This window comes from Thioalkalivibrio sp. ALR17-21 (genome assembly GCF_000420185.1).
Classification (GTDB): domain Bacteria; phylum Pseudomonadota; class Gammaproteobacteria; order Ectothiorhodospirales; family Ectothiorhodospiraceae; genus Thioalkalivibrio; species Thioalkalivibrio halophilus.
Window position 1 is genome coordinate 1 of record NZ_ATUL01000005.1, and the last position, 56,625, is coordinate 56,625.

Below are 56,625 nucleotides of genomic sequence, written 5' to 3' on the forward strand. Positions count from 1 at the left end.
TCGCGGGGCGCGCAGCGCCGAGGTCCGGTCCGGAGGTTGCCGCGTCGCCTTCGGCTCCTCGCAACGACGGGGGCTGGACGGGTTCCGTCATCGCGAGGCGCGCAGCGCCGTGGCGATCTCCGCGGGTGCCCCCGGCGCTGGATTACAGAATGGCGAGGTTGCGTCTACAGGACGCTGCGGGTTGTGGTAGTTTCTGGCGTGGTTACCGGGGGGCACCGCCTCTCGAGACGAGGTTTCGACTGACGTGAAACGGGTCTTCCAACAACTGCTGTGCTGGATGCTGGTGGCGGCGATTGCCGGCCTGCCGGCGGTGGCTGCGGCAGTGGGCATGGAAGATGGTCACGTCGGTCATGCGGCGATGCACGGAACCCCGTCCGCCGATGATCCGCACGCTCGTCACGGGCAGGACCATGCCCATGGTGCCGACCGGCACTACCATCATGGGCATGGTCAGCACACCGGCCATGCCGATGAGTCGCATGACGATCACCATGCCCCCGCGACATCCGATGCTTCCCATGCCGGCGACCCGCTCGGGCACGCCGACTGCGTGGACGCCAGCTGTCTGGCCAGTTGCTCGGCCTGCGGTCACTGCCAGGGTATGCCGACTTCGTCCGGCACCGATGTCCCGGACCCGGTGAAGCAGGCCATGAGCCTGTATTCCTTCCAGAGCGGTCCGCCCGCGGCCGCGTTGTACCGCCCCCCGATCCTCTCCTGATCTGACTTACCGGCCCGAGTGCCGGAGCTGTCCGCACGTCCGGGTTCCACCCGGTGCTGGCGGATGGCAAGGCCGTGTCGCGCGTTCGCGCGGGATGCGGAATCGAAGTCCGATCAAGGAGATTTTCACGATGCGAGCAACCCGATTGCTGCTCCCCGTCGTGTCGGTGCTGTTCCTCGCCGGCTGCGCGGTCACCGCGCCCGAGCTGGATCGCTCCGATCTGGCGGAGGATGTCTCGGTGCAGGGGATCGACCTGCCCGAGTCGGAGATGCCCCGACCCTCCGGCGAGCTGACGCTCGAGGAGGCCATTCATCAGGCCCTGTGGCGCAACCCGCGCATGCAGCAGGCCTACGCCGAACTGGATCTGACGGCCGCCGACGTGGTCGAGGCCGCCCAGTTCTCCAATCCCACCCTGTCGCTGTCGGTGATGCGCCCCGAGGGCGGTGGCGGCAACGAGACCGGGGTCGGTCTGGCCTGGGGGATCTCCGGCCTGCTGATGCGCAGTGCGCGTCAGGACATCGCCGAGGCCCACTGGGAGTCCACCCGTCTGCAGCTGGCCGAGGGCATGGTGGCCCTGGCCTCGGACACCGAACGTGCCTGGTATGACGCGGTGGCCGCGCGTCAGCGGGCGCAGGTGCAGGCATTGGAGGCCCGTGCCGCGGATCTCGGTTCGCTGCTGGGCGAACGCTTTTATGACGCCGGCAACAAGACTGACCTGAAGCGGGCTCAGCTGAATATCCGGGCCGCCGAAGCTCGCCTGAAGCTCGAGGATGCACGGCAGCGCGAGCGCGAGACCCGTCTGCGTCTGGCGCACCTGATGGGGCTGCCCGGTCACGTCGATGACTGGGAGGTCCCCGGCAAGCTGCCACTGCCGCTGGCCGGCGTGGAGGATCGCGAGGCCCTGGTCGAGCAGGCCCTGGAGCAGCGTCTGGATCTGCGGGCCCTGGATCACGCCCTGGAGGGGCTCACCGAGGGCGTGGCCCTGGTGCGGCGCTATCGCTGGCTGGGCGACATCGAGCCCGGTATCGAGTTCGAGCGCGAGACCGATGGCACCCGCCTGTGGGGCGGAGGCATCTCCTTCACCCTGCCGATCTTCAATCAGAACCAGGCCGGCATCGCCCGTGCCGAGGCGCGGCTGGAGGACGGCGAGGCCCGGAAGGCCGAACTGGAGCAGGCCGTGACCGCTGACGTCCACCAGCATTTCGTGCGGCTGAATCACAACCGTGACAAGTTCAGCACCAAGCGCTACGAACTGGTTCCGGCTCGCGAGATCGAGGTGGAGCGCATGCAGGAACGCGTGAACTTCATGTTCGACGATGTCTTCGACCTGCTCGAGACCAAGCAGGAAGAGCTCGCCGACTGGCAGCGCGCGGTGGCCGCGCTGGGTGATTACTGGCGGGCCCGGGTGGATCTGACCTTTAGCGTGGCCGGCGAACTGCCGGGCGGGATGCCGGGTGACGAGGGGTACCTTGAGACCGACGGTCTCGAACATGATCCGTCCGCGATGGATCACGGCCACGGGGACCACGGAGATCACGGGGACCACGAGGATCACGAGGATCACGGGGACCACGGGGACCACGGGGACCACGGGGACCACGAGGATCACGACCATGGCGATCACGGTGACCACGGCGACAACGGTCACGGAGGGCATCACTGATGAAACGGCGTAATTTCCTGCTGGCCGCCGGCGCGGCAATGCTGCCGGCAACTACCCTGACCCGGGTGATGGCGGAAACGGGTCACGAGCACCACAACGAGGGCGACGCCACGCCCGGCGAACGCACCGACGAAGGCTACATGCCGGTGCATACGCCGAACGGCTGGACCCTGCCGTATGAAATGAACAACGGCGTGAAGGAGTTCCACTTGGTCGCCGAGGAGATCGAGCACGAGTTCGCGCCCGGTTCGGTGGCGAAGTGCTGGGGCTACAACGGCACCACGCCGGGGCCGACCATCGAGGCGGTGGAGGGCGACCGGGTGCGTATCTACGTGACCAACCGCCTGCCGGAATACACCTCGGTGCACTGGCACGGCATCCATCTGCCCTCGGGCATGGACGGGGTGAAGGGCGTGACCCAGCCGCCGATCCACCCGGGGGAGACCTTCGTCTACGAGTTCGAGCTGAACCAGCACGGCACGCACATGTACCACCCGCATGCCGACGAGATGGTGCAGATGGCGATGGGGATGATGGGGATGTTCATCATCCACCCGAAGGACGGCGAGATCGAGCCGGTGGACCGCGACTACGCGATCCTGCTGCACAACTGGGGCCTGCACCCGGGCACGCGCACGCCGGACCCGTCGATCATGGTCGATTTCGACCTGTGGTCGATGAACTCGAAGGTGTTCCCGGCCATCGACTCGCTGGTGGCGAAGACCGGCGAGCGCGTGCGCATCCGCATGGGCAACCTGTCGATGTGGAACCACCCGATGCATGTGCACGGGGTGTCGTTCGAGGTCACCGGTTCCGACGGCGGGCGCTGGCCGCGCGAGCAGTGGCGCAAGGAGACCACCGAGATCGTCGCGGTCGGCCAGACCCGCGATATCGAGTTTATCGCACCGCCGGGCGACTGGGCGTTCCACTGCCACATGACCCACCACACCATGAACCCGATGGGGCATGGCATCGCCAATCCCCTGGGGGTGGATCAGTCCGGCATAGAAGAAGAGATCCGCAGCATCCTGCCGGGCTACATGGCCATGGGCGAGCACGGCATGGCGGATCACCAGGACCACACCGACGGCGGCCACATGCCGGGCCCGGAAAACACTCTGGCGATGGGCATGGGCCACGGGCCGTTCGGCAACATCGGCATGGGCGGCATGTTCACCCTGATCAAGGTCCGCGACGACCTCGAACCCGGGGATTTCCGCGACCCGGGCTGGTACTGGCACCCGGACGGGGAGGTCGCTCACAGGGTGAGCAGCGATCCCGACTTCGGCAATCCCGTGCGCCGCGGCAAGCTTGCGGGCGAGAACGCGGACGAGCTGCCGACCCCGAGCCGCGATGGCCACGGCCCTCACGGTGGCCATGGAGGACATGACGGCCACGGCGGCCACGACCACTGAGTATATCCGTCGGCACGGGTGCCGGGGCCGCCAACGGGTGAACCCCGGTGGCCCGTGGCCGGTGGATTTCCATACCACACCACTGAACTGAAAACCAAGGATCAAAGAATGACGATTCGTATCCGCATGACACTGCGCGCAGCCCTGGCGGCCCTGCTGCTGGCTTTCGCCACTCCCCTGATGGCCCACGAGGGCGAGATGGGGCAGATCCCGGAGGATGGCTCCACGGTGCAGGACACCCCGGAAGAAATCGGGATTCACTTCGATGGCGCGATGCGCATCACCCAGTTCGACGTGACCGGCCCGCAGGGTCGGGTCTCCCTTGAGAACCAGCCGGGCAATGAGCCGACCGAGGAATACCGCGTGCGGCCGGCCGGCTCGATGGAGCCCGGCAGCTATGAAGTCCGCTGGCGCGGTCTGGCCCGTGACGGACACATGATGTCCGACACCTTCCGCTTTACCGTGGAAGACTGAGCGGTGGCCTGGCTGTCTGCACTGGCCGGTGTGGATGCCTGGACCGTCGCCCTGATGCTGGTGACGGCCGGATTCCATGCCGGCGCCCTCCTGGCGGCCGGGGCGGTGCTGTTTCGCCTGGCGTTTCCGGGTCTGCCTGATCCGGAGCGGCGGGCGGCCAGCCGCACGGGCGCGGTTGCGGCATGGGTGGCGATCGTGCTGGCCCTGGTCCAGTGGCCGCTGCAGGCGGGGTATCTCGGGGGCGGGAATGTGTCCGCCGCGTTCGATCCGGCGCTGCTGGGCATGGTGTTCGAAGGGGCGCAGGGAACCCGGCTGGTGCTGGCGGGGGCCGGCCTGCTGCTGGTGCAGGCGATCCTGCTGGATGCCCGGCGGCTTCCGGGGGTGGGGAACGGCCTGAGCCTGGGTGGCGTCCTGCTGGTGATGCTTGCCTTCGTGCAGGTCGGGCATACGGCCGGCGAACCGCGCGTGCTGCTTGGCGGCCTGCTGATCCTGCACCTGCTGGCGGCCGCGTTCTGGATCGGATCCCTGTGGCCGCTTTATCGCCTGGCGGGACAACCCGCCGCGGATCCGGCGGCCGCCCGCATCCTCGACCGTTTCGGGCGTATCGCATTGTTTGCGGTGGGCCTTCTGGTGCTTGCGGGCGCGGTCCTGGCGGTGCTGCTGGCGGGCGGCGTGACACCCCTGTTCACTACCGCCTGGGGACAGTTCCTGCTCGCCAAGGTGCTGCTGGTGGCGCTGCTCCTGCTGCTGGCCGCGCTGAACAAGTGGCGCCTGGTGCCGGCATTCTCGCGGGGTGACAGCACGGCATCCCGGCGCCTGCGGCGCAGCATCGCGGTTGAAGGCATGCTGGTCGCCGCCGTACTGGGAATGACCGCGATCCTCACGGGCATCACCTCGCCGAACGGCTGAGCACCCGTCCGCCGGAGGGGAGGCTTCCCGCGGTCCGGGGGATCCACAGGGCGGGAGGCGGCGCGGCCGCGCCGCATCGCGCAGAGGGCTGCGCTCCCACAAGGGGGGTATCCTGCACCTCGGGGCGGAGTCAGCGCAGGAGCATCAGCAGGCCGGCGAGGATCAGGACCCCGGCGAAGCCGCGGCGCAGCACCGCGACCGGGAGATGGTGTGCCAGCCAGACCCCGGCGCGCACGCTGATGGCGGTACCCGCGACCACCCCGGCGATGGCCGGCAGGTAGAGATACCCCAGGCTCCATTCCGGGCTGGCCGGGTCGCCGGTGGTCCATTGCGGCAGGGCAAACACCAGGGTCGCGCCGATGGAGATGGGCACCCCGAGGGCCGCGGCCGAACCGATGGCGCGGCGCAGTTCCAGTCCCTGGCTGACCAGGAAGGGCGTGGTCAGGGTGCCGCCACCGATCCCGATCAGCGCGGACACCGCGCCGATGATGCCGCCCCCGCCCAGCCACACGCCGCGGCGCGGGACCGGGGCGCGTGGAGGCTGGAGGTTGAGCAGCATCCAGATGCCGATCGCGATCTCGAAGGCGCCGAAGATCCGCCCGAGGTGGTCGCTGTCGAGCTGGGTGGCCAGGCCGGCACCCAGCAGGGCCCCGCCGATTATCCCCGGCAGCAGCCGGCGCACGGCCTCGCCGTCCACCCCGCCACGGCGGTGGTGGGCCCGCGCCGACAGCACCGCGGTGGGGATGATGGCGCCCAGTGACGATCCCACGGCCAGCTGCACCAGCCCCGTCTCGGGAAAGCCCAAAACGGTGAAGACCGCGACGAACACTGGCACCAGTACCAGTCCGCCACCGATCCCGAACATCCCGGCGGGGATGCCGGTGATCAGGCCGAGGAGAACGAACAGCACGGCCAGCCCGGCGGGCGTGGCCGCGAGTGGTTCGATCAGGGGCATGCCCGCGCGCCGTCAGCGGGCGTCACGACCCGGGTTCCTCGTCGCGGCGTCCGGAGGTGGCAACCACGATGCCCCGGACGACACCGGCGAGGAACATCACCACGCCGGGGATCCCGAACAGGGCGGCGCGTCGGGCATGTTCGAGGAAGCGCGCCTCGCGGAGGGTGAAGGCCCGCGCGTCTTCCATCCCTTCGGCGAGGATCGTGTACGTCCCCGGTTCCGGGAAGTGGAATTGTCCCAGGGAGACCCGTTCGGTCTGTCCGGAGGTGTACGTCAGGGTGGCCCGCGATGACTGCAGCCGGATGGCTTCGTCCCCGTCCGGCGTCCGGGCGACGACCCGGGTTCCGTCCGGAAGTTGCTCGGGGAACTCGCGGAAGGTCCCGTCGAGGTAGGTCCGGGTGTACAGCCACAGGCGATAGTCACCGGGGCGCGGGATCTCCACCTCGGTGCTGCCCGGACCCTCGAAGTCTTTGGCCAGGCCCTGAAAGGCCCCGCTCAGCGCGACCCAGGCCAGCGCCAGAAGGGCCAGCCCGGCCGCGCTCAGGGCGACAGGTCCGCGCATCGGTGCCGATCCGGTCGAGGGGGGGTCAGGCGTCCAGCGCCTTGAAGCACTTGCGCGCGGCCTCGATGGTGGCCTCGATGTCCGCGTCCGAGTGGGCGCTGGACATGAAGCCGGCCTCGAAGGCCGAGGGTGCGAGGTAGACCCCTTCTTCCAGCATGGCGTGGAAGAAGCGCCCGAAGGCCGCGGTGTCGCTGGCGGTGGTGCCGGCGAAATCGGTGACCTTCTCCTCGCTGAAGAACAGCCCGAACATGCCCGGGACCTGGTTGGTGGTCAGGGCCACGCCGGCCTCGCGTGCGGCCTCCTCGAAGCCCGCGACGACCTTGCGCGTGCGTTCCTCCAGGTCCTCGTGGAAGCCGGGACGGCTGAGGATGTCCAGGGTGCGGATGCCGGCGGTCATCGCGATCGGGTTCCCGGACAGGGTGCCGGCCTGGTAGATGGGCCCCAGCGGGGACAGCTGCTCCATGATCTCGCGGCGGCCGCCGAAGGCGCCCACCGGCATGCCGCCGCCGATGATCTTGCCGAGCGTGGTCAGGTCGGGTGTGACGCCCAGATAGCCCTGGGCGCAGTTCGCGGACACGCGGAAGCCGGTCATCACCTCGTCGAAGATGAGCACCGTGCCGTATTCGTCGCAGACTTCGCGCAGGGTCTCGAGGAAGCCGGACACCGGCGGGATGCAGTTCATGTTCCCGGCGATCGGCTCGACGATGATGCAGGCGACCTCTTCGCCCTTCTCGCGGAAGAAATCGCGCACGCCCTCGGGGTCGTTGTAGCTGAGCGTGCTGGTCAGCGCCGCCAGTTCGGCCGGCACGCCGGGCGAGCTGGGCTGGCCCAGGGTCAGCGCGCCGGAGCCGGCCTTCACCAGCAGGGAGTCGCCGTGGCCGTGGTAGTTGCCCTCGAACTTCACGATGCGGTCGCGGCCGGTGTAGCCGCGCGCCAGGCGGATCGCGCTCATGGTGGCCTCGGAGCCCGAGTTGGTCATGCGCACCATGTCCATGGACGGGACCAGCTCGCACATCTTCTCGGCCATCTCGCTTTCCAGCCGCGTCGGGCAGCCGAAGGACAGGCCGTTGTTGCAGGCCTCGCGCACCGCCTCGATCACCTCGGGGTGGGCGTGCCCGGCGACCATCGGACCCCAGGAGCCGATGTAGTCGATGTAGCGCTTGCCGTCGGCATCCCACATGTAGGCGCCGTTGGCGCGGTCCATGAAGATGGGGGTCCCGCCGACGCCCTTGAAGGCGCGCACGGGGGAGTTCACGCCGCCGGGGATCCGGTTTTTGGCGGCTTCAAAGAGGCGAAGCGTTTCCTGCATGGCGGTGTCCTGTCTGGAATGGGAGTTGGGACCTGGGGTCGGGGCCGCGGCCCCGACCGTGCAACCCCGCAACCTTAGCGAGGGGGCGGCGGCGGTGCAAAGAGGTGCTAGGTCGTGCGGAACAGTGCGGCGATGCGGTGGGCGGCGGCCTCGGGGTCGGGGACGGCGCTGATGCCCTGGATTGCCGCGACCATGTCGGCGCCGGCGGCCACCACCTGCGCGGCGTTGTCCGCGGTGATGCCGCCGATCGCGCAGATCGCCACGGCGAGTTCGCGTCGGGCCTGGCGGATCAGTTCCGGCGTGGCCCGCACCGCTTCCGGCTTGGTCGGTGACGGAAACATCGAGCCGAAGGCGACGTAATCGGCCCCGGCCGCCTGCGCCGCCCGCGCGCGGGCCAGCTCGTTGTAGCAGGACACGCCGATCACCGCTGCATCCCCCAGACGGGCGCGGGCCCCGGCCGGGTCGGGGTCGTCGCGCCCCAGGTGCACCCCGTCGGCGCCGATGCGCGCGGCCAGCTCCACGTCGTCGTTGACGATGAAATACGCCCCGTGGTTGTGGCAGAGCCGGGCGAGCGCCTGCGCCACGGTCTCCTGTGCTTCCCCTTCCAGGTGCTTGTCGCGCAGCTGTACGCAGCAGGCCCCGCCGGCCAGGGCGGCTGCGGCCATGCTCGTGTGGGTCTGCAGCGGATCCGCCCCCGGCGGCGGGGCCGGCGTCACGAAATACAGCCCGCGCAGAGGCGCGCGCTCGATGACGGGCTCGGTCACGGGTTCAGTCATGGCTGGCCGGGCACAGGCGGTTGGGCACGTGCTGGCCCTGCCCGGGGGCGTAGCCGGTCTGCACGGCGTGGTTCATGAAGTTCTGCGCCTCGATCACCGCCGGTTCCAGGTCGCGCCCGCGGGCGAGGAAGGCAGCGATGGCCGCGGCCAGGGTGCAGCCCGAACCGTGGAAACCGGCCGGGTGACGCGGCAGTTCGAACATCCGCTGGTGGCCGTCCTCGCGGAACAGCCGGTTGCGGATCGGCTCGTCCTCGCCGCCCTCGTGGCCACCGGTGATCAGCACGTTGCGCGCGCCGCGTTCGCGCAGGGCCGGACCCTGGCGCTCCGGGGTGTCGTGCCCGGCCAGGGCCCGCGCCTCCGGACCGTTGGGGGTGATCAGGGTGGCGCGCGGGAGCAGGGTTTCGCGGGTCGCGTCGATCACCGCCTCGGTCGCCAGTTCGCCCCCGCCCCCGGCGACCATCACCGGGTCGAGGACCGTCGGGATGTGCGGGTGTGCCCCCAGCAGCTCGGTTACGGTTTCCACGTTCTCCACCGAGCCGAGCATGCCGATCTTGATCGCGCCCACGTCCAGGTCCGCCAGCGTGGCCTCGATCTGCGCGCGCAGCCGGGCGGCCGGCAGCACGCTGGAGTCGATCACGTTGCGGGTGTCCTGCACGGTGATGGCGGTGACCGCCGTCGCCCCGTGCACCCCCAGCCGGGTGAAGGTCGTCAGGTCCGCCTGCAGACCGGCGCCGCCCCCGGGGTCGGAGCCGGCAATGGTCAGGGCGATGGGGGGATGGGTCATCTCGCGGTCTCCCGTGCTATGGTTCGCGCGCCCCGCGGGCCCGGGGCTGTCCATTCATTCGGGAGTGTACGCAGCATGAGCACGGAGTTCGACGTGAAAAAGGCGCAGCCGCTGCTGGCGGTGGCGCGCGGAGAGGCGGGGCTGACCGCCGAGACGGATGCCGCCCTGCAGGCGCTGGAGGCGGAGCTGAACGCGATCGCCGCCGAACTGCAGGTGGAACACGTCGGGCCCGGAGTGGGCATGGCGGACATGAACGCCGAAGGCGCCTACCGCATCGTGGTGCGCGAGCACGAGCACGACGTAACCCGTTGTGAATGGGGCGTGATGGTCTGCGACGCGGCCGACAACTGCGACTACCGGCCGATGTGGCCGATGTCCGGCACCGGGCGGCTGCGGCGCCGCCAGGTGGTCGAGGCCCTGCCCGAACTGGTGGCCGGCTGGCGTGCCGCGGTGAACGAGGCCGGCCAGGCCCTGACCCCGGGGGGGCAGCGCCTGGTCGCGCTGGACACCGTCTTCAATCCCAACTGAGGGGGAGCCCTCAGTCCAGCGCGATCGGTTCCGGTCCGGCCCGCAGGGTGAGGCGGCTCCAGTCCTGCGCCCGGGCATGGGCGTCCAGGGTCGGGTCCGGGTCCACGGCTACCGGCCGGCCCACCCGTTCCAGTAGCGGGATGTCATTGCGCGAATCGCTGTAAAAGGTCGCCCGCGCCATGACCGCGTCGGGATCGTCGTGGTGTTGCGCGAGGAAGGCGTGCAGCCGATCCACCTTGCCGTGCTGAAAGCAGGGCGTGCCGGCGACCTCCCCGGTAAATCCGCCGTCGCGTTCTTCGGCGATGGTCGCCAGCAGATGGGGCACGCCCAGGCGCTCGGCGATCGGGCCGGTCACGAACTGGTTGGTCGCGGTGATGATCACCAGCTCGTCGCCGGCCTCGCGGTGGCGCTGCAGCAGCGCGTGGGCGGCCGGTGCGATCATTGGCTCGATGACCTCCTGCATGAAGGCCTCGCGCCAGGCCTCCAGCCGCTCGCGGGGCTGCTCCGCGAGCGAGGCGAAGGCGAAGCGGCAGAACTCGAAGATGTCCAGCGTGCCGGCCAGGTACTGCTCGTAGAACCGATCGTTCCCCGCGGCAAAGGACTCGCGGTCCACCGCCCCGCGGGCGATCAGGGTCTCGTTCCAGGCGTGATCGCTGTCGCCGGCGAGCAGGGTATTGTCGAGATCGAACAGGGCCAGAGTCATGCGGCATCGTCGCGGGTATGCGTGAAGCCGCGCAGTCTACCCGATTCGGTGAAGTCCACGGTACGGGGGCTGCGGCGGAACGTTATTCGGATCTCAGCCAGTTTTCCACCTGCAGGTCCGGGACGCGTCGGAATTCGCGTTCGTTGCCGGTGACCAGGATGAGCTGCGCTGCCCGGGCGTGGGCTGCGATGGGCATGTCATTCGGACCGATGACGGCTCCGGTCCGCTCCAGGTGCCGGCGCAGATCGGCATATTCATGGTCCGCCGGCGGGTCGAACGCAGGATTTCGATTGCGGAAAGCACCGCTTCCACCTGGTGCTGGAGTCGCGACGACCCGGCCTTGCGAGCACCGAAACGAAGCTTGGCGGCCACGATGATGCTGGTGCAGACAGACTGTTCCCCCTCCCGGGCAATCCTTTGCATCACCGTGCCGTGTGGATCCCGCACGAGCGCCGAGAGCACGTTGGTGTCGAGCAGATAGCGTGCCATGACGGTGCTCTACAGGGACACGTTGTCCGCCGGAGGCAGGCCCTTGTCCACGTCCGGAAAAGGTTCGTCCAGCGGTTCGAGCTCCGCGAGAACGGCCAGCAGTCCCTTGCGTTTCAAGGGCGTGAGCACGAGCTGGTCACCTTCCTTTCGCAGGATCGCTTCATCCCCTTCCAGTTCCAGCCCCCGGGGGATGCGAAGCGCCTGGTTGCGCCCGTTGCGAAACAGCCGGACGCGACGTTCGGTTTCCATCGAGGATCCTCCGATAGCAGGCATATGCTTGAACATATGCCTCATTGGGGCGAGCTATCAACGGTTTGAACGTGCGCCGGTTCAGCGACGCAGGTCTTCCAGCAACGCCTCCAGCAGCTGTTCCTCGTGCAGGGCGCAGCCCCGGCGTTGCAGCGCGTCCTGCAGGGTGTCGTCCCAGCAGGCGGCCACGGGCCGGCCCGTCAGCGGGCGGTTGGAGACGGCGGCGTGGGACTCCAGGGTTGCCGTGTCCATCCGCCACGGCCGGGCGCCGAGGCGCTGGATGACCGCGTTGGCGATGGCGATGCCCGTCCAGTCGAAATCGGCGCGAAACAGCAGCTTCGCCCCGGCGTCGCGGAGCTGCTCCAGCAGCACCCAGACCGCGGCGCGGGGGCGCCCCCAGGTGGCGACAAGCGGCGCACAGTCGGTGCCCAGGCGTTCGGCGGCCTCGGAGACCACGGCGGGGTTCTCGCAGACGTGGACGATCCGGCCGTCGACATCCCACTGCGGCGGCTCGCGGAGCAACTGGCGAAGGGTCAGGTAGAGGGGCTCGGCCGCGGCGCTGTGGGCCTCCAGGGCACGGGCGGTGGCGGTGTCGCCGGTGGCCGGCAGGCGGTGGACCAGCACCGTGCTGGTGATGTCCCCACCGATCAGGATACCGGCGTGGGCCCACAGCGTCCGCTCGTCGGGGTCGTCGTCGCCGACACCGCCCCGCCAGTAGCGGTGCAGGGCGTGACGGACCAGGGCGGCCACCGGCTGCCCGGCGTCCAGCGCGTGGGCGTCACCGAGGCAACGGGCGGCCAGGGTGCTGCGACTGGCCCCGGGCCACGGGAGGGCCTCCAGCACCACCAGGCTGCGCTCCAGCAGATCGCGGCCGGATTCCGGATCGCCGCCGGCGAGGCGCTTGACCAGGCCGCGCCGGGCCACGGCCTCCAGCCACTCCGCCAGGCCCGCCGCCGCAGCGCGTGGGTGCACCGCCGCGACCACCTCCTCCCACTGCCGCCGCGCCTCCTCGCGCTCCTGCGCGGGGTCGCGGATCGGCCCGTCCAGAGACTCCAGGGCCTCGCGCAGACCCGGCGCCACCTCGGCCCGCTGCAGGATCCGCTCCAGCTCTGCCAGGGACAGCCGCAGACTGCTCCCGGCACGCGGCGGGCGACCGAGCAGACGCTCGACGGCCTCGCGTTCCACCGCGCTCGCCCGTGTCAGGGTCAGGGTGTCGCCACCGCCGCGCAGGAGACGCTCGCGCAGGCGTCGGCGGAGCCGCTCCAGCCCTGGGCCGCCCAGCAGGCGGCCCAGGCGGTCATGGTCGACACCGCGAACGGGGTCGCGGTCCGTCAACCCGCCGGCGCGTGGTTGCCGTCCCACAGCCGCTCGAAGTCGAAGTCGACGGCGCAGTCGGGAAGCTCGAAACGGTGGCGCTCGTCGCGGAAGTCGCCGACCTTGCGGTAGGCGCCGTCCACCAGACGGTAGACCTTGGCCTTGCGGGCGTCGGGGTAGACCAGGACGTAGTGGCTGACGCCCTCGTCGCAGTAGAGCCGGAACTTGGCCTCTTCGTCCCGCCGCGCGGTGTGCGGGGAGAGGATCTCGAAGATCCACTCCGGGGCACGGGTCAGCCGTTCGCCCTCCGGTGGCTGGCAGAGGACCAATACGTCGGGGCGGACCACGGTGTCGCGGGAGAACTCCACGTCGATCTCGAACAGCGCCTCGCAGCGCGGGCAGTCGTCCAGCGCCCCGGAAAGCTGGGTGAAGATCTTCCCGGCCAGCCGTTGGTGCGTGATCCCCGGCGACGGCACCATGGCCAGTGGCACGCCGTCGATCAGCTCCCAGTCGCCTTCCCAGAGGCGGTAGTCGTCCACCGTATAGTGCTCCCGGTAATGCGCTGCTTCCATGGCGTCCACCCTCTGTGCACGGCTGCCTTTCCCTGAATTGTAGGCCGTAAACCGTCCGCCACTGAAATCCGCGGCGCTCAGAACAGCGCCCCCTCTTCCGGTCCCTCCTCGGAATCGGGCGCCGGTGCGCGTTCGGGGCGCTCCAGCGGGGTGCCGGGCTCGGCCTCGCGGATGCGGCGGGCGCCGTCCCAGCGCCAGCGGGAGACGAACACCGCGTCCACATCGTCGCGCCGTACCAGCTGCGCGATGGCGAGCCCCGGCACCTCCGGGTAGCAGCCCCATTCGCGTTCGGAGGTCATCAGGGCGTCGAGGTCGAACTGCGCCAGCAGGCCCATGCTCTTGGCGCGGGCGTCGTCGTCCACGCCGGCGAAGACCTCGTCGAGCATGATCAGCCGCGGCGCCGCCGGATGGGCACTGCCGTAGTGGCTGGCGGCGGCGGCGAACAACGGCAGGGTGATGACCAGGGCCCGCTCACCCCCGGATGCGGGCCCGTAGGCCGGACGCCAGCGGCCGCTCTGCCAGCGCTCCACGGTGAAGCGGTGCCAGTAGCGGTAGTCGAGCCCCCGCTCCAGGATCTCCGGCAGCGACGCCCCTTCGTACTCCCGGCGCGCCTCCTGGATGCACAACTGGATGAAGTCCCCCACCGCCTGGCGATCCGACGGCGTCCAGGCGTCCATGCTCTGGCGCAGCAGTCGTTCACGGGTGGCCTCCAGACCCGCCGGGGTGTCCAGTCCGCCGGCGGTCTCTCCCTCGGCCAGCGGCTGCCAGGCGATGCGCAGACGCATGCCGGTGCTGGTGGGCCGTTCGGCGAGCTCTTCGTTCATCTGCCGCACCTGCCGCTCGGTGGCCGCCAGCCGGTGCTGGAGGTGACTGGCGACCTCGTCGATCAGGTAGTTCTCCACCAGTTCCCGTTCCCGGGCGGTGAGCAGCTCGCGACGGCGTTCCAGCTCCCGGTCGAGCTCCGCGGCCAGTTCGTCGGGCCCGTGGTGGCGGGACTGGAAGGTGACGCGCACCAGCAGCAGATCGTCCTGCTGTTCGATCTGCGCGTCGTGGCCGGGCTGTCGCCCCAGGGCGGTCTGCAGGGCGGTGAAGTGCTCGTGGAGCCCCTTCTGGTGGCGCTGCCAGGCGGCGTCGCCGGCGTCGACATCGGCCAGGGCCTGTTCGAGTCGCCGGGCACGCTGGACCGTTGGCTCCGGGGCCCACGAGGCGTCGTCGTCCACGGTGAGTTCGCCGTCGGTGGCCACCGGCATCAGGCCGGCCTCGGCGAACCGGCGCAGCCGCTGGACGGCGTGCTCGCGACGCTGGTCCAGCTCCTCGAGCCGCTGTTCGGTGTTGGCGATATCGCTCTCCAGCGCACCGACCCGCTTGCTGAGCTCCGTGCGCTCCTGCTGCAGGCGCTCGCGTCGCTCGGCCAGCTCCTGCAGGGTGGCCTCCACCTCGTGGAGCTGTCGTTCCAGCGCCGCCACCTCGGCACCGATGCTCTCGCGGAGGGTGTCACGGTGGGTCTCGGCGTCCCGCGCCTGGCGCTCGGCCTCATCGCGCTCCCGGGTCGCCACGCGCAGCGCCTCGTCGGCGCGCTGCGCCTCTTCCTCTGCCCGGCGCAGCCGTTCGGCCTCACGCCCGTGGACGCGCAGGGCGTCGCGCAGCCCGCGGCAGGCGTCAGCGTACTCCGACAGGGCCTGGCGCACGGCCTGGAGCTGGCCCTCGGTGGTGGGCAGGTGCAGTTCAGCGGCCCGTTCGTCGCGTTCCTGGCGCACCTGCTCCGCCTCCCGACGGCGAGCCTCGAGGGTCTGGCGGGCCTGTTCGGTTCGTTCGGTCTGGGCCTCCACGGCACGCAACGCCGCGGCCTCGGACGCGTGGGCGTCGCGCAGCGCGGTATCGGCGGGGCGGCGAGCCCACTCCTGGTCAAGCCGGTCGCTGCGTTCCGTGATCCCGGCCAGTGCTGCGTCGATCTCCTCCCGGGTGGCGCCCAGTTCGGTGAGTTCGGCGTCGATCTCCTCCAGGCGTGCCCGTCGAGCGGCCTCGCGAGCGGTGTGGCCAATGTAGCGCGCGCGCTCCTTGTCCCAGTCCCCCCGGGCGGGCCCGAGCTGCCAGCGCCCGTCGACGGCGACCCAGGCAGGCCCCGGCGCGGCGGCCTCTGCCGGCTCTCCCGCGCCGATGCGGGCCAGCAGCGCCGCCACCCGCTCGGGACTCACCGGCGGGTCGCCGTCGGGCCGCCGGACGTCCGGGGCCAGCCAGCGATCCACTGCCACGGCCGGCTCGGGGGCCTCGGTGGTCAGCAGGGTGTCCCGGACCCCGGCGTCCATGGCCGTGCCCTCCGGCAGGATCCAGGCGTCCAGCAGCCCGGCGGCCTCCAGTGCCGCCTCCAGCCCGGCCCGCTCCGCCTCGGGCACCTCGTCCCGGAAGTCGACGAGCTGCCAGAGCGGCGCCCCGGGGCGCTCCGCCCGCTGTTCGTCGGATCGGGTGTGCGGTGCCGGCGGGGCCAGCTCCTCGCCGGTGGTCAGGCGGGCCCGCTCGGTCTCCAGCGCCTCGATGGATCGGTCCACCTGCTGGCGCTGGTGTTCGCGCTCGCTGCGGGCGCCGGCCAGTTCGGCGGTCAGGGCCTGCCGGCGGGCCTCCAGGGTGTTCTCCGCCGGGTTGCGGTCATTCACCCGGGCCGCCCAGTCGGCCAGCTCCGCCAGCATCTGCTCGGCGTCGTCCGGACGCAGTTCGGTGAGCTCGGCGAGGTACGACCGCCACGCCCCCTGCAATGTCTCGCCGGCCTCCTCGGTGGCCTGGCGGGCGGCCTGGTGGGCCTGCTCGACGCGATCCTGCTCGTCGCTGTGGTGCTGCCAGTCCCCCTGGGCACGGGCCAGCCGGCGCTCCGCCTCCGCCACGGCGCGGTGGTGTTCCTCGAGCAGGGCCACGGCCTCCTGGCGTCGGCGGTGGATCTCCAGCAGCCGCTCGCGCACCCGTTCCGGGGGCTCCGCCGGGGCCTCCCCGCCCGGCGCGCCCTCGGCGGTGAGCCCGAGGCGCTGGATCTGCTCACGATGGGCAGAGATAACCCCGGCACCCTCGGCAAAGCCCTCCAGACGCGTCAGCATCTCCTCCAGCTCGGTGCGGGCCTGCTCGGCCAGCTCACGCTGCTCGTCGCGCCGCTGTTCAGTTTCCCGGAGCCGGCTCTCGCTCTCCCGGTGGCGTTCGGCCTGTTGATCGGCGTAGCGCCGCTGCTGCTCGGCGGCCTGCTCGGCGTTGTGCAAGGACTCCGCCGAGCGCATGGCGGGGCTGTCCCGCAGGGTGCGCAGGCGCTGCTCGGCCGCATCCACTTCGGTGCGCAGGGCGCGCTCGCGCTCGCCGGCTTCGACCTCGCGTTCCCGGGTCTGCTCCAGCTCCTCGCGGGCATGGCCCAGCTGCGCCCGGACGTCCTCGTAATCGCTGTGCGCGGTCCGGATCTTGGCGCCCCGACGGCGGGCGGCCACGGCGGCGTAGCGGCGGTAGTGCTGCAGAAACTCGAAGACGGCGTCCCGCGCCTGCTCCAGCGCTTTCGCCTCTTCGACCATGGCGTCGAGGCTGCGGTAGGCGTCGGCCACGTCGTTGATCACCCCCTGATCCAGGGGCGGCAGCGCCTCGGTGAGTGCCCGGGAGAGCCGGGACTCATCGGGTGTCTTGGACAGTTGCGGCTGACGGAGCTGCAGCAGCAGGTCGAGGAGGGCCTCGTAGCGCTCGGCCCCGAGCTGGAAGAACTGCTCGTCCACGGCCCGGCGGTAGGCCTGGGCCTGATCGTAGAGGGCGCCGGCATCGTCCAGTGCCTGGGCGAGCCGGTCACGCCCCAGGGTGCGGCCGTCCTCCACCAGGAAGAGCGACTCTCCGGGGCGTTGCGGCGTGATGAAGAACCAGGAGCGTACCCCGCGCTGCGCCACCGCCTTGAGGCCGCAGCCGATGGTCCGGTACTCCGGCCCCGCCTCGCCCATCCGGCCGAACTCGAGCCAGGTGTACCCCTGGCGCTCGCCGGCCTGGCCGAGCAGCAGGTTCCACTCCATGCGCTTGCTCGGATCGCCGTCGGGCTCCACGCGCGCCGGATTCATCTGGCCATCCAGCAGGAAGGGCAGCGTCAGGGCCATGACCTTGGACTTGCCGGTGCCGTTATTGCCACGCAGCAGCAGGCGACCGTCATGGAAACGGAACTCCTCGTGGTCGTAGTGGAACAGGTCGACCAGGCCCAGGCGCAGAGGCTGCCAGCGCTCCCCGGTGGGCTCCGGCAGGTCGCCGGCGGGTGCGATCGCGGGCGTCGCGCTCATGCGTCGGCCTCCCCGGGCACCAGTTCGGCCTGGGCGCCCTCCGGCGTACGCGGCTCGTCCACCGCGAAGCGCGCCAGGGCCGGCCTGGCCGATACCCGCCCCTGGTCGTCGATCCGGATCAGGCGCAGACCGCGCAGCTGCTCCACCGCCTGCCGGGCCAGGGGGCGCTCGGCACCGGGCTCCAGGGCGTTGCGCCGCCAGTAGCCACGATACGACGCGCGCCAGTCGGCGATACGCTCGGCCAGGTGTTCCAGGGTCACCGGGACCTCCCCCAGGCCGGCCAGATAGGCGGCGATCAGCAGGGTGGCGTGCCCCTCGGTACCCTCGCTGGGGATCTGCCGGTCGGTGAGCGACTGCTGCGGATCGACCATGGCGATCCCCTCGGCGCGGACCTCCGCCACCAGGCCGGTGGCCTCCTGGATCCGCCGGGTGATGGCGCCACGCTGGCCGGCCAGGTACTGGCGCGCCGCATCGTCGAGATCGTCCCAGTAGACCACCGGATCGTCCAGCAGCCGTGCCGTCAGATCCTGACGCAGGGCGCGGTTGCGCGCCTCGTGGTTGTCCGGGACGAAGGGCTCGACGATGGCGCGCAGGCGCGCCTCGAAGTCACCGGGGTCACCGTCGAGCACCACCAGGGACGGCCCCCGCAGGGTCACGAGCAGGGCGGCCAGGACGCGGCGATGGATGTCGTAGAGGACGTCGCCGTCCCGCCCCCGGCGGACGAAATCGTCCTCGTTGCCGGCCACCCGGGACAGCACCCCCAGCTCCAGCAGCAGCCGCACCGTCGCCACCAGGTCGCGGCGCTCGTCGCGACCTTCCAGGCCGAAGTCCAGCCCGGCCGTCTCCAGCGCCGGGTCGGCGGCCTCCTGGATCAGCGCCTCGCCCAGCCGCCCGAGGGTCACCTGGTTGTCTCCCCGCTCCAGGTTGGCCAGCGCCAGGCAGAGCAACGCATAGCGCCGCCGATGGAAGGGCGCGCGCTGGGCGCCGCTGCCGGTAGTGGCCGGCCGGGTGGGGTCGCCGAAATCCGCCGGGCGCTTGTGGAGCCGGGCAAACTCCGACTCCACCTGGAGCTGCCAGCCGGTGTTGGCGGCGAGCCAGTCGCGGAGCTCGGTCTGATGGCGGCGGACCAGCACGAAGGCCGGATGCCGGGCGTCCATCAGCGGATTCAGCAGCAGTGCCCGCAGGGCGCGCTGGCGCTCGTCGGCGCGGTTGCGCTCCAGAACATCGGTGAGTGTGGCGTCGTCGGCCATCAGGGCGCGGACTCCAGCTCGGTGATGCGGATGCGGTAGTCGGGGCCACTGAGGGTGCCGCCCGGCGTGTGCAGTACCGCGTGCGTCTCCGCGCCCAGGGGCTCCATCTCGATGCCCAGGGTGCCGTCGCCGCTGACTGCGGCAATGGGTTGGTCAGGGGCATCGGCGGCCGCCAGCGCATCTCCCAGGAGCTGCAGAAAGAGGCCGAAGGCATCGTGGTCCAGATGGCCCATCTCCGACAGACGCAGCATCTCTCCGGTGGCGAGCCTGGCGCGGGCCGCCCGTGCCTCGGCGGACTCGGCGGAGAGCTGGCGCGCCAGCCAGGCCTTCTCCTGGTCACGGCGGCGCATGCGGGGCGGGGCGCCCCGTTTCTGGTACTGCCCGGTAGCACGCAGACGGGCGCTGATGCGCAGCGGCGGCGCCTCGGACCACGACACGCTGGCCGCAACCCGGCGTTCCTGCCAGTGGGCCAGGGTATCGGCATCGACGCCCAGATGGCGGGCTGGCGTCAGCCCGAAGGCCGCCCGCCACAGGCGGTGGGCGTGATCGTCGTCGGGGCACTCCAGGAACCAGCGGGCCAGGGTGCGGAAATCGGCGGAGCGGTCGCTGCGGCCCAGTCGGCGCTCGTTGAGCCGCTGGATGGCCTCCAGCATCTGCGAGATGGAGCGCCGAGCCTGCGCCCGCAGCAGGCTGGCCTGGGCGCGGCGCTCGGGCTGGTCCAGGAACCACGCCTTCAGCCCTTCCCAGTGGCCTTCCCAGTGCGCCAGGGCACGATCGCGCTCGCTGCGCCGGGCGATCTCGGGGTCGCCACCGCCCGCCAGCTCCGGGGCAATGTCCTCACTGTCGCGCTCGGCGGCCAGGCGCAGCAGCGCCGCGATGGGCCGCTCGCCGCCGGCGTTGTCGTCGAGCCGGCGGATAGCGCCGGCGATCTCCGCCGAGGCGGTGACCAGGTCACCGATGAAGCGCTCGATGTAGTCGATGAGCCGCTCCTTGTAGGCGACCAGGCCCTGCTGATCGTCGCCGCGCAGCTCCAGCGTGCGCGACAGCCCGTTCATGAAGGCCCGGGCGTTCTCCGCCAGATCGCTGAAGACCGCAGTGAGATCGCGCAGCAACAGATGGGCCTCGTTGGCGTCGGGCACATCCTGGTCGGCCAGCTCCTCCAGCGAGCGCAGCCGCAGGCGCACATCGTCCAGGGCCACCGTCTGCAGCGCGCCGCGCCGGCCCAGTTCGCGGTCGAAGAGCCGCAGCGCGGCCTCGGCGGCCTCGCCGGCGCGGGTGAGCTGGTAGAGATAGCGGGCCCGGTAGAACTCCTCGACACTGGTCACCCGTGAGGTATCGGGATCGGCCTCCAGGTTGCCCCACTGGACCAGCTGGCCCAGGGCACTCTGGACCTCCTCCAGGGCGTCCAGTCCGGCGCGTTGCTGAACGTCCTCCGGGCGGAGATGGACGGTGAAGTGCTCCTTGGCCTCGACGAAGGCGGCCATGATCGCTCGGTAGAGCGGAGCCTTCTCGGCAACGAGGTAGTTGAAGGCGGAGTAGGCTCGTTCGGACATGGGTCGGGGCGCCTTGCTTCGCTTTCGGTGAATGTCCCCTAGGTTACCGCAACCCCGATGATGGTGTCGGGCGGGTCCGCCATCCGCACGAGGACACGCCCGGAGGTCTCGCGCGGCGGGAGCGGCAGTTGTCGCCACGGTGGCGCGCCGCTATCCTCGCCGCCATGAATCTGCACGAATTTCAGGCCAAGGCGGCGTTTCGCGACGCCGGGATCCCGGTGCCCGAGGGCCGGGTCGTCGATCATGCGGACGCCGCGCCGGAGGCCTGGCGCGAGCTGGGCGTCGAACGGGCGCTGGTGAAGGCGCAGGTGCACAGCGGCGGTCGCGGCAAGGCCGGCGGGGTGACCCTTGTCGACAGTGCCGAGGCCGCGCGGGATGCGACGGCCGGCATGCTCGGCACGCGTCTGGTGACCGCCCAGAATGCGCCCGAGGGGCAGCCGGTGGAGCGGGTGCTGCTGGAACCGGCGGCCGACATCGCACGCGAGTTCTACTTTGCCCTGCTGGTTGATCGCTCGCGGGAGTGCCTGACCTTCGTGGTCTCCGCCGAGGGCGGCATGGACATCGAGACCCTGGCCGCCGAGCGCCCGGAGGCGATCCTGACCCTGCCGGTGCACCCGGCGACCGGGATCATGCCGTTCCACGGCCGGCGCATCGCCGCGGCCCTGGGGGTGGAGGGCGCAGCAGCGAAGGCGGTGGCCCGGCTGGCGACCAACACGCATGCCCTGTTCACCCGCACGGATGCCCAGCTGCTGGAGATCAACCCGCTGGTGCAGACCGGGGACGGCGAGCTGCTGGCGCTGGATGCCAAGCTGAGCCTGGACGACTCTGCCGCCTACCGGCAGGCGGCGCTGGTCGAGCTGCGCGATCCGAACCAGCGCGACCCCTCCGAGGAACGCGCCCGCGAGCACGACCTCAACTACATCCCGCTGGACGGCTCCATCGGCTGCATGGTCAACGGCGCCGGCCTGGCGATGGCGACCATGGACCTGATCCAGCACCACGGCGGCGAGCCGGCCAACTTCCTCGACGTGGGCGGCGGAACCACCGTGGAACGGGTGACCGCCGCCTTCAAGCTGATCCTGTCCGATGACTCGGTGCAGGCGGTGCTGGTGAACATCTTCGGCGGCATCGTGCGCTGCGACCTGATCGCCGAGGGGATCATCGCCGCGATCCGCGAGGTGCAGGTGGACGTGCCGGTGGTGGTGCGTCTGGAGGGCACCAACGCCGAGCAGGGCCGTGAGGCCCTGGCGAATTCCGGCCTGGACGTGATCCCGGCCGCCGATCTGGACGCGGCCGCGCGCGCCGTGGTGGAGTCCGCCGCATGAGTATCCTCGTCGACCGCGACACCCGGGTGATCTGCCAGGGCTTCACCGGCAAGCAGGGCAGCTTCCACTCCGAGCAGGCCATCGCCTACGGCACCCGCCTGGTGGGCGGGGTGACCCCGGGCAAGGGCGGGCAGAGTCATCTCGATCGCCCGGTGTTCGACACCGTGGCCGATGCGGTGGCGGCTACCGGCGCCACGGTCAGCATGATCTACGTGCCGGCGCCGTTCGCCGCCGATGCCATCTGCGAGGCGGCCGATGCCGGGATCGAACTGGCGGTGTGCATCACCGAGGGCATCCCGGTGCAGGACATGGTGCGGGTCAAGCAGATGCTGGCCGACACCGGCACCCGCCTGATCGGCCCCAACTGCCCGGGGATCATCACCCCGGAGGCCTGCAAGGTGGGGATCATGCCCGGCTACATCCACAGCCGCGGACGCATCGGCATCATCTCGCGCTCGGGCACGCTGACCTACGAGGCCGTGCACCAGACCACCGCGCTGGGGCTGGGGCAGAGCACCTGCGTGGGCATCGGCGGCGATCCCATCCAGGGGCTGGATTTCGTCGACTGCCTGCGGATGTTCCGCGAGGACCCCGAGACCGACGGCGTACTGATGGTCGGCGAGATCGGTGGTGACGCCGAGGAACGCGCGGCGCGCTACATCCGTGAGGAATTCGACAAGCCGGTGGCCGCCTACATCGCCGGGGCCACGGCCCCGCCGGGGCGGCGCATGGGGCATGCCGGGGCGATCATCGCCGGCGGGCAGGGGACCGCCGCGCAGAAGATGGACGCCCTGCGCGGCGCCGGTGCCGTGGTGGCGGAGAGCCCGGCCGAGCTGGGTCAGGCCATGCAGCAGGCCCTGGGCACCGCTTCCGCACGCTGATCCGGCGCCCCCGTTGATGACCGCACAAGCGCCACGCATCGCCCTGGCCCAGTTCAACCCCGTGGTCGGGGCGCTGGAGACGAATGCCCGGCGCATGCGCGAATTCGTCGAGCAGGCACGCGCCGAAGGCGCCCACCTGGTGATGTTCCCCGAGCTGGCACTGACCGGCTATCCGCCCGAGGACCTGCTGCTGCGGCCCGCGTTCCTGGATGCGGTGGACGCGGCGCTGGAGCGCCTGGCGGAGGCCAGTATCGGCATTGACCTGCTGGTGGGCGCGCCACGGCGCGACGGAGAAGGGCTGGCCAACGCCGCAGTGTGGCTGCGCAACGGCGTGATCCACGCGACGTACGCCAAGCACATCCTGCCCAACTACTCGGTGTTCGACGAGGTGCGCTATTTCCACGCCGGCCACGAGCCCTGCGTGGTTCAGCTGGGCGACTGGCGCCTGGGTGTCACGGTCTGCGAGGACATCTGGCAGCCGGCCCCGGCGGCGCATGCCCGCATCGCCGGGGCCGACGTGCTGCTCAACCTCAATGCCTCGCCGTTCCATCGCGGCAAGCCGGCGGAGCGTTCCGCGGTGGTGGCCGCGCGGGTCGCCGAGACCGGGTGCCCGGTGCTCTACGTGAATCAGGTGGGCGGCCAGGACGAACTGGTGTTCGACGGCCGCAGTTTTCTGCATCCCGGCCCCGGGGGCACGCCGCAGGCCCTGCTGGATCCCTGGGAGGAGGGACTGGCGCTGGTCGAGCTGGAGGCCGGTGACGCCGGACGGCCCCGGCCCGTAGTCGTGGCCCCCGAGGCGGCCTCGCCGCTGCCGCCCGCGCCGGCGGCGGTATCCGAGGCCGACAGCTCCGCGCACGCCGCGGATGCGGAAGTCGCGGATCTCTACGCCGCGCTGGTCACCGGCATCCGCGACTACGTCGACAAGAACGGTTTTCCCGGTGTGATCCTGGGGCTGTCCGGCGGCATCGACTCCGGGCTGACCGCGGCCCTGGCCACCGATGCCCTGGGCCCGGAGCGGGTCACCGCGGTGATGATGCCCTACCGCTATACCGCGTCGATGTCGGTGGAGGATGCCCGCGCCCAGGCCGAACACCTGGGGCTGGATTACCACGAGGTGGCGATCGAGCCGATGGTCCAGGCGTTTCTCGGGGGGCTGGAAACCGCGCTGTCGTCGGTTCCGCCGACGCCCGGCGATGTCACCGAGGAAAACCTGCAGTCCCGCTCGCGCGGGGTAGTCCTGATGGGGCTTTCCAACCGCACCGGCCGCATGCTGCTGGCCACCGGCAACAAGAGCGAGCTGGCGGTCGGCTATGCCACGCTGTACGGCGACATGAACGGCGGCTTCGCTCCGCTGAAGGATGTCTCCAAGCAGTGGGTCTGGCGCCTGGCGCGCTGGCGCAATACCTGCGGCGAGGTGATCCCGCCACGGGTGATCGAGCGTCCGCCCAGCGCCGAGCTGGCGCCGGGGCAGGCCGATTCCGATTCCCTGCCGCCGTACCCGGTGCTGGATGCGATCCTGGAGGCCTTCGTGGAAGAGGAGGCCTCGGTGGCGGACATCGTGGCGCGCGGTTTCGAGCGCGAGACCGTGGAGCGGGTCGCGCGCATGGTGCTGCGGGCCGAGTACAAGCGCCGTCAGGGCGCCCCCGGGGTGCGGGTCAGTCCGCGCGCCTTCGGCCGCGATCGCCGCTATCCCATCACCTCCGGCTACCGCCCGGAATGAGGCCGGTGGTCTGGTACACTCAACCGCACACGATTCGCCCGCGGACGCGGGCGCAGACCGGGGGATTCGCATGAAGAAGATCGAGGCGATCATCAAGCCGTTCAAGCTGGAAGACGTCCGCGAGGCCCTGACCGAGATGGGCATCGCCGGGATGACCGCCACCGAGGTCCAGGGCTTCGGCCGGCAGAAGGGCCACACCGAGCTCTATCGCGGGGCCGAGTACGTGGTCGACTTCCTGCCCAAGGTGAAGCTGGAACTGGTGGTGGACGATGATCGGGTCGATGCCTGCATCGACGCCATCGTGAAGGCGTCGCGCACCGGGAAGATCGGGGACGGCAAGATCTTTGTCTCCGACATGGATCGCGTGGTGCGCATCCGCACCGGTGAGGAGGGCAGCGAGGCCCTCTGACGGGCCGTCTGTCGCGGAGCGCCGCCGTTCAGTTGAAGAACGGCAGGCGCTCGAAGGCGCGCCACAGGCCGCCACGTTCCACTTCCACCGACAGGTGCTCGCCGCCACGCACCGCCACCGCGGCCTCGGCATCGTTCAGTTCCAGCACGCTGAGGGTCGCGTCGGCGTGGTCATCCAGACCCAGCTCGCGATAGGAGTGGTACAGCACCGACAGCGCCTGCGGCATCACGTCGGCGTTGGGGTAGGTCGCCAGCACGTGGCGCGCGCGCTCGGCGGCAGCCACCCAGGCGGTACGCTCCATGTAGAATTCGGCAATGCGCAGCTCGTTCGCGGCCAGGGTGTTGATGATGAACACCATGCGTGGATGCGCATCGGCACTGTACGGGCTGTCCGGGAAGGTGCGGATCAGCCGGTCGAAGTCCTCGTAGGCGTCCATCAGCGGGCCTTGGTCCATCTCGGTGGGATCCATCGGGAACACGTTGCTGAGGAAGCCCTGGTCGCGGTTGAAGTTGATCAGGCCGCGCAGGTAGTAGGCGTAATCGAGGTTCGGATGACGCGGGTTGAGCTGCTCGAAGCGGTCCACCGCGGCGAGCGCGGGTTCCGGTTCGCCGGCCTTGTAATACGCGTAGGGGATCTCGATCTGCGCCTGCTGGGCAAAGCGTCCGAACGGATAGCGGGCCTCCAGCAGCTCGTAGTATTCCACGGCCTGGCTGTAGTTGCCGCTGTCCAGAGCGGATTTGGCCTCGCTGTAGAGCTGGCTGGCCGACCAGCCGGCCGTGGGATCGGCGCGCCAGCTTTCGCAGCCGGCCATGAGCAGGGCCACAATCAGGATGACGAACACGCGTGGCAGGGTGGAAGCTGGGAGCACGGAAACCTCGTTGCGAACCGTTGTGCGCGGATGAAATCCGGATTCTACACCATTGACGAACATTGACGCGGCCTGCCTCCGGAGGGTGAGGGCATGAGCGAACCACGCCGGGCAACCCTGCCCGAAGAAGAGGCCGGGCAGCGCCTGGATGCGGCCCTGGCGCGCGCGTTTCCCGAGTATTCGCGCAGCCAGCTGGTGCAGTGGCTGAAGGCCGGTGACCTGCGCGTGGACGGAGCGCAGCCGCGGCCGCGCACGCCGGTGCGCGGTGGCGAGGCGGTGGAACTGATTCCGCCGGAGACCCCGTCGCTGGAGGATGCCCCGGAAGCCATCGAGCTGGACATCCTGTACGAGGATGCCGACGTGCTGGTGATCGACAAGCCCGCGGGACTGGTGGTGCACCCGGCCGCCGGTCACCGTCAGGGAACCCTGGTCAACGCGCTGCTGCACCACGCGCCCGAGGTCGGCGTACTGCCGCGCGCCGGGGTCGTGCACCGGCTGGACAAGGACACCACCGGCCTGATGGTGGTCGCGCGCAACGCGCAGGCGCAGACCGCCCTGGTGCGTCAGCTGCAGGAACGCAGCGTGCACCGCGAATACCGTGCGCTGGTCCACGGCCGGGTGATCGCCGGCGGCACGGTGGACGCGCCCGTGGGCCGCCATCCGGTGGACCGCAAGCGCATGGCGGTGAACCCGTCGGGCAAGCCCGCGACCACGCATTATCGGGTTGCCGAGCGTTTCCGCGGCCATACCCTGCTGAACGCGCGCCTGGAGACCGGGCGTACCCACCAGATCCGCGTGCACATGGCGCATCTGCGTCACCCGCTGGTGGGGGACCCGGTGTACGGCGGCCGGCCACGACCGGTGCGCGGGATGGACGAGTCGGCGCGCGAGGCGGTGAACGGATTCCGGCGTCAGGCGCTGCACGCGGCGCGCCTGGAATTCCGTCATCCCGCCACGGGCGAGCCGCAGGCCTTCGAGGTGCCGCTGCCCGCGGATTTCGCCTCGCTGCTGGAGGTATTGCGCGCGGATGCCGCCCACGCGGAGGCGCAGGCATGAACGCCGCTGACGCGCTGCCGGACGAGGCCCTGATCACGCCCGACTGGCCCGCTGCCCCCGCAGTCGGGGCCCTGCAGACCACCCGCGCCGGCGGGATCAGCGAGGGCGTGTGGGCCAGTCTGAATCTCGCGCTGCATACCGGGGACGATCCACAGCGAGTGGCCGGGAACCGGCGCCGTCTGGCGCAGGCGGTGGCCGCGCGGGGCGTGCCCGACGCCGAGCTGCACTGGCCGGCGCAGGTGCATGGCACGCGGGTGGTGCGCGCGGAAGAACTGGCCGCCGCCGACGCGCCGGTGGAAGCCGATGCGGTGATGACCACCCGGCCGGACCGGGTCTGCGCGGTGCAGACGGCGGATTGTCTGCCGGTGCTGTTCGCCGGTACCGGCGGGGAGGCGGTGGCGGCGGCGCATGCCGGCTGGCGCGGGCTGGTGGACGGGGTCCTGGAGGCCACGCTGGCGGCGCTGCGCGAGGCCCGTCCGCAGGCGGCCTGGCACGCCTGGCTGGGGCCGGCGATTGGCCCCGACGCCTTCGAGGTGGGCACGGAGGTGCGCGATCGTTTTCTCGCGGTGCAGCCGCACATGGCCGGGGCCTTCCGCCCGGCCGCGCGGGACGGTCACTGGCTGGCGGATCTGGCGGCGCTGGCGCGCGACCGCCTGCAGCGCGCGGGCGTGGCCGTGCATGGCGGTGGCGAGTGCACCTTCAGCGACCCCGACCGGTTCTTCTCCTATCGCCGCGACGGCACGACCGGGCGTCAGGCCAGTCTGCTCTGGATCCGCCCGCAGGCCGGAGCCTAGGAACCGGTCGTGGGGTCCTTGGGTTCCCGGGCGGTTCCGTCTTTCGAGGCGGGGGTGCCCGCGGGCCGTGCGGCCGGATCAACCGGCGCGCGAGTGAGCGCCTTCACCGGGACGGCCGGCGGTTCGGCGAGCCGGCCGGCGGCCCGTTCGTCCAGGCGTGCCCGCGCCCAGGCCACGTGTTCGCGCACCAGTGGTGACGGGTGTTTGGCGCGCGCGGCCAGGGCCTCGCGCGCCGCGTCGGTGGCCGGACCGTTGCCGAGCCCCACGGCGAGGTTGCGCAGCCACTGTTCGTGGCCGATGCGGCGGATCGCCATGCCGGTGGTGCGTTCGAGGAAGGTCGCCTCGTCCCAGGTGAAAAGCTCGACCAGCGAGGCGCTGTCGAGGCCATGGCGGGCGATGAAGTCCGGTTCGGCCGCGACCTCGGCGAAGCGGTTCCAGGGGCACACCAGCTGGCAGTCGTCGCAGCCGTAGATGCGGTTGCCGATCAGCGGCCGCAGGTCTTCCGGGATCGAGCCCTTCAGCTCGATGGTGAGATAGGAGATGCAGCGCCGGGCGTCGAGGTCGTGCGGGCCGCGGAAGGCCTGCGTGGGGCACACGTCCAGGCAGGCGCGGCAGCTCCCGCAGTGGTCCTCGGCCGGGCCGGGATCGAGCGGCAGCGGCAGATCGGTGAACAGTTCGCCGAGGAAGAACCACGAGCCGGTACCGCGGGCCAGCAGGTTGGTGTGCTTGCCGATCCAGCCGAGCCCCGCCTGCTGGGCCAGGGCCTTCTCCAGCACCGGCGCGCTGTCGGTGAAGGCGCGGTAGCCGTGCGGTGCCTCGGCCTCGATCCGGCGGCCGAGTTCGGTCAGTCGCTTGCGCAGCAGCTTGTGGTAGTCGCGGCCCAGGGCGTAGCGCGAGACATAGGCGCCCTCGGGATCCGCCAGCTGGGCGGCCGGACGCCGGGTGCGTGGCGGGAAGTAATCCATGCGCACGCTGATGATGCGCTGCACCCCGGGAACCAGGGCGTCGGGGTCGTGGCGCAGCGGCGCGCGGTCGACCATCCATTGCATGTCGCCGTGGGAGCCGCGTTCCAGCCAGGCGTCCAGGTGCCGGCGATCGGCCTCGGGGACCCGCGCGGGGCCGATGCGCAGTTCCGCGAAGCCGAGTTCGCGCCCCCACTGGCGGATGCGGTCGGCGAGTTCGGCGCATTGGCGCGGGTCGGGATGGTCAGGCACGATCGACAGGCCAGCAAGGAGAGGAACGGACATGAATGATGCCCCCGCACACCCGTCCCCGGCCAGCCCCGTGCCCGGCGAGCGGCTGTTCGACACCACGCGCATGCGCGAGCTGGATGCCACCGCCATGGCCCTGCCCGGGATGGCGCCGGGCGAGTTGATGGACCGGGCCGGTGCGGCGCTGCTCGAGCATCTGCAGGAATGCTGGCCGGGGGTGTCCCGGGTCGGGGTGCTCTGCGGGCCCGGCAACAACGGCGGCGACGGTTTCGTGCTGGCCCGCCGCGCGCGGGCGGCCGGGCTGGAGGTGGTGCTGCATGCGGGGTCTTCGCGGGCGCGGGAGGAGTCGGACGGGAAGCGGGCCCGGCGTCTGTGGGAGGAGAGCGGGGGCGAAATCCACCCGCTGGAGACGTTCGATCCCGCCACTGCGGATGTGTGGGTGGACGCGCTGTTCGGTATCGGTCTGCAGCGTCCGCTGACCGATGTCTACGGCGAGGTGATCGAGCGGCTGAACCGTGCGGACCGGGCGGTGCTGGCGGCCGATGCGCCCTCGGGGGTCGATACCGACAATGGCGCGTTGCGCGGGCAGGCGGCGCGGGCGACACGCACCCTGACGTTCATTGCCGACAAGCCCGGACTGCATACCGGGGCTGCGGTGGACTGCGCGGGCACGGTCAGCGTGGCCACACTCGATCTCCCGCATTCGTTGGCGCAGAGCTTCGCACCGGCGGCGTGGCGCATTGGTCCCGGGCACTGGCGGGCGGGTCTGCCGCGGCGGCGGCCCGGGGCCCACAAGGGGGATGCGGGCCACGTGATGATCGTCGGCGGGGCTCCCGGGTTCGCCGGGGCGGGGCGGCTGGCGGCAACCGCGGCGCTGCGTGCCGGGGCCGGGCGCGTGACCCTGCTGACGCATCCCGAACACGCGGCCTTCGTGTGCAATGACCGCCCCGAGATCATGGTGCGCGGGGTGAGCGAAGGCCCGGAGCTGCTGCGCTGGCTGGAGCGGGCGGACGCGGTGGCCATCGGGCCCGGTCTGGATCAGGGGCCGTGGGGGCGTGAGCTGTGGCTGGCGGCGGCCGATTCCGGCCGCCCGGTGGTGGTGGACGCCGATGCCCTCAACCTGCTGGCGCAGACCCCGCGGCATAGCGACGACTGGGTCCTGACGCCGCATCCCGGCGAGGCCGGGCGTCTGCTGAACCTGGATGCCGCGGCGGTGGAGGCCGACCGACCGGGGCGTCTGCGGGAGCTGGTCGTGCGGTTTGGTGGAACCGTGCTCCTCAAGGGGGCGGGGACGCTGATCGCCGACACCGATGGCGGACCGTACGACTGTGTCACCGACGGCCATCCGGGGATGGCCACCCCCGGCTGTGGCGATGTGCTCACCGGCGTGATCGCGGCGTTGCGCGGACAGGGCCTGGACGCGCGGGGCGCCGCGCGTATCGGGGCGGGCTGGCATGCGGCGGCCGGGCGCGTCGCGGCGCGGCGCCTGGGGGGCACCGTCGGCATGCTGGCGGGGGATCTGATCGCGGCCCTGCCGGCCGCCGCGGGGGGCGACGATGGTTTCTGACCGGGCGGCCTTCGACGGAGCCCCGGTGGAACTGCTGGATGCGGCCGCCACCGAGGCGGCCGGTGCCGCGCTGGCGGCGATGCCGGGGCTGCGCACGGTCTATCTGGAGGGCGACCTGGGCGCCGGGAAGACGACCTGGGTGCGCGGTCTGCTGCGGGCCCTGGGGCATGCGGGGACGGTGCGCAGCCCGACCTATACCCTGGTCGAGCCGTACGAGCTGGATTCCCGGCGCGTACTGCATTTCGACCTCTACCGCCTGGGGGATCCGGAGGAGCTGGAGTACCTCGGCGTGCGCGAGGCGCACGGGCCCGGGGTGCTGTGGCTGGTCGAGTGGCCGGAGCGGGGTCGCGGCTGGCTGCCGGAGCCGGATCTGCGCATCCACCTCGAGGAGCATCCGGACGGGCCGGAGTACGGACGCCGGCTGTGGCTGGAAGGGCCGGCCGCCGAGGCCGGCCGCGCCGCGCTGGCGGCGGCGACGGGACAGGAATAGATCTGGGACTGGTGGGTCTCTCTGTATACTACATGTAGGGGGTGGTGGCTCCCGGGGGGCACGCAGGGAGCGGGGTCGCAGGTTGTGAGGGCACACGCAGAAACTTCGGTATCTTCCTAAAAATTCGCGACATTCCGGGTTGCTTTTTCAGAGGATCTGTCCACAATGAGAGTGGAGTCCCTGACCAGCCGGGGTGTGTGCGTGGGCCATCACCGTTCCGACATCGATCCGAATCGCCGCCAGATCCTGCGCGCCCTGGGTGCACTGGGTCTGGCGACGCTGCCCCTGCCGGCGGCGGCCGGGGCGCGCGTCGAGCGCCTGCGCATGTCCGTGGACGGAGAAACCACGCGTCTGGTCTTCGACATGGAGGGCGAGGCCGAGTACGAGGTGTTTCGCCTGCAGTCGCCGGAACGGCTGGTGGTGGATCTGACGAACGCCAGCACCGATGCCAGCCTGGAGGTCAATGATCACCCGCGTTCGGTGATCGACGGCGTGCGCCACGCGCCGCGCAACGGTTCCGATCTGCGCGTGGTCCTGGATCTGCGCGAGGCCGTGAGCCCGCGCAGCTTCCAGCTGATGCCGGCTCAGGGCGCCCCGCACCGGCTGGTGCTGGACCTGACGCGCAGCGGCTCGGCGGGCACGCGGGTGGAAGCGGGCGAGGAGCGCGAACCGCGTCGCGGTCGCTCGCAGGAGGATCTGCGTGACGTGATCGTGGCCATCGATGCCGGCCACGGCGGGCATGATCCCGGCGCCATCGGGCCCAACGGCACGCGCGAGAAGGACGTGGCGCTGGAAGTGTCGCAGCGGCTGGCGGACCTGGTCGAGGATGAATGGGGCATGGAGGCGGTGATGATCCGCACCGGCGACTATTTCCTGCCCCTGCGCGAGCGCGTCAAGCGCGCCCGGGAGGCGGAGGCCGACGTGTTCATGTCGATCCACGCGGATGCCTTCCCGGACCCCAGCGTGAACGGGTCCTCGGTGTACATGCTGTCGGAGGGCGGGGCATCCAGCGAGGCCGCGCGCTTCCTTGCCGAGCGCGAGAATCAGGCCGACATGCGCCTGGGCGGGGTGCCGATGAACGGCCGTGATGATTCCCTGAGCAACGTGCTGCTGGATCTGGCCCAGAGCGGCAGCCTCGAGGCCAGTTCCACCCTGGCCGAGCGGATGATCGACGAGCTGGACCGGGTGGGCAAGGTGCGTCGGCCGAAGGTCGAGCGGGCCAATTTCGCCGTGCTGCGTTCGCCGGATGTGCCGTCCATCCTGGTCGAGTCCGGCTTCATTTCCAATCCGCAGGACGAACGTCGCCTGCGCAGCTCCAGCTACCAGCAGTCGCTGGCCGAGGCCCTGCTGACCGGCCTGCGGGCGTACTTCTCCACCCATGCGCGTCCGGGTACGCTGATCGCGGATGGCGGGGGCATGGAGCAGCACATCATCCGCCCCGGCGAGACCCTGTCAGGGATCGCGGATCGATACAGCGTTTCCCTGTCCGAGCTGCGCGCGGTCAATGGCGTCAACGGCGACACCATCTATACCGGTCAGGTCCTGGAAGTCCCCTCCCGCGGCAGCTGATTTCCGGTCCGAATCCGGAATTCGGCGAGCACGCACGTGCACATTCGCCGGTGTTTCCTTACCCTGCGCTCCAGTGCTTTCCCGGGACGTGACGTGGGCATCCAGAAACTCTCCAATCAGCTGATCAGCCAGATCGCCGCCGGCGAGGTCATCGAGCGCCCGGCCTCGGTGGTCAAGGAGCTGGTCGAAAACGCGCTGGATGCCGGGGCCTCGCGCATCGAGGTGCGTCTGGAGCAGGGCGGGACTCGCCTGATCCGGGTGACCGACGACGGCTGTGGCATCGCGCGGGAAGAACTGCCGCTGGCGCTGTCGCGCCATGCCACCAGCAAGATCCGCAGCATGGATGACCTGGAGGCCCTGCACAGCCTGGGTTTCCGCGGCGAGGCGCTGCCGTCGGTGTCCTCGGTGGCGCGCCTGACCCTGACCTCGGCGGTGCCCGGCGAGCGCAACGCCTGGCAGCTTTCCGGGGACGGTTCCGATGTCTTTGGCGAGGTGATGCCGGCGTCGCATCCGCCGGGCACGACGGTCGAGGTGCGCGATCTGTTCTTCAACGTGCCGGCGCGGCGGCGCTTCGTGCGTACCGAGCGCACCGAATACGGCCATTGCGAATCCGTGCTGCGCACCCTGGCGGCGGCGCATCCCGAGGTAGCCTTCGTGCTGCGGCACAACGACCGGGTGACCCTGGATCTGCCGGGGGCGCCCGGCGATCCGGCTGCGCGTGTGCGGGCCCTGCTGGGCGAGGCGTTTCTGGCGGATGCGCTCCCGGTGGACGAGCAGCGTTCCGGGCTGGTGCTGTCCGGCTGGCTGGGCTCCCCGGCGCGTTCCCGGGCCCAGGCCGACCAGCAGTATTTCTTCGTCAACGGCCGTGCGATCCGCGACCGGGTCCTGACCGCGGCCGTGCGCAAGGCCTATCAGGATGTGCTCTACCACGGGCGCCATCCAATGTTCGTGCTCGAGCTGGAGCTGGATCCGGCGCAGGTGGACGTGAACGCGCATCCGACCAAGCAGGAGGTGCGCTTCCGCGAGTCGCGGATGGTCCACGATTTCATCTTCCACGCCCTGCACGCGGCGCTGGGGCGGGCGAAGGCCGGTCACGCCGGTGACGTGGCGGGGGGCGGGGCCGGGCCGGCCGTGCCCGACTCCGGTCCTGCCGCCGGCAAGGGTCCCGGGCCGCGGCCGGATGCCGGGCCGCGGCCGGGCCTGCTGGACGGTTCGCCCGGCGGTGCACCGGGCCGTGTCGGGGGCGGGTCCGGGGGGGCGGGTGGCGGACGCGCGGACCCCGGGCGCGGTGACGGCTTTGCCGCGGCCTGGGCTGCGTTCCGGCCGCCGGAATCGTCGTCCGCTGCCGGTGTCGGTGAACGTGCCGCGCCGGGTTATGCCGCCGAGGGCGCGGGGCGCACGGACAGCACGGAAAACGACGCTGAGATGCCCCCGCTGGGGTTCGCGATCGGGCAGGTCGCGGATACCTTCGTGCTCGCGGAGAACGCCCGCGGGCTGGTGCTGGTGGACATGCATGCCGCGCACGAGCGCATTACCTATGAGCGGCTCAAGCGCGAATGGGAGCGTGAACGCGTGACCGCCCAGCCGCTGCTGGTGCCGGAGGAGGTGGAGGTTACCCCGGCCGAGGCCGACCGCGCCGAGGAGCAGGCGGATACTCTGGCCGGGCTGGGCTTCGAAGTGGACCGCTGCGGGCCCGAACGTCTGCGGTTGCGTGCGGTGCCGGCGCTGCTGCGGGGCCGCGATGCACCGGCGCTCTTGCGCGACGTGCTGGGGGATCTGGCCGAAAGCGGCCACAGCCAGCGCACCGAGGCGGCGGCCAACGAGGTGCTGAGCACCATGGCCTGCCATGGGTCGGTGCGGTCGGGGCGCCGGCTGACCGTGCCCGAGATGAACCAGCTGCTGCGCGACATGGAGGCCACCGAGCGCAGCGGCCAGTGCAACCATGGCCGGCCGACCTGGGTGGAGCTGGATCACGCTGCCCTCGACGGGCTGTTCATGCGCGGGCGCTGATGGACGTCCCGCAACCGCCGGTGGTGCTGCTCGCCGGGCCCACTGCCACCGGCAAGACCGGGCTGGCGCTGGAACTCGCGCAGCGGCTGGACGCCGAGATCGTGACCGTGGATTCGGCGCAGGTGTACCGCGGCATGGATATCGGTACCGCCAAGCCGGATGCGGACGAGCGGGCGCGGGTGCCGCATCACCTGCTGGACATCCGGGATCCGGAGGAGACCTATAACGCGGCGGCCTTCGCCGCGGATGCCCGTGCCTGCATCCGGGCGATCCATGTGCGCGGGCGCGTGGCCCTGCTGGCGGGCGGGACCCTGCTGTACCTGCGGGCGCTGCTGGAGGGGATCGACCCCATGCCGCCGGTGCCGGAAGCGGTGCGCGCCGCGGTGCGCGCCCGGCTGGAGACGGAAGGCGCCCGGGCCCTGCATGAGGCCCTGGAGGCGGTGGACCCGGCGGCCGCCGGGCGCATCCATCCCAACGATCCGCAGCGCATCCTGCGGGCGCTGGAGGTATTCGAGGCCACGGGGCGGCCGTTGTCGAGCTTCCAGCAGGGGGGCGAGGCGCGGCTGCCGGCGGGGTGGTGCGCGCTGGCATTGTGGCCGGAAGATCGGGAACGTCTGCGCGCGCGGATTGCCGAACGCTTCGATGCCATGCTGGAGGCGGGGTTCGTGGAGGAGCTGCGGGCCCTGCGGGCGCGCCCCGGACTGACCGCGGATCACCCCTCGCAGCGGGCAGTGGGCTATCGCCAGGGTTGGGAGTGGCTGGACGGCGAGGTCGATTTCGCCACGTTCCGCAGCCGGGCGATCTCCGCGACGCGGCAGCTGGCCAAGCGCCAGCTGACCGGTCTGCGGCGCTTCCCGCTGCACGCGCGGTTGCCGGCGGAAACCGTCGATCCGGAGCAGGCCCTGGAGGCCCTGCGCGAGACAGCATTACGCTGACGATATGCTACTCTTTTTACAGGTTTCGGCCCGCAGCGCGGGCCCCGACGAATGCAACCAGGGAATGTACCGATGGCCAAAGGGCAAATGCTGCAGGAACCCTTTCTCAACGCGCTGCGCCGCGACCGGATTCCGGTGTCGATCTATCTCGTGAACGGCATCAAGCTGCAGGGGCAGATCGAGTCCTTCGATCAGTTCGTGGTCCTGCTGCGCTCGACGGTGTCGCAGATGGTCTACAAGCACGCGATCTCCACCATCGTGCCCGCGCGGCAGGTGCGCATGCCGCTGGATGAAGACAGCGCCGCGGCCAGCGGCGGAGAGGCCGCGGATGAATAAGGGCGTCGTACACCTCCGGGGTGGCCCGGGCCCGGATCGGGGGTGGTCGCGCGTTGTTTGAGCGTCCGCAGACCGGTGGCGACCGGGCGGTGCTGGTGGCCATGGCCATCGGCGGTGCGACCGATCTCGAGGTCCAGCTGCAGGAATTCGAGGAGCTGGTACGTTCGGCCGGGGCCGAGGTGGTGGCCGTGGAATCCGGTTCGCGCCATCGTCCCGACTCGCGTCTGTTCGTGGGGTCCGGCAAGGCGGACGCCATTCGCGATCAGGTGGCGGCGCACGGGGCCGACCTCGTCATCTTCAACCACGAGCTGTCGCCCAGCCAGGAGCGCAACCTGGAACAGCACCTGCAGTGCCGGGTGCTGGACCGCGCCGGGCTGATCCTCGATATTTTTGCCCAGCGCGCGCGTTCTCACGAGGGCAAGCTGCAGGTGGAGCTGGCGCAGCTGCGCCACATGTCCACCCGGCTGGTGCGCGGCTGGACCCACCTTGAGCGGCAGAAGGGCGGGATCGGCCTGCGCGGTCCCGGGGAGACCCAGCTGGAGACCGACCGCCGGCTGCTGGCGGCGCGCATCAAGCATATCGAGCGGCGACTGGAAAAGGTCGAACGCACGCGCGAGCAGGGGCGCCAGGCGCGCCTGCGCAACGAGGTGCCGACCGTCTCGCTGGTGGGCTACACCAATGCCGGCAAGTCGACCCTGTTCAACCGCCTCACCGATTCCGACGTTTACCAGGCCGACCAGCTGTTCGCGACCCTGGATCCGACCCTGCGCCGGCTGGATCTGGCGCCGCACCAGTCGGTGATCCTCGCGGACACCGTCGGGTTCGTGCGCGACCTGCCGCACGAACTGGTGGCCGCCTTCAAGGCGACCCTGACCGAGACCCGCGAGGCGGCGCTGCTGCTGCACGTGATCGACGCCGCCGATCCGGAGCGCGAGCGCCACATCGCCCAGGTGGAGGACGTGCTCGCGGAGATCGGCGCCGAGGACGTGCCCTGCTGGCGGATCTACAACAAGATCGACACCCTGCCGGAGCGCGACGATGAGGCGGCGGAGCGCTTTGCCGGTGGCGAGGGCGAGGAGGCCTTCTGGCTGTCGGCGCAAACCGGCGAAGGGGTGGAGCGGCTGTACCAGCGCCTGGCCGAGTCCTTCACCGAATCCATGCGCCGTGGCTGGGTCGAGGTGCCGCCGTCCGCCGGGCGGCTGCGCGGGCGGCTGTACGACGAGAACGCCGTGGAGGCCGAGCAGACCGGTGATGAGGGTGCGATCCGCCTGCGGGTGCAGCTGCCGGAGCGGCGCTTCCAGGACCTGTTCCGCGAGGCCGGGCTGGATCCGGAAACGGCCTTCGTGGGGCCGGGCGAGGAACCCGGGGACGCCGAGGACGTGCAAGCCGCCGGTGCGCGCGCCTCGGCACCGGGCTCCGGTGCCTGATCGCGCGCCCTGACGGGTTCCCGGGCAGCCACGCGGCACCGGGAGTCTCATTTACGTGTTCTATCAGATCCTCCTTCCGGGAACTTTTGCCCTAATAACTGACCAAATTAGTCAAGAAATGGGCAACGCCTGCAGTGGCTGCAGGGAAAGGAGGTAGAACGATGATCTTTGAACGTTTCGTGGATTCCGGACTGTCACAGCATTCCTTCGTGGTCGGCTGCCAGGGCAGCGGCGAGATCGCCGTGATCGACCCGCAGCGCGACGTGGATGTCTACCTGGACTATGCGCGGGACCATGGCTATCGCATCGCGTACGTGATGGATACCCACATCCACGCCGACTTTGCTTCGGGCGCCCGCGAGCTGGCGGACAAGACCGGGGCGCGGCTGATGCTCTCGGGCTACGACGCCGGCGAGCATTTCCGGGTGCAGTTCCCGCACGAGGATCTGCACGAAGGCGACCGCGTCGACATCGGCAACGTGCGCATCGAGGTCCGTCACACTCCCGGGCATACGCCGGAACATCTGATGTTCGTGGTGTTCGACGGGGCGCGGTCGCGTGATGAACCGATCGCACTGATCACCGGCGACTTCCTGTTCGTCGGCTCGCTGGGCCGTCCCGACCTGCTGGGCGAGGAGGCCAAGCGCGCGCTGGCGCGGCAGATGTTCGCCAGTGTGCGCGACAAGCTGGCCGACCTGCCCGACGGCGTGGAGGTCCACCCGGGTCACGGGGCCGGTTCCGCCTGTGGCGCGGGCATGGCCGGGCGTCCCGTCTCCACCCTTGGTTACGAGCGAGCGACCAACCCCTATCTGGACCCGTCGTTGAGCGAGGACGCCTTCGTGGAGAAGCTGCTGCACGGGCTGCCGGAGATCCCGGATTTCTATCCGCGCAACAAGGGCATCAACTCCGAGGGTCCGAAGGACGTCATCCCGCTGCCGGGCATGCAGGCCATCGAGCCCGACGAGGTGGCGCGGCGTGTGGAAGCCGGCGAGGTCACGGTGATCGACCTGCGCGATCCGCTGGCGTTCGGGGGCGGCCACGTGCCGGGGGCGCTGGGCATCGGCATCCGCGGCCCGTTCGCCAACTGGGCGGGCTGGGTCACGCCGGATGACCAGCCGGTGATCCTGGTCGACGGCAGCGGTGATCCCGCAGTGATCGAGCAGGCCGTGCGCAGCATGGTCCGCACCGGCCGCGACTACATCGACGGCTACGTGCGCGGCGGCATGGCCGCCTGGGCGGGCGCCGGTCTGCCGCTGGATACCCTGGCCCAGGTCGATGCCCGCGGAGCCGCGGACCGCGTGGCACGCGGCGAGGCCCGGCTGGTGGACGTGCGTACCCCGGCCGAATACGCTGCGGGGCACGTCGACGCGGCGGTCCATCGCCCGGTGGCGGAGACCCGCGAGGGTATCCCCGGGGTCGACCTGGAAGAGCCGGTGGCCGTGGTCTGCGGCAGCGGTTACCGTTCCACGGTCGCGGCTTCCATCCTGCAGCGCCTGGGCTATCGCCGCGTGATGAACGTGGTCGGCGGCATGGGCGCCTGGGAAGCGGCCGGCGTCAGACAAGCCTCTTCTTCCGGGCGGCGCGACGCGGCCTGATCCGACCGCCCCGGCGAATCGCGGACCCCGCGGGGTCCGCGATCGTCCGCGGCTCGACCTTCCCTCAACCCGACTCTCGCAGGGGTGCGCTTGCCCGCCCCGGGGTGCCCCCCTAGAATGTCTGCTCCCTGTGCCTGATCGGCACACCCCGAGCGATCGACGGAGTCCCTGATTCATGCCCTGGAACGAACCGGGAAACAACAACCGCGACCCCTGGAGCGGGGGTGGCGGTAACCGCGGCGGTGGCGGCGGTGGTGGGGGTGGCCAGCAGCCGCCCGATCTCGAGGAGATGCTGCGCAAACTGTCGCGGCAGCTCAGCGGCATCTTTGGTGGCGGCAACCAGGGCGGAAGCGGCCTGGGCGGCGGCGGCATGGGGCGCGGTTCCCAGGCCCTGATCAGCCTCGGCCTGATCATCGCCCTGGTGGTCTGGATTGCCTCCGGCTTTCATATCATCTCCGAAGGCGAGCGCGGCGTCGTGCTGCGCTTCGGTGCGTTCCAGGAGGTCAAGAGCCCGGGGCCGGGCTGGCACCTGCCGTATCCCATCGAGCGGATCGAGATCGAGAATGTCGACAACGTGCGGACCATCGAGAGCCGCGCGCTGATGCTCACCGGCGACGAGAACATCATCGATGTCGATATCGCGGTGCAGTACCGCATCCTCGATCTGGTCGATTTCCTGTTCAATGTCCGCAACCCGGATGCCACCGTGCATCAGGTCATGGAGTCGGCCATCCGTGAACGGGTCGGCAAGGGCAATCTCGAATTCATCCTCGGCGAGGGCCGCGGCGAGATCGCCCAGTCCACCCGCACGGTGATGCAGGAAAACCTCGATGCCTACGGCGCCGGGATCGTGGTCACCGCGGTCTCCATGCAGCAGGCGCAGCCGCCGGAAGCAGTGCAGGAGGCCTTTGCCGATGCCATCCGTGCACGCGAGGACGAGGTCCGCTTCCGCAACGAGGCCGAGGCTTATGCCAACGGCGTGATCCCGCGGGCGCGTGGTCAGGCGGCCCGCATCATCGAGGAAGCCGAGGGTTATCGCGATCAGGTGGTGGCCCGCGCCGAGGGTGATGCCTCGCGCTTCGACCAGCTGCTGACCGAATACCGGCAGGCCCCCGAAGTCACGCGTGACCGTCTCTACCTCGAGGCGGTGGAAGCCGTGCTCCAGGATTCGCGCAAGCTGATGCTGGACGTGGGCGCCAGCGGCAATCTGATGATGCTGCCGCTGGGCGAGATGTTCTCCGGCCAGCCGGGCACCCGCAATTCGGGTGGCGCGCCGACGCCGCGTCCACTTGACACTGACCGGCGTGCGATTGAGAGGGACACCGGGATGACCCGTGATACCGAGAGCCTGCGCTCGCGGGAGGTTCGCTGATGCTGCGTATTGCCGGAATTGCCGTGGTGGTCATCGGGATCGTCGTGGCCCTGTCGACCTACACCGTTGACGAGCGCGAGCGCGTGATCAAGTTCGCCCTGGGGGAACTGCGCGAGGTGGACCAGGAGCCGGGGCTGCATTTCAAGTTCCCGCTGATCCAGAACGTCGAGAAGTTCGATGCCCGGATCATGACCCTGAACATCCCGCCGGACCGGTTCCTGACCAGCGAGGCGAAGAACATCATCGTGGATTTCTACGCCAAGTGGCGGATCAACGATGTCGGTCAGTTCTACCGCGCCACCCGCGGTGACGAGCGACTGGCCGAGGAGCGCCTGTCGCAGATCCTGCGGGACGGCATGCGTAACGAATTCGCCCGCTACGAGCTGCAGGACGTGGTCGCCGGCGAGCGCCTGACCATCATGGGCGCGGTGCGCCAGGCCGCCCTGGAGACGGCGCTGGAGCTGGGGGTCGATCTGGTGGATGTGCGCATCCGTCGCATGGATCTGCCGGACGAGGTCTCCGAGTCGGTGTTCGACCGCATGCGGGCCGAGCGCGAGCGTGTGGCGCAGGACTTCCGTGCCCGGGGGCAGGAGGAGGCCGAGCGGATTCGTTCGCGTGCCGACCGCGATCGCACGGTGATCCTGGCGAACGCGTACCGTGACTCCGAGGTGATCCGCGGGGAGGGTGATGCCCGGGCTACCGAGATCCTGGGTACCTCCTTCGGCGAAGATGAAGAGTTCTTCCGCTTCTATCGCAGCCTGATCGCCTACCGCAACAGCCTGCAGGGCGAGAACAGCACGTTCGTGCTGGAACCGAACTCGGAGTTCTTCCAGTTCTTCAACGCTCCGGGCGGCGAGCGTCCGTCCCGGGCTCCGCAGCTGCCGCAGCCCGCCGAGTGATCGTGCGGCCGGCCCCGTTTCGGGGCCGGTGGGGGCAGGTTCTGCCAACCACAAGCCGGGCCCGCACCGCGGGCCCTTCTTCTGGCCAGCCCGCCTGCGGACGGGTCAGGCCGTGCAGGCAAGGATGACATGACGGAAATCAATCGCTGGCTGCTGCCGGACGGACTCGAAGAGGCGCTGCCGGATTCGGCACGGCGCCTGGAGGGCCTGCGGCGGCGTGTGCTCGACCATTTCGATGTCTGGGGCTACGATCATGTGATGCCGCCGCTGGCGGAATACCTGGAGTCGTTGCTGACCGGTGCCGGCCACGAGCTGGATCTGCAGACGTTCAAGCTGACCGATCAGCTGACTGGCCGGCTGATGGGAGTGCGAGCGGACCTGACGCCTCAGGTCGCCCGCATCGACGCGCACCGTCAGCATGTGGCGGGTGCCAACCGGCTGTGCTATGTCGGTACGACTTTGCGTGCCCGTGCCGATGAGTGGTCGGGGTCCCGCAGTCCGCTGCAGGCGGGCGCGGAGCTTTTCGGACACGACGGTCTGGATTCCGACGTCGAGGTCATCCGTCTGATGCTGGCTACGCTGGAGGTCTGCGGTGTGCGCCGGCCCAGCATGGATCTGGGGCACGTCGGGATCTTTCGCAGTCTTGCCCGGGCCGCGGGTCTGGAGCCGGAGCAGGAGCGCGCCTTCTTCGATCAGCTGCAGCGCAAGAGCATCCCCGAAATCGAACAGACCCTGGCGCAATGGCGTGCGGCGGGGCTCGACCCCGATCTGGCCGATGCCCTGCGTGCCCTGCCGGACCTGAATGGCGGGCCCGAAGTCCTGGGGAGCGCGCGCGCCGCGCTGGGCAGGGCACCCGCCGAGGTGCACGCGGCCCTGGACCACCTGGAGGCGATCGTGGGGGCCCTGCAGTCGCTGGGGACCGAGGTGGATCTGCACGTGGATGTCGCGGAGCTGCGCGGGTATGCCTATCACACCGGTCTGGTGTTTGCGGCGTTCATCCCGGGGTCGGGACAGGCGGTCGCCCGCGGCGGGCGCTATAACGAGATCGGCCGCGTGTTCGGGCGGGCGCGTTCGGCCACCGGGTTCAGTACCGACCTGCGCGAGCTGGCCCGGCACGGCGACGCCCGTGGCGATCCGGAGCGCCCACGCCAATGCGTGCTCGCCCCCGCCGGAACCGATCCGGAGCTGGAGGCGGCGGTGTGCGAGCTGCGCGGGCGCGGCGTGCGCGTGGTTCGCGAGCTGCGGGGCGAGACGCCGGTGACGGATGCGGACGCACGCCTGGAGTACCGCAATGAACAATGGACGGTGGTGGAACACTGATGGGACGTTTCGTAGTCGTACTGGGCAGTCAGTGGGGTGACGAAGGCAAGGGCAAGATCGTCGACCGACTGACCGAGGATGCCGCGGCGGTGGTGCGCTTCCAGGGCGGGCACAACGCCGGACACACGCTGGTGATCGATGGCGAGAAGACAGTGCTGCACCTGATCCCCTCGGGCATCCTGCGCGAAGGGGTGGAGTGCATGATCGGCAACGGCGTGGTGCTGTCGCCGGAGGCCCTGCTCAAGGAGATGGACGAGCTCGAGGCCCGCGGCGTGCCGGTGACCGATCGCCTGCGGCTGTCGGATTCCTGTCAGCTGATCCTGCCGTACCACGTGGCGCTGGATCACGCGCGCGAGAAAGCGCGCGGCAAGGCGGCCATCGGTACCACCGGGCGCGGCATCGGTCCGGCCTACGAGGACAAGGTCGCACGTCGCGGGCTGCGCCTGGACGACCTGTTCCATCGCGAGCGTCTGGCGGCCAAGCTTGGCGAGGTGATGGATTATCACAATTTTGCCCTGAAACATTACTTCGGGGCGGCGACGGTGGACCATCAGCAGGTGCTGGAGCAGTGCCTCGAGCATGCCGAGCGCCTCAAGCCGATGGTGACGGATGTCGCCGGTCGTCTGCACGAGCTGCGTGCCGCGGATCGTGACGTGATGTTCGAAGGGGCGCAGGGCACGCTGCTGGACATCGACCACGGGACCTATCCGTTCGTGACCTCCTCCAGCACGACCGCCGGCGGGGCGTCCACCGGCTCCGGGGTGGGGCCGCGCAATCTGGATTACGTGCTGGGGATCACCAAGGCATACACCACGCGGGTCGGGGCCGGCCCCTTTCCCACCGAGCTGTTCGACAATATGGGCGAACACCTCGCGCGCCGGGGCAACGAATTCGGTTCCACCACCGGGCGTGCACGCCGCTGCGGGTGGTTCGATGCGGTGGCACTGCGTCGCGCGGTCGCCGTGAACAGCATTAGTGGCCTGTGCATGACCAAACTGGACGTGCTGGACGGGCTGGAGACGGTGCAGATCTGCACCGGTTACGAGGTCGACGGCCGGCGAGTGGCGGTGCCACCGGCGGGTGCCGAGGCCTACGGGTCCTGTACGCCGGTCTACGAAGAGATGCCGGGCTGGCAGGAATCCACCGTCGGGGTGCGCGAGTACGCGAAGCTTCCCGCCAATGCGCGTGCGTATCTGGAGCGCCTGTCCGAGGTGGTGGGTGTGCCCGTCGATATGATCTCCACCGGTCCGGATCGCGACGAGACGCTGGTGATGCGGGATCCCTTCCGGGGCTGACGGGCATCCCTTCCGGTCCGGATGCGGGCCGGAAGGGGGCTCATGGATCCGTCGGCCGACGGACGACCGCGCGCGCGAAAATTCCCCGCAGGCCGTTGCCATGCGAGCGATTGCGGACGTGGGGGCTGCGGATTGCTTCGGGAAGGAAGCGGGAAGCGAATAAAGAATGGTGCCGAGGAGAGGACTTGAACCTCCACGGGGTTACCCCCACTAGCACCTGAAGCTAGCGCGTCTACCATTTCCGCCACCTCGGCACTTGAGGTCGGCCCTGTAAGGGGGCCTGCGCTTCAGGAACGCGTAAGGTAATCCGCGCTGGCGGATCTGTCAAACCCTGCGGCATCCGCAGGTGAAAGAAATGCGCCCGCGCCGCATCGGGGCCATAATGGGCACCGGGCCGGCTCCGGCCTGTCACTGCCGCAGGCACCTCGGGTGCGCGGCACAACACCAGAAGAAAGAGTTCACTGAATGCCAGGAAAACGCAGCAAGCCGCAGATCGACCCCAACCTCGAACGCGAGGCGCAGAAGTACGACAACCCCATCCCCAGCCGCGAGTACATCCTCGACCTGCTGCAGCTCGAGGGGAATCCGCTGTCCTTTGAGGAAATCGCCGGGCGTCTCGGTATCGAGGACGAGGAACGTCTGGAGGCCCTGCGCCGGCGGCTCAAGGCAATGGAGCGTGACGGCCAGGCTCTGTGCAACCGTCGGGGTGCCTACCTCCCGGTCAATCAGGAAGACCTGATCCGCGGGCGCGTGATCGGCCATCCCGACGGCTTTGGTTTCCTGGTGCCGGACGAGCAGGATGACGACCTGTTCCTGTCGCCGAAGCAGATGCGCGGGGTGTTCCACGGGGACCGCGCGGTGGCGCGCGTCATGGGCGTGGACCGGCGCGGGCGTCGTGAGGGCGGCATCGTCGAGGTGCTGGAGCGTAACACCACCCAGGTGGTCGGGCGTCTGCGCATCGAGGACGGCGTGGGCCTGCTGACCCCCGACAACAAGCGCATCACCCACGAGATCCTGGTACCGCCGGACGGTCTGGGCGAGGCGCAGGACGACCAGATCGTGGTCGTGCGCATCCGCGAGATGGCGTCGCGCAAGTCGCGTCTGCGCGGTGATGTGGTGGAGGTCCTGGGCGAGCACATGGCACCGGGGATGGAGATCGACATCGCGATCCGTGCCCAGGGGCTGCCGTTCGAATGGCCGGAGGAGGTCACCGAAGCGGCGGACAAGCTGGGCGATTCGGTGCCGGAAAAGGCGAAGAAGGGTCGGCTGGATCTGCGCGACAAGCCGTTCGTGACCATCGACGGCAGCGATGCGCGGGACTTTGACGATGCCCTGTATTGCGAGCCCGAAGGCAAGGGCTGGCGGCTGTGGGTCGCGATCGCCGATGTGTCGCACTACGTCGAGCCGGACTCGGCGCTGGACCGCGAGGCGGTCAATCGCGCGACCTCGGCGTATTTCCCCGAGCAGGTGATCCCGATGCTGCCCGAGGCGCTGTCCAACGGGCTGTGCTCGCTGAATCCGGACGTCGACCGCCTGAGCATGGTCTGCGAGATGGAGATCGGTGCCCGCGGGGCGCTGAAGAGCTACCGTTTCCACGAGGGCGTGATTCGCTCGCATGCCCGGCTGATCTATGACGATGTGGCCGCGATGCTGGCCGGGGATGAGCCGCTGCGCGAGAAATACGCGGCGGTGCTGCCGCATGTCGAGGAGCTGCACCGGGTGTTCAAGGCGCTGCACGCGGCGCGCAACCGCCGTGGTGCGATCGATTTCGATTCCACCGAGACGCAGATCGTGTTCGGCGAGGACCGCAAGATCGAACGCATCGTCCCGGTGGAGCGTACCGATGCCCATCGCCTGGTCGAGGAATGCATGATCATGGCGAACGTGGCCGCCGCGCGCTTCCTCAAGAAGCACAAGGTCCCGGCGCTTTACCGCAACCACGATCAGCCGCCCGCAGAGAAGGTCGAGGAGCTGCGCGAATTCCTCAATGGCGCAGGTCTGTCCCTGGGCGGGGGCGACGAGCCCAGCCCGCGGGACTATACGGAGGTGCTGAAAGCGGCGAAGCAGCGCACGGACCAGAAGTTGATCCAGACCGTGCTTTTGCGTTCGCTGTCGCAGGCGGTGTATTCGCCGGAGCTCGGCGGCCACTTTGGTCTGGCGCTGGATGACTACGCGCACTTCACCTCGCCGATCCGGCGTTATCCGGACCTGCTGGTCCATCGGGGCATCCGGCACGTACTGCGCAATGGCAGCAACAAGGGCTTCCCCTATACCCACCAGCGCATGGAGGGCCTCGGCGAGCACTGCTCGATGGCCGAGCGCCGTGCCGAGGACGCCACGCGCGATGTGGAGGCCTGGCTGAAGGCCGAGTACATGCAGGACAAGGTCGGGGACGTGTTTACCGGCATCGTCTCGGGCGTGACCGGCTTCGGCCTGTTCGTGGAGATTCAGGGGGTGTACATCGAAGGCCTGGTGCATGTCTCCAGCCTCGATAACGATTTCTACCACTTCGATCCCAAGCGCCATACCCTCACGGGCGAGCGCGCCGGTCGCGTGTTCCGCATCGGTGACGAGCTCCAGGTCCAGCTGGTGCGGGTGAGTCTGGATGACCGCAAGATCGACCTGGCGCTGGCCGGCGAGTCGAAGCCGGCGGAGAAGGCTGCACCCGCCGCGCGCCCGGCCGGTCGCAAGGGCCCGGGCGGAGGTCCCGGTGCCGGCGGGAAGAAGCGTGGCAGCGCCCGCGACAACGCCCGTCGCAAGCGTCGCGCCAGAGGAGGCGATGCGGAGGCGGGCGGGGGGCCGGATGCGGGCCCGGATGCGGGCCCGGCGTCCGACGATTCGGCACCCGCCGACAGCGAAGGCGAACACGCAGCCGCGGAATCGGCCCCTGAATCGGCCCCTGAATTGGCGCCGGAGCCCGCCGGTGACGACGCACCGAAGAAGAAGGGCCGGCGGCGCGGCCGTCGGCGCAGCAAGCCTTCCGCGGAGGAGGGTGACGCCGCCGCGCAGGGTGCCGGCGGGGGTGCCTCCGACGAGGACTCCGCAGATGCCCCGGAGCCGGGCAACGAGCGGCTTCCGGAGGCCGAGGCCGTTCCGGACAAGGATGGCAACACCATCCCTGACGAGGATGCCACCGGCCAGGGCGGCTCCGGAGACGGTGAAACCGGGGGCAAGCCGGGGCGGCGCCGGAGCCGTCGCCGTCGCCCGGCCTCCTCCTCCTGAGTGATGCACGGATGCCTGGCGTTTCCGGCGCCGTTCCGGGCGCCATGTCCGTACCACGACCGAAAATGCGGGGACGGGCGGGATGAGCCGTAGCGGCGGAAAGGGGCGCTCCCGGGGCGAGGCCTTCGGCGGGATCCATGCGGTGGCGTCGCTGCTCGAGCGTGCTCCGGAGCGGATCAAGAGCCTGCAGCTCGCGCGCGGCGAGGTGGATGCGTCCCTGCAGCGCATCCTGGAGCGCGCCGGTGCCCTGGGGGTGGCGGTGGAGCGGGTGGCCCGCGAGCGCCTGGACCAGCAGCACCCCGGATTTCAGCACCAGGGCGTGATCGTGCACTGTGCGCCGCGCCCGGTGGTGGACGAACGCGAGCTGCGCGAACGCGTGGAGGCGGGCCTGGATCTGGTGCTGGTGCTGGATGGCGTCACCGATCCGCACAACCTCGGCGCCTGCCTGCGCACGGCGGACGCCGCAGGCGCCGGGGCCCTGGTCGTCCCGCGCCACCACAGTGCTCCATTGACCCCGGCGGCGATCAAGGTCGCCTCCGGCGCGGCGGAGACCGTGCCGGTGGTGAGCGTGGGCAATCTCGCCCGCACCCTCGCCGCGCTGAAGGAAGCCGGCATGTGGGCCACAGGGCTGGACGGCGAGGCGCAGCAGGCGTTGTACGACGTCGATCTGCGCATGCCTGCCGCGATCGTCATGGGCGCCGAGGGCGAGGGGCTGCGGCGCCTGACCCGCGAGGCCTGTGATCATCTGGCGCACATTCCCATGGTCGGCACCGTGGAGAGCCTGAACGTTTCGGTCGCCACCGGCGTGTCCCTGTTCGAAGTCCGGCGCCAGCGCCGTGTTGTGACCGCGGGCAACATCGGTTAACGTATTGCGCCTTTCCGCCCGTCGTTAGGGCGGTTCCTTGCCTCACCGGCGCACCGGGAGGCTGTTACCCGCAAGGAGTTGGATATGCGTCACTATGAAGTCGTGTTTCTGGTCCATCCCGACCAGAGCGAGCAGGTCCCGGCGATGATCGAGCGCTACAAGGGTCTGGTGGAAGGCCACAGCGGCACGGTCCACCGTCTGGAGGACTGGGGCCGCCGGCAGCTCGCCTACCCCATCCAGAAGCTGGTCAAGGCCCACTACGTGCTGATGAACATCGAGGCCGACGAGGCCGCGATGGAAGAGCTCGACAGCGCCTTCCGCTTCAACGATGCGGTGCTGCGTCACCTGTCCATCCGCATGGATCGTGCGATCACCGAAGCGTCCCCGCTGGCCAAGGGCCGCGAGGAAGAAGAAGGCAAGGGCAGCCGCCGCCGCGAGGACGCCTCCGCGGACGAGTCGGCCGAAGCCCCCGCCGACGAGTGATCCCGAACCCCACCCCCGTTTACTGAAGGAGATCGGACATGGCCCGTTTCCCGCGTCGTCGCAAGTTCTGCCGGTTCACCGCCGAAGGTATCGAGTACATCGATTACAAGGACCTGAACCTGCTGAAGAATTACATCACCGAGACCGGCAAGATCGTGCCCAGCCGCGTCACCGGCACCAGCGCCAAGTACCAGCGTCAGCTGTCCACGGCGGTCAAGCGTGCGCGTTTTCTCGCGCTGCTTCCGTACAGCGATACGCATTGATCGGCGCCTGAACGCTGCCTGATCGCCGCCCGGGGGGCGGAGTGCAACGGTCATGCAGATCCTCGCCGAATTCGCGATGAAGAGCCGGGGCCGCGCCGTGGGTGCGGTCGCCGGCTTTGGTATTGCCGGGCTGTTCCTGCCGCCGGTGTCCATCGTCAGCAGTGCCCTGGTGGCCCTGGTCGGGCTGCGGCTGGGGCTGACTCAGGCCCTGATCGTCCTCGCGATCGCCTCCGGCCTGCTGGGCGCCGCCCTGTGGGGTGCGAGCCCCGGAACACCGGGACCGGCGGTGCTGCTGGCCGGTGTCATCCAGTGGTTGCCGGTGGCCCTGCTGGCGGAACTGTTGCGGCGCACGGTGTCCTGGCGCATCACCCTCAAGGCCGGGGCGCTGGTCGCCGGCGCCGGGGTGCTGCTGATGCACGCCCTGGTGCCGGATGCCGAGGCCTTCTGGGTGCGGGCCGGCATGGAGTTGCTGGCGCCGCTGGTGGAGTCCGGCGAGGCGGCGGCGCGCGAAGAGCTCGAGGCGGTGCTTGCCGACCTCGCGCCCTACCTGGCCGGGCTGCTGGCGGGCATCGTGCTGCTGAGCGTGACCCTGGCGATGCTGATCGCCCGCTACTGGCAGTCGGCGCTGTACAACCCGGGGGCCTTCGGCGCGGAATTCCGCGCCCTGCAGCTGGGGCCGGGCGTCAGCGCCGCAGCGGTCGTGCTGCTCGCGGTGGGGCAGCTGGTGCCGTCGCCGCTGGCGATGGAGCTGGCGTTCATCCTGGGGGTGCTCTTCTTCCTCCAGGGGATCGCCCTGATGCATGCGCTGACGCATGGCCAGGGCATGAGCGTGTTCTGGCTGGTGGGCATGTACGTTTTGATGGCCCTGGCGTTGCCGCAGATGTTCCTGCTGCTGGCCACCATCGGGGTCATCGACGCGTGGGCGGATATCCGCCGGCGCATGGGGATCGGTCGCGAGCGCGATGCCGGCGACGATCCCCCGGAATCCTGAGCGTGTGACGCGCGCGGTTCGGCCGGCGCGGCACACGGTGTAGAATACGGCCCGACCTCGGGTCGCTGGTTCAATCGTTGACGGGAAGACCAAGATGGAAGTCATTCTGCTGGAAAAGATCGACAACCTGGGCGGGCTGGGCGATCGCGTCCGCGTGCGCCCCGGTTTTGCGCGCAACTACCTCCTGCCGCAGGGCAAGGCGGCCTTCGCCACCGCGGAGAACATCGCCGAATTCGAGGCGCGCCGTGCCGAGCTGGAAAAGGCCGCGGCCGAGGCCGTGGCGGCCGCCGAAGCCCGTCGCGAAAAGCTCGACGGCATGGATCTGGAGATCCGGGCCAAGGTCGGTGCCGAAGGCAAGCTGTTCGGCTCGGTGAGCCCGGCCGACATCGCCGACGCGCTGACGGCGAAGGGTGTGGAAGTGGAGAAAAAGGAAGTGCGCATGCCCGAGGGGCCGCTGCGGGCGACCGGCGAGTTCGAGGTGGGCGTCCACCTGTACTCGGGTGTCGACGCGGAAATCCGCGTCATCGTCACCCCCGAGGAGTGAGGCTCCCGATGGCGGACGGGCGGACCGCCGGGCGGGCCGCTGCCGCCGCGGGCCCGCATGATGGCGGCGGGGACACGGCATGGCGATGACCGACATGCCGCGCGTCCCGCCGCATTCCCAGGAGGCGGAGCAGTCCGTCCTCGGCGGTCTGATGCTCGACAACGGAGCATGGGACCGGGTCGCCGACCGCATTACCGCGGACGACTTCTATCGGCATGACCACCGCGTGCTGTTCCGGGCGATCGGGCAGCTGGCGGAGCGCAATGCTCCGTTCGACGTGGTGACGGTTTCCGAACAGTTGGAACGCACCGCCGAGCTGGAAGCCGCCGGCGGCATGGCCTATCTCGGCCAGCTTGCCAGTGACACCCCTTCGGCCGCGAATATCGTGGCCTATGCGGACATCGTCCGCGAACGCTCCATACTGCGCTCTCTGATCACGGTCGGCACCGAGATCGCCGATTCGGCGTTCGTGCCCGAGGGCCGCGATTCCAAGCAGTTGCTGGACGAGGCGGAACAGAAGGTGTTCCGGATCGCCGAGCTGGGCGCGCGCGGGGCCCAGGGCTTTCGCGGCATGAAGCCGCTGCTGGCGTCCGCCGTCGAGCAGATCGAGTTCCTCTACGAGAGCACCAGCCCGATCACCGGCATCGCGACCGGTTATCAGGATCTGGACGAGCTCACCTCGGGGCTCAACCCTTCCGATCTGGTGATCGTTGCGGGACGCCCGTCGATGGGCAAGACCAGTTTCGCGATGAACATCGCCGAATACGTGGCGATGAAGAATCAGGAACCGGTGGCGATCTTCTCCATGGAGATGCCGGGCGAGCAGATCGCGATGCGCCTGTTGTCCTCCATGGGCCGGATCAACCAGCAGAAGCTGCGTTCCGGGCGCCTGGACGACGGCGACTGGCCGCGCCTCACCAGTGCGGTGCAGATGCTCTCCGGGGCGCCGTTGTTCGTCGACGACACCCCGGCTCTGACGCCCACCGAGCTGCGTGCCCGTGCGCGGCGCCTGATGCGCGAGCACCAGGGCCTCAAGCTGATCGTGGTCGACTACCTGCAGCTGATGCAGCACCCCGGCTCCGGCGAGAATCGCGCGCACGAGATCTCCGAGATCTCGCGCTCGCTGAAGGGTCTGGCCAAGGAGCTGGAGGTGCCGGTGATCGCCCTGTCCCAGCTCAACCGTTCGCTGGAGCAGCGCCCCAACAAGCGCCCGGTGATGTCCGACCTGCGCGAATCGGGAGCGATTGAACAGGACGCAGACATCATCGCGTTCGTTTATCGCGACGAGGTCTATAACGAGGAATCGCCGGACAAGGGGACCGCCGAGATCATCATCGGCAAGCAGCGTAACGGGCCGATCGGCACCGTGCGGCTGACCTTCCGCGGCCAGTTTACCCGTTTCGAGAACTACGCCCCGGACGTGTACGGCGAGGTGGGCCCGGAGGGCTAGTCACGACATGCAACGGGCGGCCAGCATCCAGCTCGATTCCGGAGCCCTGCGCCACAACCTGGAGGTGGCCCGCGGGCTCGCCCCGGAGGTCGCGATGTGGCCGGTGATCAAGGCCGAGGGCTATGGCCATGGTCTCGATTGGGCGGCGCAGTCACTGGGCGAAGTGGCCGACGGGCTGGCCGTGTCCGCGGTGGAGGAAGCCGAGGTCCTGCGGCGGAGCGGATTCGATGGCCCGCTGCTGGTGCTGCAGGGCGGGCGGGACTCCGCCGGGTTTCGCCGTTGTGCGGAGCTCGCGCTGCAGCCGGCGGTGCATGCTCCGGCGCAGCTGGAAGCGCTGGACGCCGCCAGCGTCGTCCTGCCCGAGGTCTGGATCAAGCTCAACACCGGGATGAATCGACTGGGATTTGCCCCGGCCGAAGCCGATGCCGTGGAACGTGCCCTGCGGGCGGCCGGCCACGGCGGGTGCGGCCTGCACTGGATGACCCACATGGCCTGTGCCGACGACCCGGCGGATGACCACAACGCGGCGCAACTGTCGGCCTTCGCCACGGCCGTGGCGGGACGCTCCGGCGCGCGCTCCCTGGCCAATTCGGCGTCGCTGTTCGCCGGCTGGGGGCGCGGGGTCGGCCACGGCGCGGACGAAGCCTTCCGCGCCCGTCCGGGCATCATGCTCTACGGCTGTCACCCGGCCTCGGTTCCGGCGGAGGCCCCGCCGGAGGGCCCGGATGCCGACCTGCGTCCGGTGATGACCGTGCAGGCCCCGATCATCGGGATCCAGCATCCGGTCCCCGGCGACGGGGTCGGCTACGGCGCCACCTGGGCCGCGCATGGCGGCGAGCGCATCGGCATCGTGGCCATGGGCTATGCGGACGGTTACCCGCGCCATGCCCCCACCGGCACGCCGGTGCGGGTACGCGGTCAGCTCTGCCCGCTGGTCGGGCGGGTCTCGATGGATATGCTCGCGGTCGACCTGTCCGACGTTCCCGAGGCCGGGGTGGGGGACCTCGCCACCCTGTGGGGCGAGGGGCTGCCGGTGGAACGTGTGGCGCGTGCCGCGGGCACCATCGGCTACGAGCTGCTCACCCGGGTGGCGGGGCGCCTGCGCCCGGCGTAGCGAGCGCTGCCGGGCATCCGTAAACTGGCCCGTTCACGCGAGCCAGGAAGCCCCGATGCACGAATTCGACCCCGCCGACTACGATCCCGCTACCGTCGCCATTCGCCACGGTTACCACCGGACCCCGGAACAGGAACACTCCGAGGCGATCTTCCCGACCTCCAGCTTCGTGTTCGACAGCGCGGCGGAGGCCGCCGCCCGGTTCTCGGGCGAGGTCCCCGGCAACATCTATTCGCGCTTCACCAACCCCACCGTGAGGACCTTCCAGGAACGCCTCGCGGCGCTGGAAGGCGGAGAGGCCTGTGTGGCCACCGCCTCCGGCATGTCCGCGATCCTCGCGACCATGATGGGGCTTTTGCAAGCCGGCGATCACGTGGTCTGCTCGCGTTCGGTGTTCGGCACCACCACGGTGCTGTTCAACAACTACCTCGCCCGCTTCGGCGTCGAGGTGACCTACGTCGAGCTCTCGAACCTCGAGGCCTGGGAGGCCGCGACCCAACCGAACACCCGGCTGTACTTCTGCGAGACGCCCTCCAACCCGCTGGGCGAGGTGGTGGACATCGCTGCGCTGGCGGAGATCGCGCATCGTCATGACGCGCTGCTGGCGGTGGACAACTGCTTCTGCACGCCCATTCTGCAGCGCCCGCTGGATCTGGGTGCCGACATTATCATCCACTCGGCGACCAAGTTCCTCGACGGCCAGGGCCGCTGTCTGGGCGGCGCGGTGGTGGGCGACGCCGAGCGTGTGGGCAAGGATGTCTACGGCTTCCTGCGCACGGCCGGTCCGACGCTGTCGCCATTCAACGCCTGGGTGTTCCTGAAGGGGCTGGAAACCCTGTCCCTGCGCATGCGTGCCCACAGCGATAATGCGCTGGCCCTGGCGCAGTGGCTGCAGGCCCATCCAAAGGTCACGGCGGTGCATTATCCGGGCCTTCCGGATCACCCGCAGCACGCGATCGCGAAGCAGCAGCAAAGCGGTTTCGGTGGCGTGCTGAGTTTCGAGGTCGCCGGAGGACGTGAGGCCGCCTGGTCGGTGATCGACGCCACCCGGTTCCTGTCGATCACCGCCAACCTGGGCGACGCCAAGACTACGATCACCCACCCGGCGACTACCACCCACGGCCGCGTGGACCCGGACAAGCGCGAGGCCCAGGGCATCACCGAAGCCATGGTGCGCGTGGCCGTCGGGCTGGAGGCGGTCGCCGACATCCAGCGTGATCTGGCCCGCGGCCTCGACGCGCTCTGAACCGCTGGCCTGACGGGTCCCGCGGGCATGTCGAGCGACTCGGACAACCGGTGCGTCAAGTCTGCGCGCCGCCGGCCGCGCTGGCGCATTCTGCTGACGGTCGTCATCGGGTTCCACCTGCTGGGGTTCCTTTCGTCGCTGGATGCGCTGATGTCCACCCGGACGCCGCAAGGGGCGGTTGCCTGGATCGTCTCGCTCAACACCGTGCCCTATGTGGCGGTGCCGGCCTACTGGGTATTCGGCGCCAGCGAGTTTCGCGGCTATGTGGTCGCGCGGCGCGACGAGGACTCGAGTCTCGCCCGCGCGCTGCAGCCGAAGACCGAGGAGCTGTGGTCACACCAGTACGTCGCGCAGGAACCGAGCAAGCACCTGGACGGCGTACAGCAGCTGGCCCGCTGGCCGTTTCTCCACGGTAACGAGGTCGAGCTGCTGGTGGACGGCGAGGCGACCTTCGACAGCATCTTCCGGGGGATCGAGCAGGCCGAGCGCTACCTGCTGGTGCAGTTCTATATCGTGCGTGACGACGATCTCGGGCGCGAACTCCAACGGCGGCTGGTGGAGCGTGCCGAGGCCGGTGTCGACGTCTATTTCCTGTATGACGAGATCGGGAGCTACCGCCTGCCCGGGAGCTACCTGGACACCCTGCGGGAGGCGGGCGTCCATGTGCAGCACTTTCACTCCACCCGCGGACGCGGCAATCGCTTCCAGCTGAACTTCCGCAATCATCGCAAGATTGTGGTCGCCGATGGCGAGCAGGCCTGGGTCGGCGGGCTGAACGTGGGCGACGAGTACCTGGGCCGCGATCCGGAAATCGGTGCCTGGCGCGACACCCACCTGCGGATTGCGGGGCCGTCCGCCCTCGCGTTGCAGTCGGTGTTCCTGGAGGACTGGCACTGGGCCACCGAGGCGGTCCCGGAGCTGGAATGGAAGCCGGCGACCATGGCGGAGGACGGGGTCCCGGTGCTGATCCTGCCCTCCGGTCCGGCCGACGAATTCGAGACCGCCAGTCTGATGATGCAGCAGGCGATCCATTCCGCCGAGCGGCGCATCTGGATCGCCAGCCCGTATTTTGTGCCCGACGAGGGCGTGCAGGGCATGCTCAAGCTGGCCGCACTCAGCGGCGTCGACGTGCGCGTGCTGATCCCCGAGGTCACCGACAACCCCCTGACCACGCATGCGGCCTATGCCTTCCTGGGACCACTGCTGGATGCAGGTGTGCGCGTCTACCGCTACCAGGAGGGCTTCCTGCACGGCAAGGCGTTCGTGGTGGACGACATGGGTGCGGCCGTGGGGACCGTGAACCTGGACAACCGCTCGTTCCGGCTCAATTTCGAGGTCACGGCACTGGTGCTGGATCCGGCCTTTGCCAGCGAGACCGCCCGCATGTTCGAGGCCGATTTTGCGCGTTCGCGCGAGATGACCCGGCAGGACGTGGACGACCTTCCGTTATGGCGCCGGGTGGCTGCGCGCGCCGCCTATCTGCTGGCGCCGGTGCTGTAGTTCGTGGGCGTCCTGCCCGCGCCGGTGCTATACTTTCATTTGTAATGCTTCTTTCAGGCCCGCCCGTGTTACGAGCCCTGCACTACTTGCTGACTCTGTTGATCGCCGCCGCGCTGTTCGCGACGCCGGTGGCCAGTGGAGAGATGTTGCACGGCGAACCTGGAGCGGCAATGGCCGCGCAAGCCCACTGTGCCGACCCGGGCGCCGTTTTACATGCGGATGCCTCTCTGATCCCGATCGAAGGCCCGACCTGCGAGGTGCCGTGCGCGGTCTGTGGCATCTGCGGGGTTTCGGCCCTGCCTTCCAGCGTTACTCTGTCGGTCACTGCCGATCTCTCCGGCCCCGTTCCGGGTGTCGTGGCCATGGCCCTCGATGCCCGCGCGGGTCCGGACCTGCGCCCCCCTCTCTGAGTCCTCCCCGGCCGGGCCCTGGCCCGGCATCGGTGATCGCTGATCGCTGCCGCGGTGCGCCGTTTCGCGCATCGTCGTTTGTTTCTACGCCCCGGGAGGGCTACACCTTGATGAATGACCAATACACGATGATGCATGACCAGGGTTTTGTCTGGACGACAGCCCTCGGCTTCGGCCACGGCTGGATCGGACCCCTGATTCTTGTGCTGCTGATCCTCGGGGTCGCGTTCTTGATCAAGTACCTGATCAGCAGCCGCTAAAGGAGGTTCGCGATGAAAACGGAAACGAAGCCGGGGGATGCCCGCGCGGCGGTGGTGATCGTCCCCGGTATGGGATCGGACCACTGCGGGGGCATCGTGCGCGCGGCGCTGGAAAAGACGCCGGGGGTGACCTCGGTGGAGACCAATATTGCCCGCCATAGGGTGACGGTGGGGTATGACCCCGACCAGGTCGACCCGCAGGGCCTGCGCGCCGCGGTGGAGGGCGCCGGCTACGACGTCGCGCAGGTCGAGGGCGAGGCCGGGGGTTCCGGTTCGGTGCGGCTGGTGGTGCCGGGCATGGGCTCGGATCACTGCGCCGGCATCGTGCGCGCGGCGATCGAGAAGCTCGACGGGATCGAATCCATACGCACCAACATCTCCGACCATCGGGTCACAGTGGAGGTGGCGGCGGACGGGCCCGATGGCGAGGTCCTGCGAGCGGCAGTGGAGGGGGCCGGCTATGACGTGGCGGCGGTGGAGACCGACGATGCCGCCAGCGAGGCGGACGACGCGGCGATCGACGCCGCCTACGTGAAGCAGGCCTGGAACCGTCTGTGGTTCGCGATGGTGCCGACCATCGCGATCATGGTCCTGATGATGCCGCACATGTTCTGGCAGCCGATCCCCGGCTATCTGCTGATCATTGCGTTGCTGGCCTTCCCGGTGGTGTTCCTCGCGGGAGGCGCGGCCACGCATCG

The 56,625-nt window shown here is 70.0% G+C and carries 52 protein-coding genes, 1 tRNA gene and 1 pseudogene (1 of these 54 only partly in view); 38 read left to right on the forward strand and 16 right to left on the reverse strand.

The window, feature by feature from the left end; all coding sequences use genetic code 11:
- The 6 genes from G020_RS15490 to G020_RS0103615 all read left to right on the forward strand — a co-directional run.
- A partial coding sequence (locus G020_RS15490) for a hypothetical protein (RefSeq protein ID WP_231363039.1) occupies positions 1-190 on the forward strand: 190 nt, incomplete at its 5' end.
- A gap of 87 nt (positions 191-277) precedes the next feature.
- Positions 278-718, forward strand: coding sequence for a hypothetical protein (locus tag G020_RS0103595; protein WP_024328682.1), 441 nt, complete (start codon positions 278-280; stop codon positions 716-718).
- Positions 719-863: 145 nt separating this feature from the next.
- Positions 864-2,381, forward strand: coding sequence for a TolC family protein (locus G020_RS0103600; RefSeq protein ID WP_024328683.1), 1,518 nt, complete (start codon positions 864-866; stop codon positions 2,379-2,381).
- Positions 2,381-3,796: a multicopper oxidase family protein gene (locus G020_RS0103605; RefSeq protein ID WP_024328684.1), complete on the forward strand. Its 1,416-nt coding sequence runs from the start codon at positions 2,381-2,383 to the stop codon at positions 3,794-3,796. Before G020_RS0103600 ends, G020_RS0103605 begins: the two co-directional genes overlap by 1 nt.
- Positions 3,797-3,904: 108 nt before the next feature.
- The gene (locus tag G020_RS0103610) at positions 3,905-4,270 is read left to right on the forward strand and encodes a copper resistance CopC family protein (protein ID WP_024328685.1); all 366 of its coding nucleotides are present in this window, start codon (positions 3,905-3,907) and stop codon (positions 4,268-4,270) included.
- 3 nt (positions 4,271-4,273) lie between these two features.
- Positions 4,274-5,179: a CopD family protein gene (locus G020_RS0103615; RefSeq protein ID WP_024328686.1), complete on the forward strand. Its 906-nt coding sequence runs from the start codon at positions 4,274-4,276 to the stop codon at positions 5,177-5,179.
- Between the two features lie 130 nt (positions 5,180-5,309).
- Here the strand turns inward: G020_RS0103615 and G020_RS0103620 are convergent, their stop codons facing one another.
- From G020_RS0103620 to thiD, 5 genes are all read right to left on the reverse strand, one after another.
- Complete coding sequence (locus G020_RS0103620; RefSeq protein WP_081647382.1) at positions 5,310-6,134, reverse strand: sulfite exporter TauE/SafE family protein; 825 nt, start codon at positions 6,132-6,134, stop codon at positions 5,310-5,312.
- Between the two features lie 22 nt (positions 6,135-6,156).
- A complete protein-coding gene (locus G020_RS0103625; RefSeq protein WP_024328688.1) occupies positions 6,157-6,696 on the reverse strand; it encodes a hypothetical protein in 540 nt (179 codons plus the stop codon).
- A 25-nt stretch (positions 6,697-6,721) separates the two neighbouring features.
- Positions 6,722-8,005, reverse strand: coding sequence for a glutamate-1-semialdehyde 2,1-aminomutase (gene hemL, locus G020_RS0103630; RefSeq protein ID WP_024328689.1), 1,284 nt, complete (start codon positions 8,003-8,005; stop codon positions 6,722-6,724).
- A 107-nt stretch (positions 8,006-8,112) separates the two neighbouring features.
- A complete protein-coding gene (gene thiE, locus G020_RS0103635; RefSeq protein ID WP_029681194.1) occupies positions 8,113-8,781 on the reverse strand; it encodes a thiamine phosphate synthase in 669 nt (222 codons plus the stop codon).
- Positions 8,774-9,565 carry a bifunctional hydroxymethylpyrimidine kinase/phosphomethylpyrimidine kinase gene (thiD, locus tag G020_RS0103640; RefSeq protein WP_024328691.1) on the reverse strand — a complete coding sequence of 264 codons (792 nt, stop codon included), beginning with the start codon at positions 9,563-9,565 and terminating at the stop codon, positions 8,774-8,776. The genes thiE and thiD overlap by 8 nt, the downstream gene beginning before the upstream one ends.
- Before the next feature lie 75 nt (positions 9,566-9,640).
- Between thiD and G020_RS0103645 the strand changes: the two genes are divergently transcribed.
- A complete protein-coding gene (locus G020_RS0103645) occupies positions 9,641-10,093 on the forward strand; it encodes a hypothetical protein (RefSeq protein ID WP_018946818.1) in 453 nt (150 codons plus the stop codon).
- Positions 10,094-10,103: 10 nt separating this feature from the next.
- Here G020_RS0103645 and G020_RS0103650 read toward each other — a convergent pair whose 3' ends face one another.
- The 8 genes and pseudogenes from G020_RS0103650 to G020_RS0103685 form a co-directional block, all read right to left on the reverse strand.
- Positions 10,104-10,796: an HAD family phosphatase gene (locus G020_RS0103650; protein ID WP_024328692.1), complete on the reverse strand. Its 693-nt coding sequence runs from the start codon at positions 10,794-10,796 to the stop codon at positions 10,104-10,106.
- An 82-nt stretch (positions 10,797-10,878) separates the two neighbouring features.
- Positions 10,879-11,285 (reverse strand): annotated as a pseudogene (locus G020_RS14620) (type II toxin-antitoxin system VapC family toxin).
- Positions 11,286-11,294: 9 nt separating this feature from the next.
- Positions 11,295-11,534 (reverse strand): antitoxin, encoded by a 240-nt coding sequence (locus G020_RS0103660; protein ID WP_024328693.1) that lies wholly within the window; start codon positions 11,532-11,534, stop codon positions 11,295-11,297.
- An 81-nt stretch (positions 11,535-11,615) separates the two neighbouring features.
- A complete protein-coding gene (locus G020_RS0103665) occupies positions 11,616-12,869 on the reverse strand; it encodes a TIGR02679 family protein (RefSeq protein WP_024328694.1) in 1,254 nt (417 codons plus the stop codon).
- Positions 12,866-13,420, reverse strand: a complete 555-nt coding sequence (locus G020_RS0103670; RefSeq protein WP_018946823.1) for a Uma2 family endonuclease — start codon at positions 13,418-13,420, stop codon at positions 12,866-12,868. Before G020_RS0103670 ends, G020_RS0103665 begins: the two co-directional genes overlap by 4 nt.
- A gap of 77 nt (positions 13,421-13,497) precedes the next feature.
- Positions 13,498-17,697 carry a TIGR02680 family protein gene (locus tag G020_RS0103675; RefSeq protein WP_024328695.1) on the reverse strand — a complete coding sequence of 1,400 codons (4,200 nt, stop codon included), beginning with the start codon at positions 17,695-17,697 and terminating at the stop codon, positions 13,498-13,500.
- Positions 17,694-18,947, reverse strand: coding sequence for a TIGR02678 family protein (locus G020_RS0103680; RefSeq protein WP_024328696.1), 1,254 nt, complete (start codon positions 18,945-18,947; stop codon positions 17,694-17,696). The genes G020_RS0103675 and G020_RS0103680 overlap by 4 nt, the downstream gene beginning before the upstream one ends.
- The gene (locus tag G020_RS0103685; RefSeq protein ID WP_024328697.1) at positions 18,947-20,500 is read right to left on the reverse strand and encodes a TIGR02677 family protein; all 1,554 of its coding nucleotides are present in this window, start codon (positions 20,498-20,500) and stop codon (positions 18,947-18,949) included. The genes G020_RS0103680 and G020_RS0103685 overlap by 1 nt, the downstream gene beginning before the upstream one ends.
- Positions 20,501-20,664: 164 nt before the next feature.
- Between G020_RS0103685 and sucC the strand changes: the two genes are divergently transcribed.
- The 4 genes from sucC (at position 20,665) to G020_RS0103705 (ending at position 24,835) form a co-directional block, all read left to right on the forward strand.
- Positions 20,665-21,825, forward strand: coding sequence for an ADP-forming succinate--CoA ligase subunit beta (sucC, locus tag G020_RS0103690; RefSeq protein WP_024328698.1), 1,161 nt, complete (start codon positions 20,665-20,667; stop codon positions 21,823-21,825).
- The gene (gene sucD / locus G020_RS0103695) at positions 21,822-22,706 is read left to right on the forward strand and encodes a succinate--CoA ligase subunit alpha (RefSeq protein ID WP_024328699.1); all 885 of its coding nucleotides are present in this window, start codon (positions 21,822-21,824) and stop codon (positions 22,704-22,706) included. Before sucC ends, sucD begins: the two co-directional genes overlap by 4 nt.
- Positions 22,707-22,722: 16 nt before the next feature.
- Positions 22,723-24,426 carry an NAD+ synthase gene (locus G020_RS0103700; protein ID WP_024328700.1) on the forward strand — a complete coding sequence of 568 codons (1,704 nt, stop codon included), beginning with the start codon at positions 22,723-22,725 and terminating at the stop codon, positions 24,424-24,426.
- A 70-nt stretch (positions 24,427-24,496) separates the two neighbouring features.
- The gene (locus tag G020_RS0103705; RefSeq protein WP_018870362.1) at positions 24,497-24,835 is read left to right on the forward strand and encodes a P-II family nitrogen regulator; all 339 of its coding nucleotides are present in this window, start codon (positions 24,497-24,499) and stop codon (positions 24,833-24,835) included.
- A gap of 28 nt (positions 24,836-24,863) precedes the next feature.
- Here the strand turns inward: G020_RS0103705 and G020_RS0103710 are convergent, their stop codons facing one another.
- Positions 24,864-25,766, reverse strand: coding sequence for an outer membrane protein assembly factor BamD (locus G020_RS0103710; protein WP_081647383.1), 903 nt, complete (start codon positions 25,764-25,766; stop codon positions 24,864-24,866).
- 30 nt (positions 25,767-25,796) lie between these two features.
- Between G020_RS0103710 and rluD the strand changes: the two genes are divergently transcribed.
- Together rluD and pgeF are read left to right on the forward strand one after the other, a co-directional pair.
- Positions 25,797-26,759, forward strand: a complete 963-nt coding sequence (gene rluD / locus G020_RS0103715) for a 23S rRNA pseudouridine(1911/1915/1917) synthase RluD (RefSeq protein ID WP_024328702.1) — start codon at positions 25,797-25,799, stop codon at positions 26,757-26,759.
- Positions 26,756-27,553 carry a peptidoglycan editing factor PgeF gene (gene pgeF / locus G020_RS0103720; protein WP_024328703.1) on the forward strand — a complete coding sequence of 266 codons (798 nt, stop codon included), beginning with the start codon at positions 26,756-26,758 and terminating at the stop codon, positions 27,551-27,553. Before rluD ends, pgeF begins: the two co-directional genes overlap by 4 nt.
- Here pgeF and queG read toward each other — a convergent pair.
- The gene (queG, locus tag G020_RS0103725; protein WP_024328704.1) at positions 27,550-28,800 is read right to left on the reverse strand and encodes a tRNA epoxyqueuosine(34) reductase QueG; all 1,251 of its coding nucleotides are present in this window, start codon (positions 28,798-28,800) and stop codon (positions 27,550-27,552) included. The two genes, pgeF and queG, sit on opposite strands and share 4 nt — an antisense overlap.
- On the opposite strand from queG, the gene G020_RS0103730 reads away from it, so the two are divergent.
- The 12 genes from G020_RS0103730 to G020_RS0103785 all read left to right on the forward strand — a co-directional run bounded on the left by G020_RS0103730 (position 28,799) and on the right by G020_RS0103785 (position 43,579).
- Positions 28,799-30,331, forward strand: coding sequence for a bifunctional ADP-dependent NAD(P)H-hydrate dehydratase/NAD(P)H-hydrate epimerase (locus G020_RS0103730; protein WP_024328705.1), 1,533 nt, complete (start codon positions 28,799-28,801; stop codon positions 30,329-30,331). The two genes, queG and G020_RS0103730, sit on opposite strands and share 2 nt — an antisense overlap.
- Positions 30,321-30,821 (forward strand): tRNA (adenosine(37)-N6)-threonylcarbamoyltransferase complex ATPase subunit type 1 TsaE, encoded by a 501-nt coding sequence (gene tsaE, locus G020_RS0103735; RefSeq protein WP_051130316.1) that lies wholly within the window; start codon positions 30,321-30,323, stop codon positions 30,819-30,821. Before G020_RS0103730 ends, tsaE begins: the two co-directional genes overlap by 11 nt.
- Positions 30,822-30,986: 165 nt before the next feature.
- A complete protein-coding gene (locus tag G020_RS0103740; RefSeq protein ID WP_369774029.1) occupies positions 30,987-32,390 on the forward strand; it encodes an N-acetylmuramoyl-L-alanine amidase in 1,404 nt (467 codons plus the stop codon).
- A 93-nt stretch (positions 32,391-32,483) separates the two neighbouring features.
- Positions 32,484-34,400, forward strand: coding sequence for a DNA mismatch repair endonuclease MutL (mutL, locus tag G020_RS0103745; RefSeq protein WP_024328708.1), 1,917 nt, complete (start codon positions 32,484-32,486; stop codon positions 34,398-34,400).
- Positions 34,400-35,335, forward strand: coding sequence for a tRNA (adenosine(37)-N6)-dimethylallyltransferase MiaA (gene miaA, locus G020_RS0103750; protein WP_024328709.1), 936 nt, complete (start codon positions 34,400-34,402; stop codon positions 35,333-35,335). Before mutL ends, miaA begins: the two co-directional genes overlap by 1 nt.
- Before the next feature lie 72 nt (positions 35,336-35,407).
- Positions 35,408-35,671: an RNA chaperone Hfq gene (hfq, locus tag G020_RS0103755; protein WP_018870352.1), complete on the forward strand. Its 264-nt coding sequence runs from the start codon at positions 35,408-35,410 to the stop codon at positions 35,669-35,671.
- 53 nt (positions 35,672-35,724) lie between these two features.
- Positions 35,725-37,098 (forward strand): ribosome rescue GTPase HflX, encoded by a 1,374-nt coding sequence (gene hflX / locus G020_RS0103760; protein ID WP_024328710.1) that lies wholly within the window; start codon positions 35,725-35,727, stop codon positions 37,096-37,098.
- A gap of 161 nt (positions 37,099-37,259) precedes the next feature.
- On the forward strand, positions 37,260-38,693 hold the full coding sequence (locus G020_RS0103765; RefSeq protein ID WP_024328711.1) for an MBL fold metallo-hydrolase: 1,434 nt from the start codon (positions 37,260-37,262) through the stop codon (positions 38,691-38,693).
- A gap of 175 nt (positions 38,694-38,868) precedes the next feature.
- Positions 38,869-40,065 carry an FtsH protease activity modulator HflK gene (hflK, locus tag G020_RS0103770; protein ID WP_024328712.1) on the forward strand — a complete coding sequence of 399 codons (1,197 nt, stop codon included), beginning with the start codon at positions 38,869-38,871 and terminating at the stop codon, positions 40,063-40,065.
- Positions 40,065-40,964, forward strand: a complete 900-nt coding sequence (hflC, locus tag G020_RS0103775) for a protease modulator HflC (RefSeq protein WP_024328713.1) — start codon at positions 40,065-40,067, stop codon at positions 40,962-40,964. The genes hflK and hflC overlap by 1 nt, the downstream gene beginning before the upstream one ends.
- Positions 40,965-41,093: 129 nt before the next feature.
- Positions 41,094-42,284 (forward strand): ATP phosphoribosyltransferase regulatory subunit, encoded by a 1,191-nt coding sequence (locus G020_RS0103780; RefSeq protein WP_024328714.1) that lies wholly within the window; start codon positions 41,094-41,096, stop codon positions 42,282-42,284.
- Complete coding sequence (locus G020_RS0103785) at positions 42,284-43,579, forward strand: adenylosuccinate synthase (protein WP_024328715.1); 1,296 nt, start codon at positions 42,284-42,286, stop codon at positions 43,577-43,579. The genes G020_RS0103780 and G020_RS0103785 overlap by 1 nt, the downstream gene beginning before the upstream one ends.
- A gap of 167 nt (positions 43,580-43,746) precedes the next feature.
- On the opposite strand, the gene G020_RS0103790 is transcribed toward G020_RS0103785, so the two are convergent.
- A tRNA-Leu gene (locus tag G020_RS0103790) sits at positions 43,747-43,833 on the reverse strand.
- Positions 43,834-44,044: 211 nt separating this feature from the next.
- Here G020_RS0103790 and rnr point away from each other — a divergent pair.
- The 13 genes from rnr to G020_RS0103855 form a co-directional block, all read left to right on the forward strand.
- On the forward strand, positions 44,045-46,801 hold the full coding sequence (gene rnr / locus G020_RS0103795) for a ribonuclease R (protein WP_024328716.1): 2,757 nt from the start codon (positions 44,045-44,047) through the stop codon (positions 46,799-46,801).
- An 82-nt stretch (positions 46,802-46,883) separates the two neighbouring features.
- On the forward strand, positions 46,884-47,666 hold the full coding sequence (gene rlmB / locus G020_RS0103800; RefSeq protein ID WP_024328717.1) for a 23S rRNA (guanosine(2251)-2'-O)-methyltransferase RlmB: 783 nt from the start codon (positions 46,884-46,886) through the stop codon (positions 47,664-47,666).
- An 84-nt stretch (positions 47,667-47,750) separates the two neighbouring features.
- Positions 47,751-48,149: a 30S ribosomal protein S6 gene (gene rpsF, locus G020_RS0103805; protein WP_018870343.1), complete on the forward strand. Its 399-nt coding sequence runs from the start codon at positions 47,751-47,753 to the stop codon at positions 48,147-48,149.
- Between the two features lie 38 nt (positions 48,150-48,187).
- Positions 48,188-48,412: a 30S ribosomal protein S18 gene (gene rpsR, locus G020_RS0103810; protein WP_018870342.1), complete on the forward strand. Its 225-nt coding sequence runs from the start codon at positions 48,188-48,190 to the stop codon at positions 48,410-48,412.
- 52 nt (positions 48,413-48,464) lie between these two features.
- On the forward strand, positions 48,465-49,403 hold the full coding sequence (locus G020_RS0103815; protein ID WP_024328718.1) for a hypothetical protein: 939 nt from the start codon (positions 48,465-48,467) through the stop codon (positions 49,401-49,403).
- A gap of 94 nt (positions 49,404-49,497) precedes the next feature.
- On the forward strand, positions 49,498-49,947 hold the full coding sequence (rplI, locus tag G020_RS0103820; protein ID WP_018946848.1) for a 50S ribosomal protein L9: 450 nt from the start codon (positions 49,498-49,500) through the stop codon (positions 49,945-49,947).
- A gap of 85 nt (positions 49,948-50,032) precedes the next feature.
- The gene (dnaB, locus tag G020_RS0103825) at positions 50,033-51,397 is read left to right on the forward strand and encodes a replicative DNA helicase (protein ID WP_024328719.1); all 1,365 of its coding nucleotides are present in this window, start codon (positions 50,033-50,035) and stop codon (positions 51,395-51,397) included.
- Between the two features lie 7 nt (positions 51,398-51,404).
- Entirely contained in the window at positions 51,405-52,511 is a 1,107-nt protein-coding gene (gene alr / locus G020_RS0103830) for an alanine racemase (protein WP_024328720.1), read from the forward strand.
- A gap of 55 nt (positions 52,512-52,566) precedes the next feature.
- Positions 52,567-53,757: an O-succinylhomoserine sulfhydrylase gene (locus G020_RS0103835; protein ID WP_024328721.1), complete on the forward strand. Its 1,191-nt coding sequence runs from the start codon at positions 52,567-52,569 to the stop codon at positions 53,755-53,757.
- Between the two features lie 27 nt (positions 53,758-53,784).
- Positions 53,785-55,257, forward strand: a complete 1,473-nt coding sequence (gene cls, locus G020_RS0103840) for a cardiolipin synthase (protein ID WP_024328722.1) — start codon at positions 53,785-53,787, stop codon at positions 55,255-55,257.
- A gap of 86 nt (positions 55,258-55,343) precedes the next feature.
- Positions 55,344-55,667 carry a hypothetical protein gene (locus G020_RS15215; protein ID WP_156002680.1) on the forward strand — a complete coding sequence of 108 codons (324 nt, stop codon included), beginning with the start codon at positions 55,344-55,346 and terminating at the stop codon, positions 55,665-55,667.
- A gap of 110 nt (positions 55,668-55,777) precedes the next feature.
- Complete coding sequence (locus G020_RS15220; protein ID WP_156002683.1) at positions 55,778-55,927, forward strand: hypothetical protein; 150 nt, start codon at positions 55,778-55,780, stop codon at positions 55,925-55,927.
- 12 nt (positions 55,928-55,939) lie between these two features.
- Positions 55,940-56,625 carry the start of a heavy metal translocating P-type ATPase gene (locus G020_RS0103855; RefSeq protein WP_024328724.1) on the forward strand. It continues 1,831 nt past the right edge of the window, so 686 of the gene's 2,517 nt are visible here — the first part of the coding sequence; the start codon lies at positions 55,940-55,942; its stop codon lies off the right edge, out of view.

Bases quoted from the DNA above. Each gene is read 5' to 3' on its own strand.
- alr (WP_024328720.1), top strand. From the start codon at position 51,405: ATGCAACGGGCGGCCAGCATCCAGCTCGATTCCGGAGCCCTGCGCCAC.
- G020_RS0103815 (WP_024328718.1), top strand. From the start codon at position 48,465: ATGCAGATCCTCGCCGAATTCGCGATGAAGAGCCGGGGCCGCGCCGTG.
- G020_RS0103620 (WP_081647382.1), bottom strand. From the start codon at position 6,134: ATGCCCCTGATCGAACCACTCGCGGCCACGCCCGCCGGGCTGGCCGTG.
- G020_RS0103765 (WP_024328711.1), top strand. From the start codon at position 37,260: ATGATCTTTGAACGTTTCGTGGATTCCGGACTGTCACAGCATTCCTTC.
- dnaB (WP_024328719.1), top strand. From the start codon at position 50,033: ATGACCGACATGCCGCGCGTCCCGCCGCATTCCCAGGAGGCGGAGCAG.
- hflC (WP_024328713.1), top strand. From the start codon at position 40,065: ATGCTGCGTATTGCCGGAATTGCCGTGGTGGTCATCGGGATCGTCGTG.
- G020_RS0103685 (WP_024328697.1), bottom strand. From the start codon at position 20,500: ATGTCCGAACGAGCCTACTCCGCCTTCAACTACCTCGTTGCCGAGAAG.
- G020_RS0103705 (WP_018870362.1), top strand. From the start codon at position 24,497: ATGAAGAAGATCGAGGCGATCATCAAGCCGTTCAAGCTGGAAGACGTC.
- tsaE (WP_051130316.1), top strand. From the start codon at position 30,321: ATGGTTTCTGACCGGGCGGCCTTCGACGGAGCCCCGGTGGAACTGCTG.
- G020_RS0103730 (WP_024328705.1), top strand. From the start codon at position 28,799: ATGAATGATGCCCCCGCACACCCGTCCCCGGCCAGCCCCGTGCCCGGC.
- G020_RS0103740 (WP_369774029.1), top strand. From the start codon at position 30,987: ATGAGAGTGGAGTCCCTGACCAGCCGGGGTGTGTGCGTGGGCCATCAC.
- hemL (WP_024328689.1), bottom strand. From the start codon at position 8,005: ATGCAGGAAACGCTTCGCCTCTTTGAAGCCGCCAAAAACCGGATCCCC.
- rplI (WP_018946848.1), top strand. From the start codon at position 49,498: ATGGAAGTCATTCTGCTGGAAAAGATCGACAACCTGGGCGGGCTGGGC.
- thiE (WP_029681194.1), bottom strand. From the start codon at position 8,781: ATGACTGAACCCGTGACCGAGCCCGTCATCGAGCGCGCGCCTCTGCGC.
- G020_RS0103675 (WP_024328695.1), bottom strand. From the start codon at position 17,697: ATGAGCGCGACGCCCGCGATCGCACCCGCCGGCGACCTGCCGGAGCCC.
- hflK (WP_024328712.1), top strand. From the start codon at position 38,869: ATGCCCTGGAACGAACCGGGAAACAACAACCGCGACCCCTGGAGCGGG.
- queG (WP_024328704.1), bottom strand. From the start codon at position 28,800: ATGTCCGTTCCTCTCCTTGCTGGCCTGTCGATCGTGCCTGACCATCCC.
- G020_RS0103660 (WP_024328693.1), bottom strand. From the start codon at position 11,534: ATGGAAACCGAACGTCGCGTCCGGCTGTTTCGCAACGGGCGCAACCAG.
- rlmB (WP_024328717.1), top strand. From the start codon at position 46,884: ATGAGCCGTAGCGGCGGAAAGGGGCGCTCCCGGGGCGAGGCCTTCGGC.
- hfq (WP_018870352.1), top strand. From the start codon at position 35,408: ATGGCCAAAGGGCAAATGCTGCAGGAACCCTTTCTCAACGCGCTGCGC.
- G020_RS0103835 (WP_024328721.1), top strand. From the start codon at position 52,567: ATGCACGAATTCGACCCCGCCGACTACGATCCCGCTACCGTCGCCATT.
- pgeF (WP_024328703.1), top strand. From the start codon at position 26,756: ATGAACGCCGCTGACGCGCTGCCGGACGAGGCCCTGATCACGCCCGAC.
- G020_RS0103670 (WP_018946823.1), bottom strand. From the start codon at position 13,420: ATGGAAGCAGCGCATTACCGGGAGCACTATACGGTGGACGACTACCGC.
- thiD (WP_024328691.1), bottom strand. From the start codon at position 9,565: ATGACCCATCCCCCCATCGCCCTGACCATTGCCGGCTCCGACCCCGGG.
- G020_RS0103780 (WP_024328714.1), top strand. From the start codon at position 41,094: ATGACGGAAATCAATCGCTGGCTGCTGCCGGACGGACTCGAAGAGGCG.
- G020_RS0103700 (WP_024328700.1), top strand. From the start codon at position 22,723: ATGACCGCACAAGCGCCACGCATCGCCCTGGCCCAGTTCAACCCCGTG.
- G020_RS0103785 (WP_024328715.1), top strand. From the start codon at position 42,284: ATGGGACGTTTCGTAGTCGTACTGGGCAGTCAGTGGGGTGACGAAGGC.
- rpsF (WP_018870343.1), top strand. From the start codon at position 47,751: ATGCGTCACTATGAAGTCGTGTTTCTGGTCCATCCCGACCAGAGCGAG.
- sucC (WP_024328698.1), top strand. From the start codon at position 20,665: ATGAATCTGCACGAATTTCAGGCCAAGGCGGCGTTTCGCGACGCCGGG.
- rnr (WP_024328716.1), top strand. From the start codon at position 44,045: ATGCCAGGAAAACGCAGCAAGCCGCAGATCGACCCCAACCTCGAACGC.
- cls (WP_024328722.1), top strand. From the start codon at position 53,785: ATGTCGAGCGACTCGGACAACCGGTGCGTCAAGTCTGCGCGCCGCCGG.
- G020_RS0103595 (WP_024328682.1), top strand. From the start codon at position 278: ATGCTGGTGGCGGCGATTGCCGGCCTGCCGGCGGTGGCTGCGGCAGTG.
- G020_RS0103610 (WP_024328685.1), top strand. From the start codon at position 3,905: ATGACGATTCGTATCCGCATGACACTGCGCGCAGCCCTGGCGGCCCTG.
- G020_RS0103645 (WP_018946818.1), top strand. From the start codon at position 9,641: ATGAGCACGGAGTTCGACGTGAAAAAGGCGCAGCCGCTGCTGGCGGTG.
- rpsR (WP_018870342.1), top strand. From the start codon at position 48,188: ATGGCCCGTTTCCCGCGTCGTCGCAAGTTCTGCCGGTTCACCGCCGAA.
- G020_RS15220 (WP_156002683.1), top strand. From the start codon at position 55,778: ATGAATGACCAATACACGATGATGCATGACCAGGGTTTTGTCTGGACG.
- G020_RS0103680 (WP_024328696.1), bottom strand. From the start codon at position 18,947: ATGGCCGACGACGCCACACTCACCGATGTTCTGGAGCGCAACCGCGCC.
- G020_RS0103710 (WP_081647383.1), bottom strand. From the start codon at position 25,766: ATGTTCGTCAATGGTGTAGAATCCGGATTTCATCCGCGCACAACGGTT.
- G020_RS0103625 (WP_024328688.1), bottom strand. From the start codon at position 6,696: ATGCGCGGACCTGTCGCCCTGAGCGCGGCCGGGCTGGCCCTTCTGGCG.
- miaA (WP_024328709.1), top strand. From the start codon at position 34,400: ATGGACGTCCCGCAACCGCCGGTGGTGCTGCTCGCCGGGCCCACTGCC.
- G020_RS0103605 (WP_024328684.1), top strand. From the start codon at position 2,381: ATGAAACGGCGTAATTTCCTGCTGGCCGCCGGCGCGGCAATGCTGCCG.
- G020_RS0103650 (WP_024328692.1), bottom strand. From the start codon at position 10,796: ATGACTCTGGCCCTGTTCGATCTCGACAATACCCTGCTCGCCGGCGAC.
- sucD (WP_024328699.1), top strand. From the start codon at position 21,822: ATGAGTATCCTCGTCGACCGCGACACCCGGGTGATCTGCCAGGGCTTC.
- rluD (WP_024328702.1), top strand. From the start codon at position 25,797: ATGAGCGAACCACGCCGGGCAACCCTGCCCGAAGAAGAGGCCGGGCAG.